The organism is Chitinivorax sp. B (genome assembly GCF_005503445.1).
In the GTDB taxonomy this organism is placed as follows: Bacteria; Pseudomonadota; Gammaproteobacteria; order Burkholderiales; family SCOH01; genus Chitinivorax.
The window spans coordinates 1-57,671 of record NZ_SCOH01000009.1; the positions used below are offsets into that span (position 1 = coordinate 1).

45 protein-coding genes and 1 riboswitch (1 of these 46 running past the window's edge) are annotated in these 57,671 nt (G+C 52.7%); of the genes, 18 read left to right on the forward strand and 27 right to left on the reverse strand.

Going from position 1 to position 57,671, the window contains the following annotated elements:
* The coding region (gene pbpC / locus FFS57_RS07465) for a penicillin-binding protein 1C (RefSeq protein ID WP_249383933.1) at positions 1–2,016 on the reverse strand (2,016 nt) is incomplete at its 3' end.
* Between the two features lie 212 nt (positions 2,017–2,228).
* A complete protein-coding gene (locus FFS57_RS07470; RefSeq protein ID WP_137937154.1) occupies positions 2,229–8,141 on the reverse strand; it encodes an MG2 domain-containing protein in 5,913 nt (1,970 codons plus the stop codon).
* Positions 8,142–8,855: 714 nt separating this feature from the next.
* Here FFS57_RS07470 and FFS57_RS07475 point away from each other — a divergent pair.
* A complete protein-coding gene (locus FFS57_RS07475) occupies positions 8,856–9,557 on the forward strand; it encodes an aspartate/glutamate racemase family protein (protein WP_137937155.1) in 702 nt (233 codons plus the stop codon).
* A gap of 147 nt (positions 9,558–9,704) precedes the next feature.
* On the opposite strand, the gene FFS57_RS07480 is transcribed toward FFS57_RS07475, so the two are convergent.
* The 3 genes from FFS57_RS07480 to FFS57_RS07490 all read right to left on the reverse strand — a co-directional run bounded on the left by FFS57_RS07480 (position 9,705) and on the right by FFS57_RS07490 (position 12,897).
* Positions 9,705–10,901, reverse strand: coding sequence for an amino acid aminotransferase (locus FFS57_RS07480; RefSeq protein WP_137937156.1), 1,197 nt, complete (start codon positions 10,899–10,901; stop codon positions 9,705–9,707).
* 166 nt (positions 10,902–11,067) lie between these two features.
* Positions 11,068–11,193 carry a LuxR C-terminal-related transcriptional regulator gene (locus FFS57_RS26250; protein ID WP_502705904.1) on the reverse strand — a complete coding sequence of 42 codons (126 nt, stop codon included), beginning with the start codon at positions 11,191–11,193 and terminating at the stop codon, positions 11,068–11,070.
* A 27-nt stretch (positions 11,194–11,220) separates the two neighbouring features.
* Positions 11,221–12,897 (reverse strand): GMC family oxidoreductase, encoded by a 1,677-nt coding sequence (locus FFS57_RS07490; protein ID WP_137937158.1) that lies wholly within the window; start codon positions 12,895–12,897, stop codon positions 11,221–11,223.
* A 214-nt stretch (positions 12,898–13,111) separates the two neighbouring features.
* Here FFS57_RS07490 and FFS57_RS07495 point away from each other — a divergent pair, with 214 nt between their 5' ends.
* Genes FFS57_RS07495 through FFS57_RS07505 form a run of 3 tightly spaced genes read left to right on the forward strand, consistent with a single transcriptional unit; the run spans position 13,112 to position 15,050 of the window.
* On the forward strand, positions 13,112–13,477 hold the full coding sequence (locus tag FFS57_RS07495; RefSeq protein ID WP_137937159.1) for a response regulator: 366 nt from the start codon (positions 13,112–13,114) through the stop codon (positions 13,475–13,477).
* Between the two features lie 14 nt (positions 13,478–13,491).
* On the forward strand, positions 13,492–14,112 hold the full coding sequence (locus FFS57_RS07500; RefSeq protein ID WP_137937160.1) for a chemotaxis protein CheC: 621 nt from the start codon (positions 13,492–13,494) through the stop codon (positions 14,110–14,112).
* Positions 14,112–15,050: a GGDEF domain-containing protein gene (locus FFS57_RS07505; protein WP_137937161.1), complete on the forward strand. Its 939-nt coding sequence runs from the start codon at positions 14,112–14,114 to the stop codon at positions 15,048–15,050. Before FFS57_RS07500 ends, FFS57_RS07505 begins: the two co-directional genes overlap by 1 nt.
* A gap of 107 nt (positions 15,051–15,157) precedes the next feature.
* On the opposite strand, the gene ubiT is transcribed toward FFS57_RS07505, so the two are convergent.
* Genes ubiT through ubiU form a run of 3 tightly spaced genes read right to left on the reverse strand, consistent with a single transcriptional unit; the run spans position 15,158 to position 17,513 of the window.
* Entirely contained in the window at positions 15,158–15,592 is a 435-nt protein-coding gene (gene ubiT, locus FFS57_RS07510) for a ubiquinone anaerobic biosynthesis accessory factor UbiT (protein WP_137937162.1), read from the reverse strand.
* A 9-nt stretch (positions 15,593–15,601) separates the two neighbouring features.
* Positions 15,602–16,498, reverse strand: coding sequence for a U32 family peptidase (locus FFS57_RS07515; RefSeq protein ID WP_349306719.1), 897 nt, complete (start codon positions 16,496–16,498; stop codon positions 15,602–15,604).
* Between the two features lie 4 nt (positions 16,499–16,502).
* Positions 16,503–17,513: a ubiquinone anaerobic biosynthesis protein UbiU gene (gene ubiU / locus FFS57_RS07520; protein WP_137937163.1), complete on the reverse strand. Its 1,011-nt coding sequence runs from the start codon at positions 17,511–17,513 to the stop codon at positions 16,503–16,505.
* Positions 17,514–17,643: 130 nt separating this feature from the next.
* On the opposite strand from ubiU, the gene FFS57_RS07525 reads away from it, so the two are divergent.
* On the forward strand, positions 17,644–18,843 hold the full coding sequence (locus tag FFS57_RS07525) for an NnrS family protein (RefSeq protein WP_137937164.1): 1,200 nt from the start codon (positions 17,644–17,646) through the stop codon (positions 18,841–18,843).
* A gap of 50 nt (positions 18,844–18,893) precedes the next feature.
* On the opposite strand, the gene FFS57_RS07530 is transcribed toward FFS57_RS07525, so the two are convergent.
* The 12 genes from FFS57_RS07530 to FFS57_RS07585 all read right to left on the reverse strand — a co-directional run bounded on the left by FFS57_RS07530 (position 18,894) and on the right by FFS57_RS07585 (position 37,569).
* A complete protein-coding gene (locus FFS57_RS07530) occupies positions 18,894–19,526 on the reverse strand; it encodes a PEP-CTERM sorting domain-containing protein (RefSeq protein ID WP_137937165.1) in 633 nt (210 codons plus the stop codon).
* 329 nt (positions 19,527–19,855) lie between these two features.
* Positions 19,856–21,727, reverse strand: a complete 1,872-nt coding sequence (locus tag FFS57_RS07535; RefSeq protein ID WP_137937166.1) for a S9 family peptidase — start codon at positions 21,725–21,727, stop codon at positions 19,856–19,858.
* Between the two features lie 169 nt (positions 21,728–21,896).
* Complete coding sequence (locus FFS57_RS07540) at positions 21,897–23,579, reverse strand: ABC transporter ATP-binding protein (protein WP_137937167.1); 1,683 nt, start codon at positions 23,577–23,579, stop codon at positions 21,897–21,899.
* A gap of 19 nt (positions 23,580–23,598) precedes the next feature.
* Positions 23,599–24,621, reverse strand: a complete 1,023-nt coding sequence (locus tag FFS57_RS07545) for an ABC transporter permease (protein ID WP_249383934.1) — start codon at positions 24,619–24,621, stop codon at positions 23,599–23,601.
* A 105-nt stretch (positions 24,622–24,726) separates the two neighbouring features.
* Positions 24,727–25,665 carry an ABC transporter permease gene (locus tag FFS57_RS07550; protein WP_137937169.1) on the reverse strand — a complete coding sequence of 313 codons (939 nt, stop codon included), beginning with the start codon at positions 25,663–25,665 and terminating at the stop codon, positions 24,727–24,729.
* 5 nt (positions 25,666–25,670) lie between these two features.
* A complete protein-coding gene (locus FFS57_RS07555; protein ID WP_137937170.1) occupies positions 25,671–27,683 on the reverse strand; it encodes a M3 family metallopeptidase in 2,013 nt (670 codons plus the stop codon).
* Between the two features lie 11 nt (positions 27,684–27,694).
* On the reverse strand, positions 27,695–29,566 hold the full coding sequence (locus tag FFS57_RS07560) for an ABC transporter substrate-binding protein (RefSeq protein ID WP_171013718.1): 1,872 nt from the start codon (positions 29,564–29,566) through the stop codon (positions 27,695–27,697).
* Between the two features lie 244 nt (positions 29,567–29,810).
* Positions 29,811–30,575, reverse strand: coding sequence for a TonB family protein (locus tag FFS57_RS07565; protein WP_137937172.1), 765 nt, complete (start codon positions 30,573–30,575; stop codon positions 29,811–29,813).
* Positions 30,575–30,994, reverse strand: coding sequence for an ExbD/TolR family protein (locus tag FFS57_RS07570; RefSeq protein WP_137937173.1), 420 nt, complete (start codon positions 30,992–30,994; stop codon positions 30,575–30,577). Before FFS57_RS07570 ends, FFS57_RS07565 begins: the two co-directional genes overlap by 1 nt.
* Before the next feature lie 2 nt (positions 30,995–30,996).
* Entirely contained in the window at positions 30,997–31,695 is a 699-nt protein-coding gene (locus FFS57_RS07575; RefSeq protein WP_137937174.1) for a MotA/TolQ/ExbB proton channel family protein, read from the reverse strand.
* Positions 31,696–31,801: 106 nt separating this feature from the next.
* The gene (locus FFS57_RS07580) at positions 31,802–34,483 is read right to left on the reverse strand and encodes a TonB-dependent receptor domain-containing protein (RefSeq protein WP_171013720.1); all 2,682 of its coding nucleotides are present in this window, start codon (positions 34,481–34,483) and stop codon (positions 31,802–31,804) included.
* A 569-nt stretch (positions 34,484–35,052) separates the two neighbouring features.
* A complete protein-coding gene (locus FFS57_RS07585; RefSeq protein WP_137937176.1) occupies positions 35,053–37,569 on the reverse strand; it encodes a TonB-dependent receptor plug domain-containing protein in 2,517 nt (838 codons plus the stop codon).
* A gap of 513 nt (positions 37,570–38,082) precedes the next feature.
* Here FFS57_RS07585 and FFS57_RS07590 point away from each other — a divergent pair.
* The 4 genes from FFS57_RS07590 (at position 38,083) to FFS57_RS07600 (ending at position 40,256) form a co-directional block, all read left to right on the forward strand.
* Positions 38,083–38,946: an SDR family NAD(P)-dependent oxidoreductase gene (locus FFS57_RS07590; RefSeq protein WP_137937177.1), complete on the forward strand. Its 864-nt coding sequence runs from the start codon at positions 38,083–38,085 to the stop codon at positions 38,944–38,946.
* Positions 38,947–39,012: 66 nt separating this feature from the next.
* Positions 39,013–39,207, forward strand: coding sequence for a DUF3460 family protein (locus FFS57_RS07595; RefSeq protein ID WP_137937178.1), 195 nt, complete (start codon positions 39,013–39,015; stop codon positions 39,205–39,207).
* Positions 39,208–39,240: 33 nt separating this feature from the next.
* Entirely contained in the window at positions 39,241–39,414 is a 174-nt protein-coding gene (locus FFS57_RS25155; RefSeq protein WP_171013722.1) for a hypothetical protein, read from the forward strand.
* 95 nt (positions 39,415–39,509) lie between these two features.
* The gene (locus FFS57_RS07600; RefSeq protein ID WP_171013723.1) at positions 39,510–40,256 is read left to right on the forward strand and encodes a metallophosphoesterase family protein; all 747 of its coding nucleotides are present in this window, start codon (positions 39,510–39,512) and stop codon (positions 40,254–40,256) included.
* Positions 40,257–40,261: 5 nt separating this feature from the next.
* Here FFS57_RS07600 and FFS57_RS07605 read toward each other — a convergent pair whose 3' ends face one another.
* Positions 40,262–41,191 carry a LysR family transcriptional regulator gene (locus tag FFS57_RS07605; RefSeq protein WP_137937179.1) on the reverse strand — a complete coding sequence of 310 codons (930 nt, stop codon included), beginning with the start codon at positions 41,189–41,191 and terminating at the stop codon, positions 40,262–40,264.
* 94 nt (positions 41,192–41,285) lie between these two features.
* Between FFS57_RS07605 and metE the strand changes: the two genes are divergently transcribed.
* Positions 41,286–43,619 (forward strand): 5-methyltetrahydropteroyltriglutamate--homocysteine S-methyltransferase, encoded by a 2,334-nt coding sequence (gene metE, locus FFS57_RS07610; RefSeq protein WP_137937267.1) that lies wholly within the window; start codon positions 41,286–41,288, stop codon positions 43,617–43,619.
* Positions 43,620–43,729: 110 nt separating this feature from the next.
* On the opposite strand, the gene FFS57_RS07615 is transcribed toward metE, so the two are convergent.
* Both FFS57_RS07615 and FFS57_RS07620 read right to left on the reverse strand, forming a co-directional pair.
* Positions 43,730–44,203: a copper chaperone PCu(A)C gene (locus tag FFS57_RS07615; RefSeq protein WP_137937180.1), complete on the reverse strand. Its 474-nt coding sequence runs from the start codon at positions 44,201–44,203 to the stop codon at positions 43,730–43,732.
* Positions 44,204–44,400: 197 nt separating this feature from the next.
* Positions 44,401–44,793, reverse strand: a complete 393-nt coding sequence (locus FFS57_RS07620; RefSeq protein ID WP_349306720.1) for a DUF2946 family protein — start codon at positions 44,791–44,793, stop codon at positions 44,401–44,403.
* A gap of 160 nt (positions 44,794–44,953) precedes the next feature.
* Between FFS57_RS07620 and kynA the strand changes: the two genes are divergently transcribed.
* The 5 genes from kynA (at position 44,954) to FFS57_RS07650 (ending at position 49,021) form a co-directional block, all read left to right on the forward strand.
* The gene (gene kynA, locus FFS57_RS07625) at positions 44,954–45,796 is read left to right on the forward strand and encodes a tryptophan 2,3-dioxygenase (protein WP_137937182.1); all 843 of its coding nucleotides are present in this window, start codon (positions 44,954–44,956) and stop codon (positions 45,794–45,796) included.
* Positions 45,793–47,004 carry an aminotransferase class V-fold PLP-dependent enzyme gene (locus FFS57_RS07630; protein ID WP_137937183.1) on the forward strand — a complete coding sequence of 404 codons (1,212 nt, stop codon included), beginning with the start codon at positions 45,793–45,795 and terminating at the stop codon, positions 47,002–47,004. Before kynA ends, FFS57_RS07630 begins: the two co-directional genes overlap by 4 nt.
* Before the next feature lie 61 nt (positions 47,005–47,065).
* Positions 47,066–47,335 carry a hypothetical protein gene (locus FFS57_RS07635; RefSeq protein WP_137937184.1) on the forward strand — a complete coding sequence of 90 codons (270 nt, stop codon included), beginning with the start codon at positions 47,066–47,068 and terminating at the stop codon, positions 47,333–47,335.
* Between the two features lie 138 nt (positions 47,336–47,473).
* Positions 47,474–47,902 (forward strand): hypothetical protein, encoded by a 429-nt coding sequence (locus FFS57_RS07640; protein WP_171013725.1) that lies wholly within the window; start codon positions 47,474–47,476, stop codon positions 47,900–47,902.
* A 468-nt stretch (positions 47,903–48,370) separates the two neighbouring features.
* Positions 48,371–49,021, forward strand: coding sequence for a CAP domain-containing protein (locus FFS57_RS07650; protein WP_137937187.1), 651 nt, complete (start codon positions 48,371–48,373; stop codon positions 49,019–49,021).
* An 85-nt stretch (positions 49,022–49,106) separates the two neighbouring features.
* On the opposite strand, the gene FFS57_RS07655 is transcribed toward FFS57_RS07650, so the two are convergent.
* Positions 49,107–49,529 carry a DUF1178 family protein gene (locus FFS57_RS07655; protein ID WP_249383935.1) on the reverse strand — a complete coding sequence of 141 codons (423 nt, stop codon included), beginning with the start codon at positions 49,527–49,529 and terminating at the stop codon, positions 49,107–49,109.
* Positions 49,530–49,825: 296 nt separating this feature from the next.
* Between FFS57_RS07655 and FFS57_RS07660 the strand changes: the two genes are divergently transcribed.
* The gene (locus tag FFS57_RS07660; RefSeq protein WP_137937188.1) at positions 49,826–52,069 is read left to right on the forward strand and encodes an arginine/lysine/ornithine decarboxylase; all 2,244 of its coding nucleotides are present in this window, start codon (positions 49,826–49,828) and stop codon (positions 52,067–52,069) included.
* Between the two features lie 65 nt (positions 52,070–52,134).
* Here FFS57_RS07660 and FFS57_RS07665 read toward each other — a convergent pair whose 3' ends face one another.
* Positions 52,135–53,112, reverse strand: a complete 978-nt coding sequence (locus tag FFS57_RS07665) for a tRNA dihydrouridine synthase (protein ID WP_137937189.1) — start codon at positions 53,110–53,112, stop codon at positions 52,135–52,137.
* A gap of 179 nt (positions 53,113–53,291) precedes the next feature.
* Here FFS57_RS07665 and FFS57_RS07670 point away from each other — a divergent pair, with 179 nt between their 5' ends.
* The gene (locus FFS57_RS07670) at positions 53,292–54,071 is read left to right on the forward strand and encodes a DUF2189 domain-containing protein (RefSeq protein WP_137937190.1); all 780 of its coding nucleotides are present in this window, start codon (positions 53,292–53,294) and stop codon (positions 54,069–54,071) included.
* A gap of 47 nt (positions 54,072–54,118) precedes the next feature.
* On the opposite strand, the gene FFS57_RS07675 is transcribed toward FFS57_RS07670, so the two are convergent.
* Together FFS57_RS07675 and FFS57_RS07680 are read right to left on the reverse strand one after the other, a co-directional pair.
* Positions 54,119–56,356 (reverse strand): AsmA family protein, encoded by a 2,238-nt coding sequence (locus tag FFS57_RS07675; protein ID WP_137937191.1) that lies wholly within the window; start codon positions 56,354–56,356, stop codon positions 54,119–54,121.
* Positions 56,357–56,503: 147 nt separating this feature from the next.
* The gene (locus FFS57_RS07680) at positions 56,504–57,043 is read right to left on the reverse strand and encodes a GlcG/HbpS family heme-binding protein (protein WP_171013727.1); all 540 of its coding nucleotides are present in this window, start codon (positions 57,041–57,043) and stop codon (positions 56,504–56,506) included.
* A 263-nt stretch (positions 57,044–57,306) separates the two neighbouring features.
* Positions 57,307–57,376, forward strand: a riboswitch (S-adenosyl-L-homocysteine riboswitch).
* Between the two features lie 70 nt (positions 57,377–57,446).
* On the opposite strand from FFS57_RS07680, the gene ahcY reads away from it, so the two are divergent.
* On the forward strand, positions 57,447–57,671 hold the beginning of the coding sequence (ahcY, locus tag FFS57_RS07685) for an adenosylhomocysteinase (protein WP_137937193.1). It continues 1,185 nt past the right edge of the window; the window shows 225 of its 1,410 coding nt (coding positions 1–225); it begins with the start codon at positions 57,447–57,449; its stop codon lies off the right edge, out of view.

Here is a 57,671-nt window from a genome sequence, read left to right on the forward strand (position 1 = left end):
GGGTGGAATGCGGCGGGGGATGCCGGCTTCGCGGAAGAGCTTGAGCATGTCGGATGACCAGAATTCAAACACTTCTACCCGCGTAGTGCCAGCTTCGAAAGGTGGGCAGGCTGGGCGGCCGCTACGGACGTCAATGGTGACAGGGCGGTGCAGATTGCTGACCCGAATGGGCGATTTGCCCGGGATGAACCATGTGGAGGTGGTATTGGGGCACCATGCGTTGGGTAGATCGCCACTGGCGGCACAGACGGTGACCCGCTTGATGCCGGCAGGGACAGGCCACCCGTTGAATGGTGATTGTTGTTCGGCCAGGTTCAACGCATCGGCAATGCGGAAGAACAAGGGGGCAGCCAAGTCGATACCGACAAAAGCTGGGTTGCCCTCGCCATTGAAGTTACCCAGCCACACTGCCAATACATAGGGGCCGGCGACACCAACAGTCCAGGCATCACGAAAGCCCCAGGAGGTGCCGGTTTTCCATGCCACCGGCCAATGCATGCGGGTATCGAGCACGGCGCCATCTGGGCGCGGGTTGGCGCTGAGCATATCCAGTGTCAAATAGGCTGCCTCGGGTGATAGTAGTTTCGGGCCTGGATTATTTGTCATGTTGTCGAGATAGCGTAACGGCTTGAGCTCCCCCCGGTTGGCCAGCATGGTATACAGGCCGCCCAGCTCCTCCATCGTGATCTCGCCGCCCCCCAATACCAACGCCAAGCCGTAATGCTGCTCACTCTTCAATTGGGTGATGCCGGCGCTGCGCAAAAAATCGTACAGACTTGGGCGTTTCAGCTGTGAGGCGACCCATACGGCTGGGATATTGCGGCTGCGGATCAAGGCATCACGCGCGCTGATCGGCCCCATGAAACGGCCATCAAAATTCTCGGGCGAGAACGGCCCGAAGGCGCTGGGTGTATCGCGCAGCATGGTCATGGGGTGCAGCACGCCTTGATCCAGCCCCATCCCAAAAATGAAGGGCTTCAATGCCGAACCGGGCGAACGCTTGGCCTGGGTACCGTTCACCTGCCCATCGATCGCCCGGTTGAAATAGTCTGCCGAGCCCACCATTGCTCGCACTCCTTGATCACGGGTGTCGATCAACAAGGCAGCCGCGTTATGTACACCCTGCGCCGCCTTTTGCTGCAGAAAACTGGCTATTTGTCGTTCAAGCAGTCGTTGCAGTTTGCTATCCAGTGTTGTGTGGACGGGGCCGGTCATCCGTTGCCGATCCGTAAGCAAGGTATCGACAAAATGAGGAGCACGAAATGGCAGGCTTTCCAGTGGTCGCAATGGCAACGGTTGCCGTGCCAGTCGGCGTTCTGCTTCGCTCAGTGGCCACGCTTCAGGCCAGCGGGCCAGCACGCGCAGTCGGGCTTTTTGCAGACGCGGTGGGCCCAGCATGCGGTCGGCACGCAGATTGGGATGTTGCGGTATTACCGCCAAGGTAATGGATTCGGGCAGGCTGAGTTTCTCTGGCGTTTTACCGAAGTAGGTCAGGCTTGCCGCCCCCACCCCTTGCAGGTTACGACCATAGGGCACCAGGTTCAGATAGGCTTCCAGGATGTCGTGCTTGCTGTAACGAGCCTCCAGCCACAATGCATAGGCGACCTGTTTCAGCTTACCCGTTGGGCTGCGGGTGTTGAGCTGATAGACCATACGCGCCAGCTGCATGGTCAAGGTCGACCCGCCTTGGCGGTTGTCGTGCGCATAGGTGCGAAACGCACCACGCAGGATAGCAACAGGATTGATGCCTGGATGCCAATTGAACCAGCGGTCCTCCTGCACCTTGACCGCTTCAATCATACGCGGCGAGATGTGTTCGAGCGGTGTCCATAGCCGGTACTGTTGATCACTGGCCAATGTCAGCCGTAGCAATTCGCCATCGCGCGACCAGATTGCCGTTGATTCGGGCGCAAAATGGCGCAAGGGGTCGTGCGGCCAAAGGCGAAGGACAGCCAGCACAACCAGCAAGGGGGCCATGCGACGCAGCAGAAGGCGCAATGTGGAACGAGTCAGCAAGATTTGATGGCTGCCAGAAACAGCATGATTCGAGTCATACGTAAAAACAATATGGGCTGGGGTGAAAAACAGATCGCCCAGTTTGCAACAGCATTTGCAGGCCAGGCCAGCAAGCCAAAATCTGGTTACATACCGTGCAATCAGATTTTGGCCTACGCTACCAGGATCACGTGATATTGAGGCGTGTCAGGCTGGCGCCCAACCCGTCGCGATCATGGTTTGATGATCTCCAGCTTACCCACCGTACCTCTTGCCACCACAGACCGGTCATACATGCCTTCTGCAAATGGTGCCGGGGTTTTGAACACGCCGGCATTGGTTGCCCGCACTTTGTAGACGAAGGTGCCCACATCCTTACCAGCCTGACCATACAGCACCAGTCGGTCATCACGCAGATCGGCAAAATCCGGCACCCAATTGGATTTGTCCGGCACGCCAATTGGTAGCGTGGGTGCCGTCTGTTCACTGGCATTTTCCTGCGCATCTGGCTCGACTGGCTTGCGCAGTTCGATCACCGGTTCAACCCCGCCGGGCAGCAAATCCACCACCGCCACTTGCGAGATCTGATCACGCTTGGTGGCACGCAAACTGAGCTTGACCAGGAACTCGTCACCCACTTTCACTTTGCTGATGGCTTTACCGGTCAAGTCTGTGTATTCACGCGCAATTTCAATGCCCTCACGCAGTTCCGTCGCCACTTTGCGATCAAAGCCCGATTCGTTGACGGCAAAGTAAGCCGGCAGGTTGCCTTCCCGGCCGAACTTGACGCTGGCGGCAGCCATTGAAATCGCGGCTTTCGGCAAACTACCCGTCGGCAGGGTCAGCATTTTTTCGCTACCATCCCGCCCGATCTCAGCCATCGACAATTTGACGCCTTGCGATTGGGCCAAGGCAGCATAAGCATCCAGCCCTAACATCAGATAGGCGGACGACAGCGAGTTGAAGTGATTGCTGCTCATGGCTTTACCCATGTTGTCGAGCACTGTCGTCGGGATCTTGATCGCACGTTCAGGGAAGTGGCGCGACATCAGATACAGTAACTGTGCGTCATGTACCAAGCTGTCGTAATACACCCAATAACCACTGTCCTTGCGTTTATCCGACCACGGTACGGCTTTCAGCGACTTGTCGGCCAGCTTGTCCTGCTTCAACAATTGATAGGTCGCCGCCACATAAGCCGCCGTCAGATCCTGTGTCCATTGTGGCGCAAATCGCGCATCCAGCTCCTGCTGCAAACCTGACAGCATGCCGCTGGTAACCACACCCTGCCGGGTCAGCAGGTAGATGGCATAGGCACGCAAGCGGGCGCTACCCAGGTCTTCACCGCCACTGTTGACCAGGTTCTGCAACCAGTCATTGGCGGACTCCAGCATACCTGCTGGCAATGTCGTACCACGTTCTTTGGCTTCGATCAGGAAGTGAACTGCATAAGCAGAGGCAAACGGTTCGACCTGTACTGACGACGACCATAGACCGAATGCACCTTGATCGTTCTGGCGGCTGCCTAGTACCCGTAATGCGGACTTGATACTGTCCTTGCCTGCAATCTTGCCTAGCTCGGGGCGACCTGCAAATACCAGGGCTGGCATCGCTTTGCTCACCAATTGCTCGGTGCAGGAATAAGGATAGCTATCTAGGTACGCCACCAAGCCCTGTGACCAGGCTAGCGGCAGAACCGACACCGTTGCATCCACCTTGCGATATTCCGGATACAGCTCGCGGGTCAGGGTTTGTGTGGCATTGCTACCATTGAATCGACCAAACGCCAATTGGGTGCGGAACGGTACAGCTGGCCGCACGCTGACACTTTCCGTCATTTTGGCGGACTTGTCGCCCAAGGTAGCAACAAACTGCAAATTACCTGCCCCCAAGGCCTCTGTCGCGCGCAGCTTGAATTCAGCCACGCCTTCTTTCTGATAGGCGGCCTGCACCTGTTTTCTACCTTCACCCACTACTGCCAACTCCTTACCACCACTCAAGACCACAGTGATCGGGCCGGTACCACCACGCGTGTTGTTGAATACACCAACGCTGACAGTGAATTCATCCCCCGGCGCCACCATCGCAGGTACATTCGGTGTCAGGATCAAATCACCCCGGACATCGGTTGCCCCTTCATAGACCCCAATCGTTTGCGGTGTCACTGCCACCGCCATGACCCGCAGCTTACCGTTGAAGTAGTCAGGCACACGCCAAGTCAACTCAGTGCCTTGCGGGCCAACATCGACAATGCCAGACCAATATGCCACTGGGGCTTTGCGTTTGCGATTGAACGGGTTCAAGTGCTTCGAGAAGGCACCGTCCGCGTCACCGCCAGGCGCAGCGGCCTGCATCAGGCGCTGGAACTCCGGCAGAATCAGGTCGAGGATCTGGGCAGTATTCACCTCCAACGCCCGTTTCTGGAAGAAGAAACCCAGCGGATTCGGTGTCTTGTAACGCGCAACCTGCAAAATGCCCTCATCCACCGCAAACACCACCACTCGCGACGCCTGACCCGATTTCACCTTCATCTTCAGGTTCTGTCCTGGTTTGACCACCGGTGGTGTCTCAACCCGTACCGCTTCAGTACGGTTCTTCAGGCTCACGGCAAATGGCGTCACACCATACGACAGTGGGCTCATGAAGATTTCTTCGCTGCCCGGGTCACGCACAAACTGCACGTTGATATAACCATTACCTTCGAAATCTTTTGGCAATACGATCTGCTGCACCGAGCTGGTCGTAGTGGTCTTGAACCAGACATGGTGATAGACCTTGTCGCGCTCGATGGTGATCAAACCTGAGCCGACATAGGGCGCACGGATGCTGACATCGATGGTTTCACCCGGTTCGAAATCCGTTTTGTTCAGTTTCAACTGCAACTCGGCATTACGGTCAAGCGACCTGCTGACATTGGCCTCACCTACCACGCTGTATTCCACGCGGTTGAGCACTTCACCCTCTTGATTGCGCAGCACCAGCATGTAATCGCCGGGCTCCGCAGTGGGCAACGCAAATTCAGTCCCGCCGGCAGCCACCTGCGCCGGCTTGGTTTCGCGGACGATATCCTTGCGGCGCGACACATATTTGTAGGTACCGCTGTCCTGCTTGGTCAGCACCGATACAAACTTCCGCTGCACCCATTCCAGTTTCAGCTCCGTCGCGGCAATGGACTGCAACTTGCGATCCACAGCCAGCCAGCGGCTGCTGCGAGCAGCACCGCGGTTGATATAGCCTAGGTCACCATCCGTCTTCACCCCCATCAGATAGGGCGCGCTGGACACCAATACCGAAGTCTGCGATGCAACGTTACGGCCACCTTCTGCTTCAAACACCTTGGCCAGGAAGTTCAGACGATACGTGGCAGCGCCAAAGCGTTGCAGGTCGAGCGGCAATGTCGCCTCACCCTGATCGTCGGTGGTGGTGGCCGGGAGCTTGTCCTGCACGCCTTCCGACAACAGACTGGTGTCGTAGAACGCATAATCGCGATATTTGGCAAAGGCCGGCAATACCGGGCTCAGGCCGATTTCGCCTTCGACACGACGGCCGGCTGCCGGTGCGCCGAACAGGTGCATGGCTTTGATTTGCGCCTTCACATCTGCCGGAGCCAGCCAGCCATCCACAGGTCCATCAGCCAATTTGGCGGTGACTTTCATCCGATCCGGCTCAAAGTCACGTACCTTGACGGTTACGTTGCCGATCTGTACATCCCTTGCACCGTTTTTCACCAAATACAGGCCCACGGTGTATTCACCGGTAGGGGAGGTTTCGGTGGTCGACCAGGAGAAGCTGTCAAAACCACCTTGCGACAACTTGATCGATTCACGGAATACGGTCGCGCCACGTGGGTCAGTCACCTCCGCCTGCAGCGGTACACCCTCCAGCCCACTACGCCAGTCTGCAGTACGGACGATGGTGCCGATATTCACTTGCTCGCCTGGCCGGTAAATGCCACGATCCGAGAACAGGTAAGCCGACAGCTGATCTGCCGTGCTGGCATTGGACACACCACCCACGTCAAAGCGCGACAGATTCAACATGCGATCGCTGCGACCGATCGGCAGGAAGGACATATCGCCCTCTTTCTGCACCACATACATCGTCGGTATTTTCTCGCGCAGCAATTTGCTGGTATTGGGCAGGCGAGCGTGCCCGCTGGCATCGGTGGTTTGCGTTTCCACCGGTTGGCCATTGCGTCCCATCACATCCACCCGGGCACCCGCCACCGGCAGACCAGTCTGGATCGACTGCACAAATACATCCTGGCTGCCAGCCACGGCCCGTTTCACAATCACGCCCAGATCAGTCAACAGGATCAACCGGGCATCGCTGGCTTCACCGCTCTCGCCTTCGTCAGTCGACTCTCCCTCACCTTCCATGCCTTCGCCACTTTCGTCCGTGGCCTCCTGTGGCTCGCTGGTCGGTTGTTGGGCTTTACCCGTTCCGTTGAGTTTGATCAGGAACAAGCCACGCTTACCCCCCTGCTTGTCCGTCAGGTAGGGGGTGAGGTCAATACTGTCATAGACTGGCTTGCCGGGGTCGCGTGCATCCAGGTCGCGATCCTCCACATAACGATCCACCAATCGGTCCATCTCGTAATCCGCAAGATTGGGATGCGTGAACATGTTGCCACCCTGCTGCTGTACCAAATGGTGCAGTTGGTTGGGCAACAAGCGGCCGATTTCGATATTGACCTTATCCAGCCCCCGCGCCATAAAGCCAACCTTCTTCTCGCCCGTCAGCGACAGCAATGAGCCCTGGCCCAGTACTTTCAAGGCTTGTGGATAGGGTTGTACCTCCACCACAAAACCTTGCGTCTTGCCGGATTGATAACCACCAAATGCCTGCACCCCTTCGTTGACCTGCAAGTAGAGGAATCGACCAACGGGTGCCTTGAACTTATAGCTGTGCAGCGAATTGTTTTCTTCCTCGCCCGGCACCTGCGTGATCGACAATGCACTGGCCTTGGACAACACCTGCTTACCCACCTCGCCAGCATCACCCCAGTGATACGGCGTCTTGTCGTCACGCTCTTCGGCCTTTTGGTCTGGATGGTGCTTGGGCAGCAACCAGGCCCGCACATTGCCATTCAGCGCCTTGTCTGCCACAGGCATACTACTTTCGAACAGCAGCACCTGTTCGGGCTCGAACCGTTCGTTATCCACCAGCGTCATCGAAGCATTGTCAAACCGCAAGCTGTAGCGGCCCGGAATGGTGATGGCCGTGCTGATCTCATTTTCCGTCTCGTTTCCGCCACGGGCTGACACAATGCCCTTGCCCAACGTCAAGGTCATTTTGGTGTCGTCACGCGGGATAGCCAACGAGGCGGAGTGAATGTAGGCATTCAACCTGGGTTTGTCGTAGGTAATGGTGTAACGGGTCGAATCCCCACTCAGGCCAAGGAAAGTCGCGCCCATCGCCAGATCAAGCTTGACCCGCTTTTCAAAGTTGGCGGTATCGACCGGGTGGCTGAACTGCACCGTCGCCACCAGTTTTTTCTGGCCAGCATCAACCGGGTCTTGATAGAAATCCGCGCTGGCAATCGTCACTTCAAACGGTGCGGTATCGAATTCAAATGAATACTCTTCCAACTTGGTCTGCGGAGAGAAGAAGCCTTTCTTGTCGAACTTGACCTTGAACTTGGCACCGACCGGCCAATCGGCAGTCGGCTGGAAAGTCAGCCGCTTGTCACCGTCCCAGGTCCAATTGCCCGCCAGCTCCGGGCTCAGACTGATGCCAGTCTTGATCGGTTTGCCCACCTCCTTGATCGGTGCGACCGACTCGGAAAACTCGATCACCAACGGCTTCACCACCCACTTGTTGTCTTCCAGCGCGGTCAACGGTGGCGCCTTGACTTCGTAGCTGGTCATCTGCGGCTTGGGCAAGTGCCCATACCACCATACCCCATACCCCCCGCAGCCCAGCACAGCCAGTAGCAGCAGACCATAGAGCCCGCCCTTTTTGGGATTCGCTCGTACCCAGCCCCACAACCGCGAGCATCCTGCCCCCAGCGACAGCAACCAACCTGGCGCCTGCCAGTGCACGTCGCCAACGACCAGTTTCAGCAACCAACCGAGCACAACGAAAATCAACGAAATGAAAGACCACAGGAGTAAGAACGGCGTCAGCAATGGGCGCAATGACATGGGCGGTTAGCCTGAAATGAGGGTAAAAGGAATAATGATCGAATTATAAGCACGTTGACGTTGAGCTTGCGACCAGATGGCAACCGAATTCCAACCGGGTAGCCTGGCACAGCGTGCGCATCTTGCGCAACCTGCAGGCCTTGCAAGCAGAAACACGTCATACGCGCAAACGACACCAATCAATACTGATCGATAGCATGCACTTCGTATATGTGCAGCATGTGAAGTCATTGTGAAGTCGTATGAAGTCTTTCGGCTAACTCGCAGTCCGCGGAAAGCTGTTTTTTGAACGGAATGCCAACGGGCCGTTGATTTAGAGCCGCTAACAAAACCCAGCGAAGTGGTTCTGGTTAGGCGTGCAAACAAAGACAGTACGAGCGTACGACGAGTTTGCACAACATCACCAGAAGGGTTTTGTTAGCGGCTCTTAACGGACCAAGGGTAATTGATGGAATAGGCTGCTCACCTTTGCGCTGCCACCGTTTGCAAGCACAACGGTAGCCAATCGCAATGGCCGCGTTCGGTGCAGCCCACAATACAAACTGGATTTCAACGAAAATTTAGCGTCACAACCGTGATCGGGACAATTCGCACTGTCAATGGCGTTGAAAAAATTGGTATCCGGCACCAGCTGCCATAGAGACCAGCTTGGGCCACGATATTGGCCCAAGCCGATGCACCCAGCTCCAATTCACTTTTGAGGCCATACAACCCATGACACAACATATCGGCATCGTCGCTTGCTCTGCAGAAGGCGCAGCCCTGTGCTACCGAACCATTTGCGCTGAAGCAGCTCCGTTACTGGGGGCACACGCACATCCCGAAATTTCCTTACATTCACTGTCGTTGGCAGACTATGTCGATTGTCTTGACCGTGGCGATCTTCAAGGTGTGGCTGGACTCATGCTGCGCTCCGCCCAAGCGCTGGCACGCGCCGGTGCTGATTTTCTGATCTGCCCCGACAACACCATCCATCAGGCCATGTCCTGGGTGTTGCCTCACTCACCGCTCCCCTGGCTGCACATCGCTGAAGTCGTTGTCGCCGAGGCCACCCGCAGGGGATTTGGCAAACTCGGCCTGACGGGAACACGCTGGCTGGTCGAAAGCGATGTCTACCCAGATAAACTTGCCCAGCACGGCATCGATTGGCTTCGCCCTACCAAAAACGAACGCGAACAAATCAGCCACATCATCATGTCGGAACTGGTAAACGGCCAGTTCAACATGCAAAGTACCGCCTATTTTCAACAAGTCATTGCCCAAATGAAGGCACAAGGCTGTGATGCGGTGATTCTGGGCTGTACTGAAATCCCGTTGATCATCAACGATGAGAACTCATCCTTGCCGACGCTGGACTCCACCCGCTTGCTTGCCCGGGCAGCATTGCAACGGGCGTTGACGACACATCCTCGGTAAGGCCGCCATTTAACACAGATCCCGGAATTCAATGACAGCAATGGAAAACGCCGGCTGTACAAATGGGCAGCCCCTCGTCTCATCCGTTCATTCAAAAAACAAAGCCGGACTCTGTCCGGCTTTGTTTTTGCCATCAGTCAGCAATGATCAATCCGACAGCACATCCGCCATGGCCTGTGCCACGTAATCAACGTTATCTGTATTCAGACCAGCCACACACATGCGGCCAGAACGAACCAGGTACACCGCATACTGCTCACGCAGTCGGTCGACTTGTTCTGGGCTTAAACCAGTGTAACTGAACATGCCGCGCTGATTGAGAAAGTAACTGAAATCGCGACCGGGCAGCTTGGCACTCAATACATCGTACAGCTTCTGACGCATGGCCTTGATACGCACACGCATTGCTTCCACTTCCCCTTCCCACTCGCTGCGCAAGGCCGGCTCCAGCATTACCGCAGCAGTGATCTGGCCGCCATGTGTTGGTGGGCTGGAATAGTTGCGGCGCACAGTGAACTTGAGCTGCCCCAGCACACGGTCTGCTTCTTCTGCATTCGGGCAGACCACAGACAAACCACCGCAGCGCTCACCATAGAACGACAGATTCTTGGAAAACGAATTGCTGACCAGAAAGCTCACCCCCGCATCAGTCATGGCACGGATAGCAAAACCGTCTTCTTCCAGTCCGTCGCCAAATCCTTGATAGGCAATATCCATGAATGGAATCAGCTGACGCTCGACCACCAGCTTGATCACTTGCACCCACTGTTCACGATTCAGGTCAACGCCGGTTGGGTTGTGGCAGCAAGGGTGAAGCAACACGATGGTCTTGGCAGGCAACTTGGCCAGTGTGGCCAACATGTCATCAAAACGCACCCCACCGGTCGCGGCATCATAGTAGGGGTAGTCGAACACCTTGAACCCGGCGCCTTCAAACATGGAGCGATGGTTGTCCCACGTCGGATCACTGACCCAGACATCACTTTCAGGGAAGTAACGTTTCAGGAAATCCGCGCCGATCTTCAATGCACCCGAACCGCCAATGGTTTGGATGGTAGCAATACGCTTGCTGGTCACCGCCTCATGGTTTGCGCCAAATACCAGCTTCTGTACCGCCTCGCGATAATTGGCGGCACCTTCCATCGGCTGATAAGGTCGTGGCCCGGGCTGCGTGGCGCGGGCAACTTCGGCCTTGCGAACCGAGCCCAACAATGGGATACGGCCCTGCTCATCGTAATATAGGCCAATACCAAGGTTCACTTTCGGTTGGCGGGTGTCTTTGTTGTAGGTTTCAACCAAAGTCAGAATCGGGTCGCCGGGGTAGGCGTTAACGTGCTCGAACATGAGAGGTGCATTCCTGTTGGCAGTTGGGGATAGAATCGGCCGGTGTGGTCGGTTCCCGTTGATTTTGAGCAAGATACTATACGCGAAAGCATTTGTATGTGCCCGGCTTTGCTATCCATTGCCCAGCAAACCCAATCGCCGGGCGTTGAATACCGCCTCAATGCGCTTACGGCGCCGATAGCTTATCCAGCATGCAACGGATATGCCATTTGACGGTATGAACCGATAGGTGGATATGGCCTGCTATCTGCTCGTTGCCCATACTTTTGGCCAATAGCACCAGAATGGCCAGTTCGCGATTAGTCCGGTTGCTGGTGCCTTAACTGACAACGGTTGCCATTTCGCCTGATTGAGGTGATGGTGTCGATACGGGCAAGGTCAACGATGCAATCAGGGAGGATTCCCGTCGTGCGGCCTTGATCAGGTCAGCCGCTTTCTCCGCGATCATGATCGTCGGTGCATTGGTGTTTCCACCGATCAGCAATGGCATGATCGAAGCATCCACCACCCGTAATCGCTCGACCCGATGCACTCGTAGTTCATGGTCTACAACGGCCATCGGGTCATGGCCCATTTTACAAGTCCCCACCGGGTGGTAGATGGTTTCCGCCTTGTTGCAGATAAACTGTGCCAGATCCGCATCGGTGACCACATCCGGTCCAGGTACCAGTTCCAGCCCTCGTACGCGGTCAAAAGCCGGTGATGCCAGAATCTTGCGAGCCAGTTTCACACCACGCAACATGTGTCCCATGTCATCTGGATGAGATAGATAATTGGCGCGAATAGCTGGCGCAGCCATCGGGTCGAGGCTGGCCAAGCGGATCTCTCCACGGCTTTTCGGTCGCAGATTGCATACATGCAATGAATATCCCTCACCACACAAGAAAGCCAGATCCCGTGCGTGATTGCGCAATTTCCCCGGGGTAAAGTGAAACTGTACGTCCGGTGCCAATTCATCATCCGCTGTACGGGCAAAGCCACACCCTTCAGCGCCATTGGTAGTACACATGCCATCATGTCGCACCAGATAGCGGAACAAGTTCCATGGGCCCGCCAGGGTATTGCGCCAAGTGATGCCATAACTGCCCGACACTGTGGATTGGTGAGTAATGATGACATCCAGATGGTCCTGCAGATTGCGCCCAACGCCCGGCACTGCCGTCAACACCGGCACACCCGCCTGCCGTAGCCATTCTGGGTCGCCGATACCCGATAACATCAGCAACTGCGGACTTTGCACAGTACCCGCTGACAACAGCACTTCGAGCCGGGCAGTCACTTGCTCGACCTTGCCATGCCGACGATATTCCACCCCCACGGCGCGGCCATCCTGCAATAGGATACGAGCGGCATGGGCATGGGTAATCACTGTTAGATTGGGGCGTTGACTGGCTGGTACCAGATATGCCTGCGCAGCACTGCAACGGCGGCCAGCCCGCTGCGTGACCTGAAACAGGCCGACCCCATCCTGATCTGCCCCGTTGAAATCCGGGTTGTACGGCAGGCCAGCCTGAATCCCGGCTTGCAAATACAGTTGCGACAGTTCGCACGGCGTGCGCAAGTTGGATACTTGCAGAGGTCCGCCTACGCCATGGTAAGCGCATTCCCCATTTTGATTGTTTTCTGCTTTGCGAAAGTAAGGCAACACGTCATCGAATGACCAGCCAGCATTCCCCAATTCGGCCCAGCGATCGTAATCGGATGCATGTCCGCGGATGTAGCACATTGCATTCGACGAGCTGCTGCCACCCAGCATGCGCCCACGCGGCCAAAACAAGCGACGATCGCACAGCGAGGGCTCGGGTGCCGTTTGAAAATTCCAGTTCAATACCTTGGATCGCATCAACCACAGGATGCCCAGTGGCATATGGATCAGCGGATGGTTATCCGGTGGACCAGCCTCCAGCAGGCAGACCCGAATGTCGGCGTCTTCACTTAACCGATTGGCCAGCACACAACCTGCCGAGCCAGCACCGATGATCACGTAATCGAACATGGCGATTCACTCCGTTTATGTTTTACTGTCTGGCAATTTGATTGTTACGGAAGACTGAGCGAGTCGAAACTAGCCGAAAAGATGGTTTGATTTACGACTGCACAATCCTTGCGCAGCGCAACATCCTGCCAAGCGTCTATCTGGAACTGGCAGATGAGGGGCTGCTGGCATACACTGAAACCACGCCCAATCCATCTCAATAGAGTCTACAACAATGATCCCCAACGTGTTGGTGTGTGATGATTCTGCCATGGCACGCAAAATGTTGATCAAAGCCTTGCCAGATGGCTGGGCGGACAATGTCAGCCAAGCCAGCAATGGCCTGGAGGCTGTATCGCGCTGCCGTGAACAACAACCTGATGTAGTGTTCCTGGATTTGACTATGCCCGAATTCGATGGCTTTCAAGTGTTGGAAACCTTGCAACATGAAGGTATCACCCCAGCGGTATTCGTTGTTTCTGCGGATATCCAGCCATTGGCCCAGGAGCGGGTCATGTCGCTGGGTGCACGTGCATTTGTCCGTAAACCCGTCAAGCCGGAGGAACTGCAATCTGCCTTGCGTGAGCAAGGATTGCTTTAACTGGGGTACTCAGCATGGCCAATCCCACATTGCTCAGTCCGGATCAGACGGATGCCTTGCAGGAAGTGACCAACATCGCCATGGGTCAGGCAGGCACATCATTGGCGGCCATTCTGGATTGTTTCGTCAAGTTGTCGGTGCCACGTATTCGCGTACTGGATGCCGCCTCCCTGTCACGCGCCATTACCGAACTGATTGGTACTGGTCGTGAAATCACCGCCACCCGGCAATCCTTTCAGGGGTCGATGCGCGGTGAAGCGTTGGTCATCTATGATCAATCCGGTTGCGCCGAATTGGCCGCTGAGTTGATGGGATTTGAAGAAGAACTGACCGCTCAGGGAGAGATAGAAGTACTGCTGGAAGTCAGCAATGTACTGATTGGCGCATGTTTAGGTTCCATTGCCGATTTGCTGAGTGCCCAGCAAAGCTACTCTCCTCCCACGATCCTGGCCGCTCGCACTCCAGTCGATATGTTGTTTGCCAATGTGGATATGACGTGGCAACACGCATTACTGGTCGAGGTAAATTTCTCGCTGGAACTGAAGCAATTCGCCTGCCACTTGGCCTTCCTGATGCCAGAAACCACGATCGAGTCGATGCGTAACGCCATTGACAAATTCATGGAAAGTTTCTGATGCCGGATCGATTGTTGGCGTTGAATCCACCGATTGTCGAACACATCGAAGTGGGCATTTTTGTCGTCAACAAGCAGTTTGAAGTGCAATTGTGGAACCAGTTCATGGTCAGCCATAGCGGTCATGCCGCAAACGACGTGCTGTCGCGCAACCTGTTTGACCTGTTCCCTGAATTGCCACGCAAATGGCTGGAAAAGAAACTCAACAGTATCTTTCTGTTGAAGAACTTTTCGTTTGTGTCATGGGAACAACGCCCCTACCTGTTTCGCTTTCCACACAATCGCCCAGTTACTGGTGGTGTCGATTTCATGCAGCAGAGCTGCACCTTCATGCCGTTGCGCAATGAACAAGGCCAAGTCGATAACATCTGCGCCCTGCTATATGACATGACTGATGTCGCCATCTACCAACGTCAGTTGCAAAGTGCTATGTGTCAGCTAGAAGAAACCAATAACCGTGACAGCCTGACAGGGGTATTCAACCGCCGCTACACGCTGCAACGCTTGCTGAGTGAGGCTGACCGTGCACGGCGCTACCGCACACCGTTGTCGTTATTGATGTTTGATCTGGATCGCTTCAAACAGATCAACGACACGTTGGGCCATTTAGCTGGCGACGAAGTACTTCGGATGTGCGGTCGACATATCTCAGCCCTGTTGCGGGAATCCGATGTGTTCGGTCGGTATGGCGGTGAAGAATTCATCATCGTGCTACCACAAACGGATCTTGATGGTGTCAGCCTGTTGGGTGAGCGACTACGGCGCGAGATCGAACAATTGCCCATTGTGATCGAGTCACAAGCAATCCATATTACCGCCAGTTTTGGTGGGGCCTGCTGGCAAGATGCCATGTATGAGATCGAAGACCTGATTCAGGTTGCCGACTTGGCCCTGTATCAATCAAAACACGCTGGGCGTAATTGCGTTACGGTGGCATAAAAAAAGCCGCCCAACCAGGCGGCGAAAGTGCGGCTCGGCTATTCCACGACAACCGGGCTGGTGGAAACACGGATCTGCGGGGCCAGACAACCACGTCACCAGACAGCCTACCGCCTCAACACATTCTTTAACAGTTGCCCGATACTAGGCAGCTCCAACGCATCCAGCAGATTTTTCATGGTCAGCCCCAGTTCCGTATCACCTTCAATCACCAATCTGCGGTGAAAAAACAGGGTATCCGGATCTTCTTCACGACGAATCAGGCAAAGGTAATCCGCCAGTGCAGCAGAAAAGCGAACGTCTGGCACAAACCGCCCCATGACAGGCTTGAATCGGCCATCTTCAAATTGACAGGGCACAGTAATGCCCAGATCACGAATCTCAATGGCAAAACGTCGTCCCTCCAGACATTGCAGATCAGGCAGTGCCTGTGCACGCTCTGCCAAATTCAGTATGACGCTGCACGCTACACCATGGGGCCATTGCGGCAAGTTGCGCATTAGCTTGGCCAAGGACGCCGGAAAATGTGTCGCAAATTCCATATTCAATCCTCACTTCGTCAATTGCGATGACCCATCACCCTGCACCATGCCGGCAAGCCCATGCCAATACCCATCACAGGGGCCGATCGGCATACTGGCATGGCATGCTGGCGCTTTACCTTGACGGACCAGATCAAACGATTTCATGACGGCGACCATGTCATGAGCTTGTGGCGAAATCCGCACAATATCGACCCCTGCTGCATTTAAAGCAGGTAAAGTGTCCAGCAGATTGTAAGTCAACGCTGACTGCGTCTGGATACCATTCAGGGTTAAAAAAGGCTGCCCCTCTCGGGTCCGCAAGGTGATGCCATCTGCGTCATCAAGACAACGAAACTGGCAATCGTCCTTCTTCAAATTATGATGACGTGCCGTAAAGCAGCGAGCCGAGTAGGCAAGGGGCAACCGACCATATGCGAACAACTCGGTTTCCACCGGCAACTGCCGGGAAGCGAGCATGGCAGTCAGTGATGTACCGGCCGTTTCCACTGGCGGTATCCAACGGCAGGCCCCCGCTCCGATGAAAAATGCCAGCGTCTCGGCGTTGTAGATATTCAAATGTGTTCCGGCGACGAACGGTTGCCTGGCTTCATGCAACAACCGGATCGCCCCCAAATCGTTGGCTTCCACCAGAAACTCTTTGTTGCCGACAATACGCCGCATCACTTTCAAGTCGGCTTCCGACTCAAGCAATACCTGGGTCGACAACACCACCTGCTTGCCTGCACTGGTCAGATCCCGTGCCAGCGATAGCCAATCATCAGGGCGTAACAGATGGCGACGGGAACATACCACTTCACCCAAATAAATGATATCAACCGCGGTTTCGGCCATCTCGGCATAAAACTGCAGCAATTGGTTTTTCGACCAGTAGTAAAAAACCGGCCCCAGCGAAAGCTTCATCATATGTTTATTTCCATGGTCGGGAATACGCCCCCAATGTGGCCTGCTGACCTTCCGCCACCTTGTTCAATGCGGCAGCCCAACTTGGCTTCACGGAATATCGGCCGGCATCATCCGCACACGCATCCAGTGCTGCTCGTAGGATCTGAGTCACTTGCCCAACATAGGCCGGGCTACGTTGACGCCCTTCGACCTTGATCGCCGCTACACCGATTCGTAGCAAATCCGGCAATACCGACAGTACATTCAGGCTGGTTGGCTCTTCCAACGCATAGTAGATTTCGTCATGCACGTCGAAACGACCTTTACATAGTGTAGGGTAGCCAGCATTTTCACCGTCGGCATACTGATCGATCAGCATGCCGTTGAGCCGCGATTGCATACCTTTTGGCGTCTGGTTCCATCGCACCGCTTTTGCTGGTGAACACACTCCATGAGTATTGGGCGATTCACCCGTTACATAGGATGACAACAGACAACGACCTTCCACCATCACGCACAGGCTGCCAAAACCAAATACTTCGATTTCAACTGGCGTGTGACGAATCACCTGCTCCACTTGCAACAACGTCAACACCCGTGGCAATACCGCCCGTACCACCCCGAAACGTTCGTGACAGTAATTGATGGCTTCATAATTAGTCGCAGAACCCTGTACGGAAAGATGCAATCGCAAGTGCGGGTGGGTCTGGGCGGCATAGGCCAGCAAACCCATATCAGCGAGAATCACTGCATCCACACCGAACTCGGCCGCCTGATCTACCGCATGTCGCCAGCGCTCACTCTGCCCTGCCTGGGCATAGGTATTGATGGCCAGCAATACTTTGCGCCGATGCTGGTGTGCGTAACGTATTCCTTCGCGCAAGCTAGTCGTATCGAAATTCAGCCCAGAAAAATTACGGGCATTGGTTTCATCCTTCAAACCGCAATAGACACAGTCCGCCCCACGATCCACCGCCATTTTCAGTGCTGGCAGGCTACCAGCAGGGCAGACCAGTTCAGGCAAAGTCACTGACATGTTTGACACCATTCATCACAAAACTGCCGCAGCGTACCAGCCAGCGCTTCGATCGCACTTGACGAAGGTCAAGTGGCACACTCGTAACCACTGATACCATTTACCCGAGTAAATTAATCAGGTAAAAACCATGGCAGCCGCCCCTTATCGCTGGCAGCACTTTTTTGCTGCCCCGCATCGTGTAATGTTCTACGCTGGCGCGAGCCAAGCCGTGCTGGTGATGCTGTTTTGGGCCTATGATCTGGCTGCCCGTTTTGGCGGCTGGTTGCCTTATATCGATTGGACGCTGCCTGGACGGCAGATTCACGCATTCTTGATGCTGTTTGGTGTCTTCCCGTTTTTCTTTCTAGGCTTTCTTTTGACAGCAGGGCCACGCTGGCTGGGGGTTGCCGGGCCACAGCGACAGATCTATCTACCGGTGTTCGCGATCTGCAGCGGTGGGTTGATCATGTTTTACGTTGGATTAATCAGCCATCGCGAGCTTGCCCAGCTTGGTATGTTGGTCTGGATGACTGGTTTTGCCTGGGCAAGCGGTTGGTTTCTGCAAGCGATCCGCAGGTCTCCACAGCGCGATACCTGGCACGCCCGAATCATCGTAACAGCCTTACTGATCGGCATGATTGCCTGCCTGATGATGGTATTGGGTGATAGCTATCTGGCTATTCGCATCGCACTGTGGGGATTTCTGATACCGGTTTACCTGACCGTTTCCCATCGGATGATTCCGTTTTTTACCGGCAATGCCGTTCCACTTGTCACGCCATGGCGCCCCTACTGGCTGTTGATCGTGTTACTGACCGGAAGCATATTGCATGGTCTATTCGAAGGATTGCAGTTACAGTCAGTTTCGTGGTTGATTGATCTACCACTCGCCATCCTTGCCCTATATACCAGCTGGCGTTGGGGGTTTCGTCGTGCTCAGGCAGTCTGGATTCTAGCCATGCTGCATTGGGGTTTTCTGTGGTTTGGGCTGGGCATGCTGGCTTATGCCTGCTCCAGCATACTGAGCCTGGCAGGGTTTGCAGGCCTGGGTTTGCTACCCCTGCATATTGTCAGCATCGGCTTTCTGGGGGCATTGTTGATCGCCATGGCGACCCGTGTCACCTTGGGCCATTCCGGTCGGCCATTGACGGCAGATCGCACCACTTGGCTGGTGTTCTGGTTGTTCCAGGGTACGGTACTGACCCGAGCTATAACAGAATTGCTCCCGTGGTCACCCGCCATTGGCTATCTTCTGTCTGCAAGTCTATGGCTGGGATGCTTCATATGGTGGCATCGGCGCTATGCGCAGTACTTTTTACAGCCACGAGCCGATGGCAATGCTGGGTAAACAAAATAAAACAGGGCGTAAAACGCCCTGTTTTATCCGGTTCAACTAGATCAGCTTCTAGCGCGAATCAAGCCCAACGCGGTCAACCCCAACCCCAGGATTGCCAGCGTACCAGGCAATGGGGTTGTACCACCAGGCTCTGGTGCTGTCGTCAAGAACATGACGTTATCCAATAGTGCGCCAATATTGTCACCGCCATCATTCTGGAAAAAAAGCTGACCAGTAAAGTTTGTCGTTGGCACGAACGAAAGCTCATAAGTGCTCCAATCGGCATTCCATGCCAGATCTGATACCACACGCGTGTAACTGGGCAAACCACCCTGCAAAATACCGAATGTCACGGTATCGTTGCCGCCATTGCTGCGTTGGCTGCCGCCAATATCCCCAAACAATGAATAGGTATAGCCTGCCTGGAACGTGTAGGACTTTCTGGAGGTCATGCGTCCGGCTTGACCAGTCGTCCCATCAAGATCAACACACCCACCTGCGGAACCGTATGCGCAAGTCAATGAGTCATTGAAATAATAATCCGTTGAACCGTTGGAAACGGTCCAGTTTGTATAACCATCGAAGTTGAGTATTGTCTGGGTTGAATCCACATCAAATCCATCCTGCAACAACAAACCGGCATTGGATGCAGACGACAACGCCATACCCACGATCAGCAAAATTTTGCGCAACATTGTGTTTAGCTCATTTCATTTGAAAGTCAACTGGACGTAGTTTCAAGCAAAAAATATACCAAAAAATCAATCTAGCTGATAATAAATAACTAATTCAAATATTAATATTATAGCAACAATTAAATGTAAAAAATCCCGACAACCTCAAAGTAATAGCTGGCCCATGCAAGGCCCAGCCTTGCATGCAACCTGTTCGAATAAGACAAGAAAAAAGCGGCATGTCAGGCCTTTCAACCCAGCACACCGCCAGTTATATGCCATTCAGTTAACCTACCCGATTTAACATGTATTTATTGGAAATAGGGTGGCTAATCTGAATATCGCATAACTCAATTCAGATATTTAGAGAAGAATTTCTCCATCTCTCCATATGCCTCAAAACGGTTCTCTTCATTTGCAAAGCCGTGTCCCTCATTGTCTTTGACCAAGTACTGCACATCAACGCCACGCTTTTTCAGTGCATCGACCACTTGATCGGATTCTGCGATATTGACGCGTGGATCTTTCGCCCCTTGCAACACCATCAATGGCGTCTTGATCTTGTCGGCATGGTAGACCGGGGAACGTTTTTCCAACAGCTCCTTATCTTTCTCCGGATGGCCGACCATGTCATACATCTGCTCAAGGAAAGGCTTCCAATAAGGCGGAATGGTCTTGAGGAAGGTAAACAGATTTGAAACACCAACATAATCCACGGCGCAGGCATACAGATCCGGCGTGAATGCAACACCAGCCAGCGTGGCATAGCCACCATAGCTACCGCCATAAATGCAGATCTTCTTTGGATCAGCAATCCCTTGTTGTACCAACCAGTTGACACCATCAGTGATGTCATCCTGCATGGTGCCGCCCCACTGCTTGAAACTGGATTGCCAGAACTGTTTGCCATAGCCGGTTGAACCACGGAAGTTCATTTGCAACACGGCATAGCCGCGATTGGCCATCCACTGCACTTCGGGATTGAAACGCCATTCGTCACGATGCCAAGGTCCGCCATGCGGATTGACGATCACAGGTAGGTTGCGCGGTTCCTTATCCAATGGCAATGTCAGGTAACCATGAATCACCAACCCATCACGCGATGTGTACTGAATTGGCTTCATCGGCGCCATCTTGTCCTCATCCAGCCAAGGTGTGACATCGCCCAGCTTGGTCAAGGTGTCGGTTTTTGCCTCGTACAGGTAGCGTGAACCACGTGTCCGGTCATTGTAAGTCGCTACCACAAACGTATCTTCGTTTTTGTTGGTAGCCGTAATAGTGATTTCATAACCTGGCAGTTTGGTTTGCAACCGCTTGTAAAGATTTTCGGCTTCAGCATCCAGAAAGGCACGCTGACCTTTCCAGTCGGTATATTCCACGGTGGTCAGTTTCTTGCGCTTGCGAGAATAATTCAACGCACTTACATCAACATCCGCACGTTTGTAAATTACTTGTTTTTCCTTACCGCTGGCGGGGTCGAATACCACAACTTCTACTTTGTCCCTCCCCAGATTCGAAGCAGCATAGAGGTATTTGTTGTCGAAAGTGAAGAAGTACGGCTGTAACGTTTCTTTATAACTAGTGGTCAGGACCGTCTTGAATGCGGATTTCTCGTCCTTACGGTACAGTAGGCTGGCGTTCACCCCATCTGAGCTGGTAGCCACCCGAATGCGCCCATTGTGATCGGTCACCCATCCAGTGATCTTGCCTGGATTTTCTGCCACCAGCGTCAACTTGCCGGTTTGAATATTCAACCGATAGGCATCAAAAATCTCGGGATTGCGCTTATTCAAGCCGATGATGACATCGGTTGGATGATCCACCAGATCATCAATCAATTCGACCCGTACCTTGTCAAATGGGGTCAGATCACGCGTGGCCTTACCTTCCTTGTCCACTGCGAACAGGTGAAAGTTTTCATCGCCGCCATTGTCTTTCAGGAACAATAGATAATCATTGCCCTTCCAGAAATACTGACGAATATCACGGTCCTCAACCGAGGTGATCCGCTTGGCATTACCGCCCCGCGCTTGCACATGAATGTTCATGCGACGTTCAAATGGCTGGGTGAAGGACACCATCTTGCCATCCGGTGAAATCTGAAAATTGGTCTGTTGCGGATTTTTGAAAAATTCGCGAACTGGAATCTGCTCGACAGCATAACTTGGTGCTGCACCCAGCAGGCTCAGGATCAACAATGTGGCTTGCGTTGCTTTGTTCATCTTATTCCTCTCTCAAGTGGCAGCTTGTCATGACATTTAGCTATCTTTCATCGAAAGCTATCTTTCACGAACAGCTACCTTTTATAACAAGATACATCCGCAAAATAACGCGCACCGTGTAAGTGCGCGCCAAATGAGTTTATCCAAATCAATAGACAGCAGCAACCGGCTAATCACGCCCTGGTATAGCTGACAGCAGTTTCTTGGTGTATGCATGCTGTGGGTCATGATAGATGGCATCGGAATTGCCGTACTCCACCATTTCGCCCTGATTCATTACCAGTACTTCGTCGGAGATATATTTCACCACCGACAAATCATGCGAGATGAAGATATAACTCATGCCATACTCGTCTTGCAGCTCTTGCAACAGGTTCAATACCTGGGCTTGTACCGATACGTCCAGTGCTGATACCGACTCATCGCAGACAATGATTTCCGGCCGCATGGTCAGGCAACGAGCAATACCAATACGTTGCCGCTGGCCACCGGAGAATTCGTGCGGATATTTGCCAAAGGCACGCTCATCCAGACCAACCCGCTTGAGCAAGCCAAGAGCAGTCGCGCGACGTTCATCATCGTTGCTGCCAATGCCGTGAATCTGCATGGGTTCAGTCAAAATCTGCCCAACAGTGAAACGCGGATTCAACGATGCATAAGGGTTCTGGAAAATGATCTGCAGCTTTTTCTTGTAAGGCTGAAAATCCTTATCCGACAAGCCCAGCAAATCTTTACCGCCATACAGCACTTGGCCACCTTGAGCAGAATGCAAGCGCAGAACCGCTTTGCCCATGGTGGTCTTGCCAGATCCGGACTCTCCCACAACACCCAGCGTCTTACCCTTACGCAGCTTGAACGATACCCCCTTCACTGCCGGGATTTCATGCTTACCAAACAAGCCACGCTTTTGGGTATATACCTTCTGCAGATTGCGGACTTCCAGCACGATCGGGTCACTGTCTTGTACACCACGGCTACGTTCTTCCTGTGGCAGCTCTTTTTCACGCCCCTGCAGAAAGTCATCCACCACCGGCAGCCTGACCGGGCGGCGATCCAATGATGGCCGGCATGCCAATAGCGCACGGGTATAGGTATCCTTGGGTTCGGCAAAAATCTGCCTGGCTTCGCCCGACTCCTTGATCAAACCGTGATGCATCACCACGACATGATCCGCAATTTCCTTCACCAGGCCCAAATCATGGGTAATGAACAGAATCGACATGCCATGCCGTTCACGCAATTTCATCAACAGCTCGACAATCTGCTTCTGAATGGTCACATCCAATGCTGTTGTCGGTTCATCTGCAATCAGTAGCTTAGGCTCGCAGGCAATGGCCATCGCAATCATCACCCGCTGTTGCTGGCCACCGGACATTTCATGCGGATAGCTGTTGACGCGCTGCTCCGGCTCGGGAATACCGACCTCGCGCAATAGCTCGACAGCACGTGCCAGTGCCTGATTTTTACTAATGTTCTTATGCAGGCGCAGCACTTCGGCAATCTGGCTACCGACGGTGTAGACCGGATTCAACGAGCTCATTGGTTCCTGGAAGATCATCGACATCTGACTGCCACAACGGTCACGACGTTGCTGTCGACTTTCCCCCAACAGATTCTTACCCTCAAAAATCAGCCGGCTTTCGGGTGCAATCAGCGTGTTGTCATGGGGTAGCAAATCCATCACTGCCATGGCTGACACTGACTTACCAGAGCCTGATTCGCCCACCAATGCGACGACGCTGTTTTTCGGGACACTAAAACTGATGCCTTTCAGGGCGGTGAAAATCTGCCCCTGACCCAGCTTGAACTCCACCTTGAGGTCACGTACCTCAAGCAATGTTTCGTTGGACATGGTTGTTTCCTTCAGGGGCTTATTTACGACGCGCTTTCGGATCAAGCGCATCACGCAACAGATCGGTGAACAGGCCAAATGTCACCACAAACAATGACATCACACCTGCAGCGGCGGCCAACTGCCACCATTTGCCCAAGACCAGTTCAGCACGAACCTCACTGATCATCACCCCCCAGGAAACCGAACTGCTTGGCACACCAAAACCTAGGAACGACAACACCACTTCCGACTTGATGAAATCCACCACCAGCTGCGATAGCTGTACCAGCATCAGATGGCTGACGTTCGGCAGAATATGAATGAACATACGACGCGAGTTAGATGCACCGATCGCATTGGCCGCTTGAACATACTCACGGCCTCGTTGCTTCACATATTCGGAACGAATCAATCGATAGGTTCCGGTCCAGCCGGTTATGGCCAGTATAAAAACCACGGTCGAAATACCTGGCGTACGGACAATCGACGCAATCGCCATCACCAGCAGAATGTAAGGCATCGCTGTAAATACGCTGTAGACCCATTCCAGTGCCGCATCGATAATACCGCCGAAATAGCCCCCCAGCGCACCGAGCACAGTACCAATCAATACCGCGAACACTGCAGCCATCACCCCAACGGTGATTGACACTTGTGAAGCTTTGATCACCTTGTCGACGATATCCCGCCCTTGCTTGTCAGCCCCCATCGGACGCGACCAGTCAAGGGGGGTTTCATCCTGATGATACTGTTTTTCCAGTTCGTCGAATTTGGCATAGTTTGGCGCCAGCGGATCAACAGCACGAGAGGCTTCATCAACCTCGATCTTGGCATAGGTCAGGCGACTGGCTTCACCTTGTGGATTAGGTGCGTCTTTCATGAAGTTGGGATTGGCATAAGACACCGCCACCTGCTCATCCCAATTCTTGGCGACAAGCCCGGCCCACCCAGCCAGCGTCATTGACAAAAATACCAACAACACCAAAACGCATCCTCTGGCAAGCCAACCTGAGAACAAGCGACGCATGGCTTGCGCCCAGAATCCCTGACTTTTGGACATGTTCAAGTCCCTGCTCGAATTCGTCATGTTAGGAACGAACCTTGTGGTGATGCTCGATCGCAGAGCACGCATCCAGAATTCCTGACTTTTGGACATGTTCTGCTCCTACTTGAGTTCAACACGCGGATCAAGCACTTTATAAAGCACATCCACAATGAGGTTGGCAAACATGGTGACAAACGCCACCATGATGGTGATGGCCTTGATGACCGGGAAGTCACTCTTTTCCACTGCGACAATCACTTCGCGGCCAATGCCGGGAATCGAAAAAATCTGTTCAATGATGAACGATCCAACCACCAACCCAGGTAGTGACAGCGCCATATTGGTCACAATCGGAATGGATGCATTTCGCAGCACATGTACGAACATGATGCGATTGTCGCTCACACCTTTGGCGCGCGCAGTACGTACATAATCCTGATTGATCTCCTCCACCACAAATGAGCGATACAACCGCAAACTGGGGGTAATGGCTACAAACAGAATCAACAAGATCGGCAGCCATGCATAAGTCGACAGATTGGTGGCCAAATCATCACCCCACCCCTGCACTGGCGCCCACCCTAGCACCGAACCAAATACCCACTGCCCAACTACCGCATAAAGCAACAAGCTGATCGACATGGATGCCGTACAAATGGCCATAACAACACGGTCAGTCAGCGTGCCGCGCACATAGGCAACACCCAGTGCCAATACAACAGCAATGGCCGCTTCCAGCACCCACACTGGTAGCATGATGGTCAGCGTAACGGGCAGTCGTGCTGCCAGCAGTTGACTCACCTGTTCGTTGGTGGTCCAGCTTCGACCAAAATCGAATGTCACCACCTGTTTGAAAAATACCCACAGCTGGACAAACCACGGTTCATCCAGCCCCAGCTCCTTCCGGATGGCAGCGATTCGTTCGGGATTGGGCATCTTCCCGGCCAGAATCTGAGCCGGGTCACCCGCGAAAAAATTGAACAGCAAGAACAGCATCAAAATGACCCCGAGAATGGTCGGGATCATTTGCAGGATGCGTCGTACAAAGTACGCGAACATGTCGATTACCCCTTGTTGCCGGCTTTGGCACTTGCTTGTGCTGTACCACGCTGGCCGGTGATTTCGCGGAAGAAGGCATTCGGGCTGGTCTTGCGGCCCAAGAATTGTTCAACCAGCTTCATCGGGGGAATTTGCCCGCCGTTTTCAAGAATGATAGAACGGTAACGCGCACCGGTTTTGGTATCCATCACGTTGTCGGCATAGCCGGAGAGCATGTCCAACGCCAAAACTTCGGACCACATGTAACCATAGTAGCCAGCTTGATAACCGCCAACCACGTGGCCGAAAGCAGCCGGTGCCATAGTGCCATCCACATGGCCCAGCGGGGTCTGACGCTCACCCTCCACCCACAATTGCATCGGGTCACCGGGGTTGGCTGTGTGCAACGCCATGTCCCACGCGGCATAGAACCGTTGGCGAGCATATTTGACGCCCTGGCCAAAGGTACGAGCGGCATTCATCTTGGCAATCAATGTCTGATCAATCGGCTTGCAAGTTGGGCAGACTTCATTGAACAGTTTGTGGGCTTCCGGACGACGGGCCCATTCTTCATACATCTGGGAGGGTGCTTCGACAAAGTCGCGTTTGACCGATGTGCCGGCATGCATGGCGTAACGCGCCTTAGAGAGGACGCCGTGCATGACATGGCCGAATTCGTGGAACAACGTTTCCAGTTCGTCCTGATCAAAGCCATTACGGTTAAAGTTGGTCACCAGCACCGATACAGGGGTTCGCTTGGCGACGGTGCTGACGCCAAAGGTCGGGAATGCGGCTGCGTGCTTGTACTTGCCGTCACGCGGGAACAGATCCAGATAGAAGCTGGACAGGTATTGTTTGCTCTTAATGTCAAACACGTCATAAGCGCGAACATCCGGGTGCCAGACCTGTTGTTGCTTGTTGGGACGAAATTCCACGCCATACAGCGTACTGGTGACTTTCATCGTCCAGTCGAGGGTTGGCTCGGTCGGGAACTGTGCGCGAACCTCCTGCTGATCCAGGCTGAAACGTGCTTTCTTCAACCGGGTCTCGTAGAAAAGCACGTCCCAGCGGTTCATTTTGGCATTCGGGTCGCCAGTAAATTTGGCCTTTTCCGCAGCCAACGCCGCCACTTCACTTTTTTCCAGCGCTTCCACCCGCGCTTTCACGTCATCCAAGAAACGATTCACCGCAGCCGCGTTGCCCGCCATTTTGCGTTTGAGCGACCAATCGGCGTAATTGTCGTATCCAAACAGGCCCGCCAGCTCTTTACGCAGTGCAATCACTTCCTTCAGCATCGCCAGATTGGCCTCGCCACCACGCTGATTGAAGGCCTCATACATGCGACGGCGAGATTGCTCGTTCTCGCCATAGCTCATGATTGCATCATATTCGGGGTAGTCCAGACCAAACAGGAACCGCCCTTCTGTATCTTTGGCACGTCCTTCCAGCGACTCCTTGGGAACGCCGGCAAGTTCGGCATCAGTGAATGCTAGTTTGGTCTTGTTATCCCGCACGTTTCGCTGAAAATCTTGCGCCAATTTGTCCATCTGGTTGTTGATGGCAGCAACACGTTCCCGTTTTTCTTTAGTCAGGCTGACCCCACGTGCTTCAAATTCGTCCAACATATCTTGACGAGCCAATTTATCGATCGGATCAGCTACTTTCAGCACCTTGATCCGTTCATACAAGGCCGTGCTTTGCATCATTTCGTTCAGGTAGCCGGATATCTTCAGATCGCAGGCTTCCGCTTCCTTGCGGACAGCCTCGTCAGGGCTGGTTTCAGCCAACAGGCCAATCGGGCCGCCAGTATTCTGCAATACGATGTCGACCTGATTTGCAACGAGTAGCGTATTTGCCTTGCTTACCTTGGCAATTGGCAAGGATTCGATTTTTCCAACCAGAGATTTGGTCTCTGCCAGTGCTTTATCGCACAACTTTCCGATTTCGTCCGCCTTTGGCTGTGGAATCGCGCCAGGTAAACCTGCATTGGCGCTGCCCAAAGCAAACAAAGTGGCTAATGCAATCGCAGTCTTTTTCATGTCCTCAATCCTTATTGCTGTTTCTTATACGCCTCGCGCTTGGCGGGGTCGATGTCGTAATACATGAATTTCACGTGATCCACCGGGTGCGTCAGAAAGCCAGTCGCCCAGCTATGTTCCATGTGCGTACGAACACGGTGAACATTGAAATTCCAAGGCGCGTAGGCGGACACAAGTCTAACCATGCGCATCACTTTTTCCTGACGCTCGGGCGAATCTGGCATCTGACTGATTTCACGGTACAAGTCGTCGTATTCTTTCAGCTTGAAGCAGGCGTCGTTACCCTCCCGGCAATTAGGACCGTAGAGCAATTGCAGAAAGTTTTCGACATCCGGGAAATCGGCGCCCCAGGCCGCGCCAGTCAGCTGATACTTGCCATTCTGCTTACGTTGAATTTGATCGGGAAAGGATGTTTTCTCGGTACGCAAGCGTATCTTGATTGCCTTGAACGCCTGTTCCATCAGCTCTTCAAGGTCACGTTTGCCTCCCGCCGTGGTGCCCAGATAAGTGATTTCAAGCGGTTTGCCATCTGGCCGCTCACGATACCCATCGCCATCGACATCTTTGTACCCATAGGTGTCCAAAATGGCATTGGCGCGGGCCGGGTTATAAGCATGAAGTGGGTTCCTGAAATTGGGGTCGTAACCAACAATACCCGGCCCCCACGGGCCACTTGCTTCCATAGCCTGCCCGGACCGAGCCACCATTGCTTCTTTTAGCGTGTTGTAGGTCATGGCAAACGCACGGCGCAATGCGACTTTATCTGGCGTGTAACCCCCAACAACCTCATCTTCCATATTGAACATGTTGTAGGTCAGCTCGGGTTCCAGTACACGGAATGCCTTGATGCCCCTTTTGAGATATTGAGGCTTCAGCTTTCCACCCGGTGCGGATTGCAATGCATATTCAGGACCAACACGGTAGTGAATGTCAGTATCCCCTCTTAGAAACCCTAACCATTGGGCCTGTCCATTCTCCATCACACGTAAGTCAATTCGACCGATCTGCGGCAGTTTCCTGCCCCGCAATTCAGCCATTACCGTTTGATCGACACCCGTTGCATCTACCGGTGGCTCGTAAACCATGCCACGATAGTTAGGGTTGGCGACCAAAACCGTGCGGTGTCCACGTTCCCATTTCTCCAATTGATAAGGGCCGGTGCCAACTGGATGTGCACCGATATCCACTTTTCCATACTTGTCGACCACCTCCTGGGCCAAAGCCGCAGTTGTCGTCATGGCAAGAATGTAGTTGAGGTTGTAATCAGGTTTGATCAGCTTGATTTGCAGCGTATAACGATCCAGCGTCTTCAACCCTTCAACAGGCGTGGACGGGTCAAACCGGCCAGACTTCTTGGATGCTGCCAGCTTTTCATCCAACCCAACAATCTTGCCACGCAACAGCCAGGCATTGGGGCGCTTGGTAGTTGGATCTGTCAAGCGCTGCAAGCTATACAGATAATCCTGTGCGGTCAGCTCACGCTTCTTACCGCCAAAGGCCGGATCATCTGCAAAGTAGATGCCTTTCCTGATGCGGATGGTATATGTCTTTCCGCCATCCGTTACAACAGGCATAGCCTCCGCCGTTTGGGGAACAACACGCGCCGGACGCGACAGATAGTCAAATGTCAGCATCGGTTCCATCATCTGAGCGATGATGATATTGGAGTATTGATCTGAATATTCGGCTGGATCAAATCCGGTTTCAGGTACTTCCAGGCCGAAATAGAGGGTTTTATTCATATCGGCAGACACTGCAGTATTGCAGGTTGCCACGCTTAGAGCAGCTACGGTAAACGAGTTGAACAGCGCACGAGAAAAACGCTGCCAAGTTGTCCGATTGCCACTCCCATGGATTCGTGCGGAACGTGTGGAAGTGTTCATGGCCAAAATGTAGGTTACAGGCAATGAAAAAGGCGGTGGAACCACCGCCCATAGGTGGTGTAGCCAGCTTAAACCGTTGGGCACACCCTTTTTTGGAATTGCCGATCTGGCCGGTAATGAAACGTTCACCGACAACTTGGCAAATTGCCAACTCATCGGCAACCAGCCAGTTGACAGATCGGAAAAGCCAATCGGTCAAACTGGCAGGTATCACCAGACCATAATATTCAGCAACTCTGCCTAGTTAATTGACATCGACGATTTCTTCTTCTTCACCACTTAAAGTGAAGTTCACTTCGTAGACACCAGTATGCTTCTGACCGTCTGCATGGAATTTCCATTGAGCAAGCTTACGCTTCACTTCGTTGGCCAGTACAGAACCGCCAGGGGGCGATTTCTTGATTTCTACTTCAGTGACGTCGCCGTTTTCGTCAATGTGAGCCCAGGCAACCACCAAACCTTGGACATCGTTTTCACGTGCCTTACGTGGGTAATCAATCCCCACTTTCGATTTGGGTGCCAGACCCTTTACCGGCCCCGTATTGACAGGGGTAGGCTTCGCATCAGGCGTCGGGTTACCCACTGCCGGCTTGGATTCGCCCACTGCTGTTGGAACACTCATACCACCAGGGGCAGCGGCGGCATTTTCAACAGGCTTGGGTGCTTCCATCGGAATAGGCGCTTGCTCAGGCTGTGATTGTGGCTTGGGGGCCTCCTGAACCTTTTCGAGAATCTTTTCGACCTCTTTAGGCTTTTCCTCAACGATCTTCTCTGGCTCAGGCGGTGGCGGCGGCTCTTCCTCCACCACATCGACCACTTCCATGATCTGCTCTTTTTCAGCAATATGCTTGCCGGTAGGAGGGAACATGAACACCGCAGAGATGAACGCAATTTCAATCACGGCAGCAATCGCTACGGCTTTGCCAAAGGTCATGCCTTTACCGCTTGAAATATCAGGATCGGCCCAAAGAGGCATGCCAGGTTTTCCCGCAACAGTCATGGCGGTCATCAGGCTCCTCCTGCTTCCTTCTTGGTCGCGATACCGACTGCGGTGATGCCAGCGGCCCGTACATCATCCATCACCGACATCAAAGTCTGCAGAGAAGTCGTCTTGTCTCCCGCAATAATCACTTCCACTTTAGGGGCAGAAGCTTTTTTCTGTTTCAACAATGCGGTGAGCGATTCATGTGTGTGAGCCTGATTGTCCACAAGAATGGAACCATCCTCCTTCACACCGACTGCCACTTTGACCGGCGGCTGCATGGTGGTTGCCGTCTTGGACGAAGGCAACTGAAGTGTAATGCCCGCGCCTTCCATCATCTTCAAGGTTACCACCATGAAGAAGATGAGCAGGAACATCATGATATCGATCAGCGGGATCACTTCGATCCGCGCCTCCTTATGCTCCAGGTAACGTCCCGCACGCATGATCAGGCACCTTGTGCTGCAACGTTAGTACCGCTGGCAACATTCGATGCAGCCGCTTTTTTACCTTGCAGAACCGCGTGATCGACACCACCGCCGTGCAAACGGTTGATCAACATGGTCTTGACCAGTTCAAGCTGGTTAACGGTCAAGCGGATGCGTTTATTGAAGTAGTTGAGGAAGCCGACTGCAAAGATCGCGATCAGCAGACCGCCTGCAGTAGCAATCAGGGCGTGGCCAATACCACCCGTGATAGCGTTCGGGTTCGATACACCATGGTTACCGATCGCACCAAACGCTTGAATCATACCAATTACCGTACCAAACAAACCCAGCAACGGCCCGAGGGTCACGCCAGTGTCCAATACCCACAAATTCTTATCAAGTTTCGGCAATTCCCACAGCAACGCTTCTTCGATATGGCGTTCCATGTCTTCTGCACTTTCGCCACGGGAAGCAACAGCAGCCTTTACTACATTGGCTTGCGGGGAACCTTCATAGTGCTTTGCAACCTGCTGCAGTTGCTCAACACTTTGATACTTCACCAACAGGATGTCATGCTCAATTGCATCACCAATCTTGACGACTTTGGCGATATACCACCAACGTTCAATAATTACAGCCAAACTGATCAACAGTACCAATGCCAGAACCGGCACCAGACCACCAGAAAGTACACTTACCTCGATAATGAAATCCAGCATGTTATCTACTCCTAAGTTTATGGGTTGCTGCAAAAACTGCTGCCACCCGCTGGTGGGTGGCGAGCATGAATTTTTAGAATTTTAGAGTATCACAAACCCTCATGCATTAGAACTTATATGATGCCGAACCATAAAAAGTTCTACCTAACGGATCGGTATATCGATTGTCAAATCCCAACTGATGACCGCCCTGCGTCTTAATGGTAAACGGGGGGCGAGCATTGGACAGATTCTTTATACCAAGTGTCAACTCCAGCGACTTGATACCGGTATATCTGGTTTGCCAATCATAAGTACGATAACCACTGACATAGCGGGTCAACTTGTAAGTCTGCCCGGTTGCCAAATTATCAACGTCCTGTGGCTGATCCCAATACCCTGATTTGTAATTAATTGTCAGCGTATTGGCAAATTTACCAACATCCCAAGTATTAATCAATTTGCCTGAGAAATTGAAAGTGACCGCCGAATCGTTATACCGACCAAGGTTGGTGAAAAATCCATCTCCAGGCGTGCGTTCATACCTATTCTTGAGCATGTAGGTGGCAATCAGCTGACTACCAAAACGACCAATCCCCGTATTGAATGAGACTTTTGAGTCAAAATCGACACCACGTATCTTTTTATCACCTAAGTTATTGTTTTTTAGTAGTATTGCTAGATTTGTCGCTTTTGACAATGGATCAGTATATAGGACATACAGGTCACGATACTTATCCCCATTCCCCATTACAACATCTTCTTGAATTTGCCCAATTGTATCTTTTAATCTGACATTCCAAACATCCAAACCCAGAGAAACGTTTGAATTAGGTTCGAAGCGGAAGCCAATTGTCCATTGCTGTGTTTTCTCTGGCTTGAGGTCCGGATTACCAGCAACATAGACATTATATTGCGACCCAGGCGGTTGACAGTATTGCGCCAAAGGATCAGATGCAGTGAATGGGCAATTATATGTTCCACCAGTCACCCCAAATAGTTGCCTTACGTCCAACATTTGTGCAACCGATGGCGCCTTGAAACCACTTCCGACTGATCCACGGAAAAGGAGACTATTGACAGGTTGAAACCGAGCCGACACTTTGTAGTTTGTCGAGCCACCGATTTTCTGATATCGGTCATGCCTTACTGACCCCGTCAACTCCAAATTTTTGATCACTGGTGCCGCAATTTCCGCAAATGTTCCCCAGGCGTTTCGGTTTTTATCCCAACCAAGATCCTGAGAATCATCACCAGCAATACCATTTGTTACTCCTTGCGCCAGTTCACTAGGAGTATATTTTGTACCCTCACGCCACGCATTCACCCCAACACCAAGTTGAACAGGGCCACCTCGGGCCTCCACTATCTCTCTTGACCCATGTAGATCAAAGAAAGTCAAGGAGCTTTCCCTTTCCTTGAATACACCTTTGGATAGCGAATTTGCAATTGCCGCAGCGCCTGTAGGAGTCTGACTACCCGGCTCTACAAAAGGGTTGATGGCACCAGCGCTTAATGCTGCATCCAGTTCATTCCGTTTTAACCAACCGGAAAGATGGGTTTGAGTCCATTCATTGGTTGAATGCGTAAGAGAAGAAGTATAGTCCCAACCGACAATGGTACCTCTTAGCCCTAAATTCAGATGTTTAGCGATGTTCTCATCTTCAGTGGTTCGATGTCCGGCATCTGAAGCACGCCACCGAGCACTGACATCGCCCGTTGCGCCCAGTGATTGCGCAACACCATAAAATGGCGATGTAGTAGGAACAGGAATGTCAACTGGAGCAGGGGCAATTCGAGAGGTAATGACATATTTTGAATACATCGCATCAGCGAACAATGTATGTTTGTCACCCAATGCCTTGGTTAACGTGACCAGAAAATTGTCACGCTTTGCTTCTGGGAAAATTTCAATCGTACTGGTGTAGTCGAAGTAGCAGGCTGTACCCACCTGCTGATGAGCTGAAGGACATGTCCCGTTTGCAGCCAGATAAGGATTTTGAAGTACTCCATTGATCAAAACGTTAGCTGGAACACTACGTGTTGAGCCATTGAAAAACTCGTGAGGTTGACCTTCATGGTCAAACTTCAGGATACCGGTCTTAGCATAATCCCGATCGGTCGCTTTCAGTTGCCTTGTCTGGTCATGGCTAAATGCTGCCATGATATTGAAGCCCTGCGTTTCAAGGTCACCAAACCCCTTGGTCACGGAAAAACGTGTTTCACCACCGCCATCTCCTGATGGACGGGCAGCTGAAATGGAAATATCTCCCGATGTCTGATTGTTTCGTAATATGAAATTGATCACACCAGCCACGGCATCTGAGCCATAAAGCGCAGATGCACCATCTGTCAGCACCTCGACACGCTCAACGGCCGCCAGTGGGATTGTGTTCAAATCAATACCGGCCAATGCACCGGTCATTTCCTGGCCTGCGAACGTTGCGACACGCCGGCCATTCAACAATACCAATGTGCGGGTCTCACCAACATTATGAATTGAAGCGCCTGCAAAGCCGTTGCCACCGCCACCGGCCGACTCCGAAACCGCGGTAAATCCTTGAATAGCTGGTAACTTTTGAATGAGCTCAGTGACAGAGGTCGCCCCTGTCTTCTCAATCTCACTTCGCTTCATCACCTGAACAGGTATTGCCCCCTCTTTAGCAATACGCTTGATGCTAGATCCCGTAACTTCGATTCTCTCTGCTTTTTTTGGTGTTTCTGCTTCTTCAGCGAATACAACGGGGCTGACTATCCCCCCTACATATCCAATCGCTGCTATCGCACACGCCAAGCGCTTCTTCTTCATATCAAGCCGTCCCCTCTCTTTTGAGATCATTTTTGTAGTGATACTACGTACGGGTTTTCCTGTACGTCGCGCGTAAGGTAACAAAAAAAATGCATGCTGAAAAACGTAACTTATGTTGCATTGCACACAAAAATGCATGCAAATTTACTTAAGCAACACACATGCCAAGAGAGGAACAACCAAACATTATTTAATTCGAATTTAGAGAAAAATACAGAAAATCATTTTCTATCATTAACTTAAACAAGTACCAATTAACGGAGTCACCTTATGTCCGAACGCACCAAAATAATGCACAAATGTCATATCGCGAGTACCGACGGCCTTCATGGCATTTTTATAAGCAATTCCTATCAAAATTAGGCATAAAATTGCTTTCTTACGAGTTTTTCCGTGCTGCAATATCAGCATATTCTCCATATGACCGATCCGTTGCTGACCAAACATCGATCGAATTCAGCAGGGAGCAAATTAGAGCGGTGGCTGAGATACGCAAAAAAGCAGGTGGCATAACATGCCACCTGCTCCAACTTTACAGCCGGTAAAACGGCGCCAACATTCAGATCCAGTTATTTGAACTTGTAATTCACAGCACCATAGAAGAAACGACCTCTTGACGAGTACAATTCAGCAAAACCCATTTGGGTGTTTGCATTGCTGCTTGCGTTTGTGATAGAGAATGGCGGCATTCTGTCCGCAATATTCTTCACGCCCAAGTCGAGTTTCAGCCCTTTGATCCCTGTATAACTACCAACCAAGTCGATTTCAGTATGGCTTGCAATCTGACGGGTAGTTGGGCTTATGCCATTCGCAACAGTCGGTAGCTTACTTGTATCGTTTAACCCGCTAACGGTACGGAACGCCGTCGTAACCGACCAAGTACTGGCGTCAAATCCGACGGTAAAGGTATTTCTCCAGCGTGCGGTAGGTGTTGTGCCATATACACCTGTTAAGTACTCAAAATCACCATTGCCTCGACGTTGCTTGATATAGCGGTAATAGGTGACGGCATCTCTAAAGGAAACGGTACCCAAGGCCGTTTTGAACCGCAGCGACAAGTCAGCATCCAGTCCACGGCTCTCCATTTGCCCGATGTTCCGCAATGGTGTAAATACAACCGGCCGTCCCGTTTGTGCATCCGTGCCAATTTGCCCTTCAAGCATTGCTTCGGTCTCAGATGGCGAAGTGATGGCATCACGTTGCTGAATTGCCCACCAATCCACAGACCCGGAGAACGGCCCCGCATCCAACACCACACCAATATTGAAGGTCTTACCCTTCTCTGGTTTCAGATTCGGGTTTGCGCCACCAACATTGAACCCTTGGACTTCGCAAGTAGCTGGTAAACCCAGTGCTCCACATTGCTCAGGACCATAGAAATCCGTAGCACCTTGCTCAGGGGCACCATATAGCTGCTTCAAACCAGGCATCTTGAAACTGGATGTGTAAGAAGAGCGGAACAATAGATCCTTGGTAGGACGGATACTGACAGCCACTTTAGGTGATGTTTTGGAGGCTGTCGGATAATGGTCGTAGCGCAAGGCGGTCTGCAATTCAACCATTTTGCTGATAGGCAATGCCAATTCACCAAACACGGCATAGGCTGAACGTTTCGCATCAGCAGACGCCTGTTGAATACCCCCCAGTACACTACCACTGGTTGTTAATTCATCTGGCCGATCGCTCAGCTTTTCAGTCCAACGGGAGACCCCTGCTGCATAACCAAGTGCTCCACCTGGCAACTGAAATGCCTCCCCAGAGAACTTCGCATCCAGCGTTGTCAAATCAAATGTACCTTCTCGTCTCGGCGAAACTTTGAGGCTCTCAACGAGTGCAGGGTCATTGGTTTGTGATGTACCATCGATTCTCCCTGCCGCTGTTTCAGCTTTGAAACGCTTGCGATCAAGATAATTGCTATCCTGGTTTACAACCTTGTTCCGCCCTTTTGACGCAGAGACTGACCAGTCAATGCTACCTACAGCACCATCCAGCCCCAACACAAATTGCGAAGTTGTACTCTTTCGATCGCTGATGCGTGGCCCTCCTTGCAAGAAACGACCAGCATAAAGGGTACCATCCGGTAGAACAAACGTATCAGGCGCAGGGTGTGCCTCAAAGTGATCCTTATTTTGAGCCAAGACGATTTGCGCGCTACCTTTGATTGCCTCGGTAATCTTTAATGACCCAATGGACATAAAGGAGGTACGATCCGCACCGTTATATGCTGTCAGCAATTCAGCATTGAAGTCATACTTACATGCATCATTGTACATTTCCGGAGGGCATGGTTTGATGGTTTCCCCCGTTGGCTGAAAATCAGGACCCAGTTTATTGCCATAAGGAGAAGAGACACTTCTGCGGTCCGGTCCACCAAAACGGCGGAAATCTACCGATTTTGAAATTTCACGATCTTTCCGCAGAATCGGATCACGCTTAAACACATCCAATGCGGCAAATACATTGAAACGCTGTTCGTCAAAATCACCAAAACCGCCTGAAATTGTTGCACCCTTTTCGGTGCCATCGTGACGGCTTGATGTGCCAAAGCGAACACCAACATCCCCACCTTGATAGTTCTTTTTCGTGATGAAGTTCACGACGCCCGCTACCGCATCCGCACCATAGATGGCAGAACCGCCATCTTTGAGGATTTCTACACGTTCAATTGCAGATACCGGGATCATATTGATGTCAACCGCATCCCCAGCACCAGAACTATCCGCAATAGCACTTCTAGGCAATCGCTTGCCATTCAACAGTACCAGCACTTGATTCTCAGACATACCGCGCATACGGACACTTGCTTTACCTGAACCAGCTGGACTATTACTTGCCAATTCACCTTGATCAAAAATATCAATGGTCGACAACGACTTCAGCAATTCGTTGACCGTGGTAGCCCCTGTCTTTTCGATCTGTTTCTTGGTCACAGTTTCGACTGGTGCAGGCCCTTCCTTTGAAACCCGCTTGATACTTGACCCAGTCACTTCAATGCGTTCGGTTTTCTTTGGCTGCTCATCAGCAGCCCATACAGAAGTTGCAAGTCCAATACTCGCTACCGCATACGCTAGGCGTGTCATTTTCATGCTAGCTGTCTCCCTCTCACAAACTCATTAATTCGCGATTTTCTTAGAAGTCGGCCTTAGCCGACCCGGCATACGTTAGCAAGAAACAACTGAAGAACGCGAGTCTCCTGATAAGTCAATTGAGGGATGCAGCGACTTGCTCATGTCAAGTTCGATATTTGCTTACTGCCCAACAACCACTGGATTTCCCTTAGAAAACCGACAAAAAGCGAGTCCAATCACATTTAATTTCATTAGCTTATAAAATATTAACATTTAATAATAAACTAATTATCAAAATACGAAATAATGCAGTATTGAGATTTTTCATTACTGAAAATGTTCAAAAATTAAGCTGAATCTATATAAAAAAACAGTAAAAAATGTTGCACTTATACAACATTCCCAACATTTTATATAATCAGCGGGCTTAAAAACGGTGTTTTCCATGCTGAAACGATAACCATTCGCCTATCGCGCAGCCATGCCTGATTGAGATAAAGTCACAGATCCACATTCAGTGTTCACGCAGCCATGACTTCTTCTCCCCGATCCATCTTGATCACCGGCTGTTCTTCCGGCATTGGCCTTGCCACGGCCAAAGGACTGCATGCACGAGGGTGGCGAGTGTTTGCCACCGTTCGCCAACCAGATCAGGTCGCCATGCTTGAGCAGGCTGGATTGATTCCAATGTTGTTGGATCTTGTCGATTCCGAAAACATTAAAAAGGTATGTGGTCAGGTATTGGACATGACTGATGGCAAGCTGGATGCACTATTCAACAATGCTGGATTTGGTCAACCCGGTGCGGTTGAAGATCTACCCCGGATGGCCATCCGCGAACAGTTTGAAGTCAATCTGTTTGGACCGTTGGAACTGACCAATCACCTATTACCCATCATGCGTCAACAAGGACACGGGCGTATTGTTTGGAATAGCTCGGTGCTTGGTTTTGCGGCCATGCCCTATCGCGGTGCATACAATGCCAGCAAATTTGCCATGGAAGGCTTGGTGGATACGCTCAGACTGGAACTGACCGGTAGCAACATTCACGTATCATTGATTGAGCCCGGTCCCATTCTGAGTAGATTTCGTGACAACGCCTTCCAGGCCTTTCAACGAAATATTCAGCGTGACACCAGCTTTCATCGAATGGTTTATGACGAAATGGAGGCGAGATTGAAGAAGACAGGAGCAACTTCAGGTTTTACTTTACCTGCAGAAGCCATTCTGTCACCGCTTTTGCATGCACTGGAAAGTAAGCCCCCCAAGGCACGCTACCGGGTGACCACACCCACCAAGCTGTTTGCAATAGCCAGACGCCTGCTACCTACACGATGGCTGGATGCCCTATTGTTAAGGGCATCAGGTGGTGAGAAACCACCGACATGTCGATGAATGCAGCTAGGGCCTAGGTGCGGTATAATTCAAAGATCTGCATTCATCACCTCGCAAGGTAACGTCATGGCAATTGATCGCGAGTATGTTTCCGAATTTACTCAATTCATGAGGGGCTATCTGGAGCAAAATCCGGAAGTCAAAAAGTCGCAACTGGAAAACCGCGCCACGTGGTGGGATCGGGAGCTGGACCGCGAACTGTATCGTCGTTTCGACGAATCCCGCGTCAAACAAAAACCTTATGTCTATCAACCGGATTGATCAGCTATCGGGTTGATTGTATAGGGGACTAAGATGAACGGCGCACAATGCGCCGTTTTCTTTAAACAACACCATCGCCAAAGCGTGCCGACCAAATCCAGCAAAGTGCTTGAAACCAAGCGTACCCTGCAAGTAGTACAGAAACATGGCAAAGTGGTGTGGCACAATACAGTATCAGGATTCCGATTCATTGATCCGGCCAAGTGAAGTTTTAACGTAAAAGAATACAAGGCCTTGTTTTAAAATAAGACAGATTAAGACAAAGTCAGGCCAGTTCAATAGTTGTGATGAAGGAAGCCATCATGCGCTTTGCTGTTTTGTCCGATATTCATGGCAACCTGCCCGCCCTGACTGCTGTCCTGGCTGACGTGAAACGGCGCGGCATCACGCAATGGATCAACCTGGGCGATATCCTGTCTGGCCCCTTATGGCCGCGCGAAACGGCAGAATTATTGATGACGTTGGCTGTCGTCACCATTCGTGGTAACCATGAACGCCAGTTACTGGCTTGTGCTGCCCAACCGGGCAATCCGTCAGATCAATATGCCTTCGAGTCCCTGGATACACGCCACCTGACTTGGCTGCGCAACCTGCCCGCCACGTGCTGGCTGGCGCCCGATGTATATTTATGCCACGGGCAGCCAACGGATGACCTCAACTATTTGCTGGAAGATGTTGAGCATGGCATGACCGTCGTACCGCCCAATGAAACACTGATGGAACGAATCAGTGGTGTGAAAGCCAGCCTGGTTTTGTGTGGCCACTCCCATCTGCCGCGCATCGTGCAATTGACCAACGACATGCTGCTCGTCAATCCCGGCAGTGTAGGGCTACAAGCTTATGATGACGATGCCATCGCCCCACACCTGGTGCAAAACCACAGCCCACATGCTCGCTATGCCATTTGCGAACGGCAGGATGAACACTGGCTGATCAGCCAATGCGCCATACCTTACGACTGGGACGCTGCAGCACGTCAGGCAGAACATAATGGCCGACCCGACTGGGCGTACTCATTACGAACCGGGCGGGCGACCTTTCCATCCTGATCAACTCACGACAGCGGTTCAATTCCTGGCAGGGTCTGAAAACACACGGCCTGCATTGTGGCCAGAAAGTCAGCCAGATAGGCACGATTGGTATCCTGGCTGCGAATCACGCCGTACAAACACCCCCATAAACCATGATCGGAAATCGGCCGCGCCGCGATATACCCCCGTTCCACATAGCCTTGCACTGCCCATGCGGGTAATGCAGCCATACCACGCCGGCTGGCCACCAGTTGCAGAATGGCAACCGTCAGCTCACTGGTACGGCGCTTGGGCGTAATGCCAGCAGGTTTCAGTATCTGCCGGATCACATCCAGCATGTCGTCCGGCACAGGGTAAGTGATCAGAGTTTCATCGGCAAAATCCTGTGGCTGCAACACTGGCTGCGCTGCCAATAGATGGTCATTGGCCACCAGCCCGACAATCTCATACTTGAATAACGGGTGATACTGCACCGACTGTTCACTGTCATCCCGGTCGGATACTACAGCCAGATCTGCCCGGTCTTCCAGCAACAGCCCGACCGGGTCGGCATGAAAGCCCGACACAATGTCCAGCTCCACTTCCGGCCAGGCGGCACGGAATCGGTCCATCGCAGGCATCAGCCAGTCAAAACAGGTGTGGCATTCCACCGCAATTCGCAACTGCCCCGCCTGCCCTTCCAACAATCGGGCCAGATCACGATCCGCGGCCGCCACCATCGGCAACACCAATGTGGCCAACTGTAATAAACGCTCACCTGCAAGCGTCAATTTCAATGGCTGGGTCTTTCTGTCAAAAAGCTCCAGGTTGTAATGGGATTCCAGCGCTTTGATCTGGTGCGACACCGCCGATTGTGTCAAATGCAGCCGCGCCCCCGCCCGCGATACCGAGCCCGTTTCGGCAATGGCTTGAAAGGTACGCAGATGGCGGATTTCGATGATGGATTGAGTCATGAATGAATTCGATGCAAATCATAAAAATAATGAGATTGAATCATATCCACTCCACCATCATCATGCAAACCACTCATACAAAAAGGGGCACATGATGACAATGATTCATACGCTGGGTTTCCCGCGCATTGGCGCACAACGTGAACTGAAACATGCCGTCGAAACCTATTGGCGCGGCGAAAGCAGCACCGATTCACTTCAGCAAACCGCCATCACGCTTCGCAACCAACATTGGCAATGGCAACGTGAAGCTGGGCTGGACTATGTCACCGTAGGTGATTTCGCCTTTTACGACCAAGTGCTCAACCACATCGCGTTGTTTGGCTGCGCACCCAAGCGCTTCGGCTTTGGCTCGACTGTTAACTTGGACCAGTACTTCCAGCTTGCGCGGGGCAATACCGACCAGTTCGCGCTGGAAATGACCAAATGGTTCGATACCAACTATCACTATCTGGTACCGGAGTTCCACGCCAACACTACTTTCGAATTGGATGCCAGTTGGCTACTGGATGAATTGACACAAGCACAATCCGGTGGCCATCGCGCCAAGCCCGTGCTGATCGGCCCATTGACCTTTCTGTGGCTGGGCAAAGCCAAAGGTCATGGTGATCACGCCAATCACCAGCACGCCGACTGCTGCGACCATGTGCTGCAGGCAGATGCCTTCGACAAATTACAGCTGCTGGATCGCTTGTTGCCCGCCTACGTCAATCTACTGGAAACGCTGGCCGCACAAGGCGTCGACTTAGTGCAAATTGACGAACCAGCGCTGGTGCTGGACCTGCCGCCAGCATGGCTAGATGCCTATGATGCCGTCTACAACACCTTGGCTGCCGTGGGCCCGAAGCTGTTACTCAGTACCTATTTCGGTTCGGTCGCCAACCATGCCGATCGTCTGCGTCGGTTGCCCGTAGCCGGCCTGCATCTGGATCTGGTCCGCGCGCCAACACAACTTGCTGCATTTACCGAGAGCTGGCCGGTCGACAAGATTCTGTCCATTGGTGTCATTGACGGTCGTAACATCTGGCGTACCGATCTGGATCGCTGCCTGGAAATCTTGGCACCGTTACGTCGCCAACTGGGTGACAGGCTATGGCTGGCCCCCAGCTGCTCCCTACTACATGTGCCGGTAGACTTGGCACAGGAAGCCAAACTGGACACGGAGCTAAAGAGCTGGTTGGCCTTTGCCAAGCAGAAACTGAATGAGCTGTCCGTGTTGAAACGCGCACTCGACCTGGGCCGCACCGCAGTACATCAAGAGCTGCAAGCCAGCCGCGCAGCACTGGATGCCCGTGACACCAGCCCGCGCATTCATAACCCAGCAGTGGCCGCCCGCATGGAAGCCATCACTAGCCATGATGACCGCCGCCAATCCACTTACGAGGCACGCCACCCACTACAACGTGATCGCCTGAAACTACCCTTGCTGCCGACGACGACCATTGGCTCGTTCCCGCAGACTGACGGTATCCGTCGCGCCCGCGCAGCTTTCAAGCGGGGAGATTTGAACGACACAGCCTACCATGACGCCATGCAGGCAGAAATCCGCCATGCAGTAGCACGCCAGGAAGCCCTCGGATTGGATGTATTGGTACATGGCGAAGCAGAGCGCAATGACATGGTCGAATACTTCGGCGAACAACTGGCCGGCTTTGCCTTTACCCAACTGGGCTGGGTGCAAAGCTATGGTAGTCGTTGCGTGAAGCCGCCGATCATCTTTGGCGACGTATCACGCCCGCAGCCCATGACTGTGGAATGGACACGTTACGCACAAAGTCTGACCACTCGACCGATGAAAGGCATGTTGACCGGCCCGGTCACCATTCTGCAGTGGTCTTTTGTGCGCGACGATCAGCCACGCAGCCAAACTGCCACCCAGATCGCGTTGGCAATCCGCGATGAGGTAGTGGACCTGGAAACCGCAGGGATCGCTGTCATCCAGATTGATGAACCCGCATTCCGAGAGGGGTTGCCACTGAAACGTACGGACTGGCCGGCTTACCTGGATTGGGCAGCTCGAGCGTTCCGCCTGTCTGCCAGTGGTGTACGCGATAACACGCAGATCCACACGCATATGTGCTATTCGGAATTCAACGACATACTGCCGGCCATTGCCGCACTGGATGCCGACGTGATCACCATTGAGACCTCACGCTCAGACATGGAACTGTTGGATGGCTTTGGCGAATTTGCCTATCCGAACGAAATTGGACCTGGCGTATATGACATCCACTCGCCACGCATTCCCAAGGTCGAAGAAATGACCCGCCTGCTGCGCAAGGCCGCAGCTGTCATCCCGGCTGAAAGGCTGTGGGTGAACCCGGATTGCGGTTTAAAAACCCGTGGCTGGCCAGAGGTGGAGGCAGCCCTGAGCAATATGGTATCGGCAACCACCATGTTGCGCGAAGAGCTATCTGTAACCGCTTGAGCCGGGTCATCACACTGACCCTCTGTTAGCAAATTAGATCAGGGCAGCCATCAGGCTGCCCTTTTCACTTCAGGACAGATAGCACACAGTCAGATAACAATCTGAGCCACTCAGTGACCTTTGTGCAAGGTGTCCGGGTCAACGTCGATCGGCTCAACCTTCACTTCCACCCTCACCTCGCCCGCCTGTTTGAAACGTAAAGTCAGCGGCAATTTCTCACCCTGTACCAGTGGCTTCTTCAAACCCATCAACATGATGTGATAGCTATGGGGCTTCAGCAGTGCTTGCCCGCCGGCCGGCACATCCACTTGCGATACCTGCCGCATGCGCATCACGCCATTGTCGTTGACATGATTGTGGATCTCTACCTTGTCAGCCAAGTCCGGATTGCTGGCAGACAACAAGGCATCTGCGGCTTTGCTGGGATTCGTGATCTTCAGGTAGATGGCGCCAGTCTGTGTACCCGGTACGGAAGCACGTGCCCATGGGTGATCGATGTCCAGGCCGCCATGTTTGAATTCATGGGCCAATACGACATTGGTCAATAACATGGCAGACAACGGGATCAGAAAACGTGCTTTCATCAGACAAACCCTTTCATGAGGTCGACCCGATATGCTGGCACTGAGCCATCATATCGAGGATGTTCAATTCGAACCGCCAACAGTGCCCGTCATTACCGACGACAATGACCCATCGTGCTGATGAGCGCCGCTGGCATGTAAACACGGCATATCGGCTGCGGGCCGATCGCCAACACAACACCAATTACGATGAAAAGTCAGGCAAATGAAACAGGTGGGGCGCGCCCAGGCGGTGGTGCAGCAGGGTCATTGTGAACACGGCGAACCGCGCCGTTGTTGCCAGGTACCCATTGCAGGGTGATGCCACGGTCGACACTGTCCAGCCACGTGTCAGGCTCAGGCAAGGTCAGATGGTGCTCAAGATGCTGACACAGCGGGCAACTCTGATTGATCGCCTTGGCTGGTTCAGCAGGCTTGCCGCCTGGCGCGTTCGCCAGCAAGGACGCGATCTCTGGCGTGATCTTGCCGCAGAAGGCATAGCCACCGCCTTCGCCCATTGGCATCGTGCCGTGCAGAAACGGCATCAAAACATGCAGCAGGACCGCACATAAGGCAAGCCAGCGACTCAAGTTTCGACGAACAAGATGCATAGGGCCGGGGAGTGTAAAAAGGTGGCGATGATTTCAACGGCCGATTATATGCAGCCCGCGCCGCGCCTACAATCGATCAGTGAAATCCCGATACATCGCAGCTTGCCTGAAAAGCTGCACAAGCCGACAATCACCTCATTCCACCTAAGGATGTAACTACATGAACAAACGAGAACTCGAAGACGGCATTGTGACCGATCTTTCCAACCGGATGAGTTACGGCGGCTATTTGTGCCTGGATGACCTGTTAGCCTACCAAAAGCCACTGTCGAACCCACCTCACCATGATGAAATGCTGTTCATCATCCAGCACCAGACGTCGGAACTGTGGATGAAACTGATGTTGCATGAGCTGCGAGCGGCATTGCAATTCGTTCAACAAGACACGCTCGGCCCGTGTTTCAAGAGCTTGGCACGGGTTAAACAGATTCAGCGCATCCTGTTCGAACAGTGGGCCGTGCTGGAAACCCTCACCCCATCGGAGTACATGGAGTTCCGCGATGTACTGGGTAATTCATCAGGTTTCCAGTCCCATCAATATCGATCCATAGAGTTTTTACTGGGCAACAAGAACGAGCGAATGCTGGAAGTGTTCCGTCACGAGCCGGACAAATATGAATCGCTGAAGGCCATTTTGCATGCACCTAGCCTATATGACGAGTTCCTGCGCCATCTACAGCGTCAGGGCTTACCTGTGCCAACCACCTGTATCGAACGCGACTGGTCACAACCTTATGAACGCAATCCAGCGCTGATCCCGGTGTTCAAAACCATCTATGACAACCCGCGTGAACATTGGGAAGCCTACGAGATGGCGGAAAAACTGGTCGATGTGGAAGAGTATTTCCATCTGTGGCGATTCCGCCATATGAAGACGGTTGAACGTGTCATCGGCTTCAAGATGGGTACCGGTGGCTCCAGCGGTGTCAGTTTCCTGAAGCGCGCATTGGAGCTGACCTTCTTTCCGGAACTACTGGATGTCCGTACGGAGCTGGGCAAATGATTGCGGATTACCTGACCCACGCCATCAATGCCATGGGGGATGGCCCCTTGACCGAAGCGTCAATCCATCAACACCTTGCGCCACTGTTCTCGCAAGTGCTGTCGCGTGATGAGATCTATCTGGCCAACCACTCTTTGGGGCGCCCGCTTGATCAAACCATGCACGACGTGGCGGAAGCCATCAGCCTGTGGCAGCATCGGCTGGATAGCGCCTGGGAACCCTGGCTGGATGAACAAACAGCGTTTCGTCAACGTGTTGCCATGCTGATCGGGGCCCCCCGTCCCGATTGCATCGTGCCCAAAACCAGTGCTGGCCAGGGCTTGCGGGCGGTATTGAACAGCCTGAGTGGCTCAGTCAAAGTGGTCAGCACACGAGGCGAATTCGACTCCATCGATTTTATCCTCAAGCAATACCGCGAACAGGGGCATATCCGCCTGAACATGGTTGAGCCAGATCAGGATGGCTTGTTTCAAGCTGACGACATCAAAGCTGAAATTGATACCGACACCAAGTTGGTAGTCATTTCGCAGGTCATGTTCATGACGGGGCAAGTCATATCCGAGCTGACATCCATCATTAACCATGCTCATGCCAATGGGGCGCAGGTACTGATCGATGCCTACCATGCAGTCGGCGTCATTCCGGTAGACGTCACCGAGCTGGATTGTGACTATCTGATTGGTGGCAGTTACAAGTACTTGCGCGGCGGGCCCGGTGCCTGTTGGCTGTATCTTGCACCCAAGGTGCTGGCACAGCACAGCACCACGCTGGATACAGGCTGGTTTGCCAAACATCAACCATTTTCCTACGCTCGCCCGGATACACCAGCATTTGGTCCTGGTGGCGATAGTTGGCTGGAGTCCACTCCACCTGTGCTGACCTGGTATCAGAGCCGGGCTGGTCAGCAACTGGCGTTGGGCATTGGCGTGGATCGCCTGCGTACCTACTCTTTACAACAACAGCGCGAGCTGAAAGCAAGGCTTCGGATCCTGGGTGTGTATTGCGAGGGTGGCGATGAAAACCATGGGGCTTACTTGACCATTCGTCACCCGCAGGCTATTGATTTGTCATTGAAGTTAATGAAAAAAGGCATCAACACTGATGCCAGGCTGGACCGCCTTCGGCTATGTCCTGATCTGCTCAATACCAGTGAGGAACTCAGCCGGGCCAGTGACATCATTGCAACGGTTTTGAAAGAAGGGACTTGATAATTGGCGAGGTGATCACATATGAAGAGATGTCATCCCTTTATTTGTATTCAAACTCGCCATGAAAACGCCGCTGCGCTCCGATATTCTGGTCAACCTCAACCGGGCCGACCTGATTCAGTTCAACGATGAACTGGTGCGGCCTGATTACATCCTGGTTCCGGACGAAGACTGCCGGCGCGATGATATCGTGATGGAATGTACGGTCAACGGTCAGTCAGTCGACTTCACCGTGGAAGATTTCGTCAATGCAGAAAGCCTGGACGATGGTGGCTATCTGGTCAAACATCGTGGTGTAGTCAGGTTTCTACAGGTCGCATCCATCCATTAAAGCAATTACCAAGCTGTTCAGTTGCGTCAGGCCAAATACCGGACCAACAAGGATACCGTTCCCGTCTATACTAAGCAGGTGGCCGATCGACACCCGGTCGGCATCATTTGGACGATTGATATTCCTCGAATGGCTCACATGAAGCATGCCCGTATAGTTTTGTCACTGCTTCTGCTTGGTTCGATCTTGGCAGGTTGCAAGCAACAATCCGGTTCGTATCAAATCGACAACAATAGTTCGTTTACCTTGTTGCGGGTGAAAAAATACATCTGGAGTAAGGACTGGGAGCGGTGGTTGCTGGTTTCGCGAATGCCGGATTGCCAACGCAAGTACCCACTGCTGGACGAATCGGAATTCGAGGAAATCAAGCTCTATCAGGTGGATGAAGGGCTATATGAAGTGAAGGACGGCTCTGTTGCTTACTTAGCGGATCTGAACAATTGCGCAATGGCCGAGCAACCTAAGCGTACCAAGCCAACAGGTACCTTGATCGGTACGTTCAGCGATCCGAAAAAAGATCGTATTCCATTTGTCGCCAAGCCTGCTAAAGGCACACCTGCTGAATAGTCAGTCGCCTCTGGCTGTGACATCCCAATAAACCAGTCACCATTACCTACACGACAGGCAAGGGCGGCAGACCATGACCGGCACGCGCTCGATTACATGCTTCCGCATATTGGCCAATCTCAGCCAATGGCGCAAATTCATGACAAGGCGAAGGCCGTTCAAGATAGATACCACATGATACGGACTGGCCAATCACCCCAATCCGTGCAATGCAGCGAGGCCGAACATAATCGGTCCCTCTCAGACGGGCCGTCGAACCGATTTCAGGTACCGCAAGCCTGTCAGGTACGCAGCCACCTTCACTTTCCAGCTCCGAAACATGAAAACTGACACGGAATGCGGCACAACATACGCCACACGACAAACAGACTGACACATTGCCCTCCAACAGGCATGACAAAGTCATTGCAGAAAATCAGTATTCCCTAATATCATAACCTATTCATATCAGTTCAATAGGTTCTACCCATGACACAACATCTCGTCCGCACAGCTGTGATGATCGCCTCCCTATTTGCCTTGACGGCCTGCGGCGGCGGTGGGGGTGGGGATGACAGCGCACCAGCAACAGGCACGACTTCACCAACAACACCAGGAACCACCACACCGACCACGCCTAGTGGTAATACAGTGCCCGACGGTGCACTCCCCTCGGCAGTCTCTACCATGTTGTTGAATAGTCACAATGCGGTGCGTGATGCGGAAAAAGCCAATCTGCCAAAACTTGCCTGGTCCGAACCGCTGGCTCAATTTGCGCAAACCTGGGCCAACAATCTGAAAGCCAGCAATTCATGTGCCATGCGCCATCGTGATGGTAAGGAACGCTATCTGAACAACGAGCTTACTGGTGAAAACCTCTACTGGAGCTGGAGCAGTGTGCCTTATCAGGATTACATGACCAAACCTGAAAATGTCGTGAAATCCTGGGCAAGCGAGAAACCCGACTATAGCTTTGCAGCCAAAAGCTGCGCCAACGGAAAGGCTTGTGGCCATTACACGCAAATTGTCTGGAAAACCACCACCCAGGTCGGTTGTGGCCGGGCACAATGTGGATCACAGGAAGTCTGGGTCTGCAATTACCTACCGGCTGGTAACATCGGCGGTCAGAACCCATATTGATATGGTCAAGTATCCCATCTGATCTGGCGGGATCGACAACAAGCGGGCGACAGATCAACTTTCGCCCGTTTTACATTTCTGGCAATCAGTGAAGATTGTCATCAGATACATCGGGAATCGGCAAAAACTCGATTCCCTCATCAACCAATGACTTAGCCTCATCTAACGTGGCAGAGCCACGAATCACACGTATCGGGGCATCACCATAGTGAATCTTACGGGCTTCATCGGGAAAGCGGTTTCCTACATTTTCGCTATTCGCCAATACTTGTTCCCTGACCAATTGCAACAGCGCTCTGACATCGATGGCGGCGGACGACTGGGACGATTCCTGTTGGCTGGAAACATTGACAAATGCCGCTGAGGGTACTTTTCTGACATGGCGGGAATTACACATTGGACATTCGACCAAGCCGCGTACCAACTGGTCATCAAAGTCACCACTTGAGGCAAACCATCCCTCGAATTGATGACCCTCATCGCAACTGATCTCGTAAACCACCATCATTTTGCCTGCTGAACATATCGGGTTGGGAACGGGATAAATCTTATCCGAATACAAGCAAATAAGGAAACCAGCGCTGGCCCGACATGACAAACGGCATGTGTCACCATCCGGCGACAGAAATCTCTAGAAAAATTACAATAAATCCATTAATAATCATTAAGATAGACAAACACAAAACATTTTTACTGACAGCTGCCAATCTATGCGACAATCCGCGCCTTTCCAACAGGCCAAAGAGCCTTTTCAGCCCGCCTTTCGCGTCGGCTGAACCGGACTCGCAGAACGAGGTAAGTCCAATGAAATTCCGTTTCCCGATCGTCATCATTGACGAAGATTTTCGCTCCGAAAACACCAGTGGTCTGGGCATTCGCGCCCTTGCTGCTGCCATTGAACACGAAGGCATGGAAGTGCTCGGTGTGACCAGCTACGGCGATTTGTCGAGTTTTGCACAGCAGCAGAGCCGCGCGTCCGGGTTCATACTGTCGATTGACGATGAGGAATTTCAGTCGGAAGAAGCTGCAGAAGCCGCTGTTCAACAGCTGCGGTCCTTTGTTGAGGAAATCCGCTGGCGCAATCCGGACATCCCATTGTTCATTTATGGCGAAACCCGTACCAGCCGCCATATCCCGAATGACATTCTCAAAGAGCTGCACGGCTTCATTCACATGTTCGAGGATACGCCGGAATTCGTCGCGCGATACATCATTCGTGAAGCCAAGACTTACCTTGATTCATTGGCCCCGCCATTCTTCCGAGCCTTGTTGAACTATGCGCAGGATGGTTCGTATTCATGGCATTGCCCTGGCCATTCAGGTGGCGTTGCCTTTTTGAAGAGCCCAGTTGGTCAGATGTTCCACCAGTTCTTCGGTGAGAACATGTTGCGTAGCGATGTCTGCAATGCAGTGGAAGAGCTGGGCCAACTGCTGGATCACACCGGCCCCGTTGCCGCATCCGAACGCAATGCCGCTCGCATCTTCAATTCGGATCACTGCTTCTTTGTGACCAACGGTACATCGACGTCCAACAAGATGGTTTGGCATGCCACCGTGGCCCCCGGTGACATTGTGGTGGTTGACCGCAATTGCCACAAGTCGATTCTGCACTCCATTATCATGTGTGGTGCGATTCCAGTATTCCTGATGCCAACACGTAATCACTACGGCATCATCGGCCCGATTCCGAAAGAGGAATTCGAGCCAGAGAACATCCGCAAAAAGATTGAGGCCAATCCGTTCGCCAAGGATGTGAAAACCAAGCCACGCATTCTGACCATCACCCAAAGTACTTACGATGGTGTGTTGTACAACGTGGAAATGATTAAGGAAACATTGGGTGACACCATCGATACCCTGCACTTCGATGAAGCTTGGTTACCACATGCCACGTTCCATGACTTCTACAAGAACATGCATGCGATTGGCCGTGACCGCCCACGCCCGAAAGATCCACTGGTGTTCTCGACCCAGTCAACCCATAAAATGCTGGCGGGCTTAAGTCAGGCTTCGCAAATCTTGGTACAGGAATCGCAGACCCGTACGCTGGACCGCTATCGTTTCAACGAAGCGTACCTGATGCACACGTCAACCAGCCCGCAATACGCGATTATCGCCTCATGCGATATCGCCGCCGCCATGATGGAGCCTCCGGGCGGTACCGCGTTGGTCGAAGAATCAATTTTCGAATCGCTCGACTTCCGCCGTGCCATGCGCAAGGTTGACGAAGAGTATGGTGACAGCTGGTGGTTCAAGGTTTGGGGGCCAGACGAGCTGGCCGCTGAGGGCATGGGCGAGCGTGATGACTGGCTGCTCAAGGCCAACGAGCGTTGGCACGGTTTCGGCAATCTGGCCGAAGGCTTCAACCTGCTTGACCCGATCAAGGCCACCATCATCACCCCTGGGCTGGATGTAGATGGTGACTTCGACGACTCTGGCATCCCGGCCGCCATTGTGACCAAGTACTTGGCCGAGCATGGGGTGATCGTCGAGAAAACCGGCCTGTACTCATTCTTCATCATGTTTACCATCGGCATCACCAAAGGCCGTTGGAATACGCTGGTCACCGCCTTGCAGCAATTCAAGGATGATTACGACAAGAACCAGCCGTTGTGGCGTGTGCTGCCGGAATTTGTTGCAGCCCATCCTCGCTATGAGCGAATTGGCCTGCGTGATCTTTGTCAGCAGATTCATGATGTATACAAAACACATGACATTGCACGCCTGACCACAGAGATGTATACGTCCAGTATGGTACCGGCGATGAAGCCCACCGATGCCTACGCCAAGATGGCACACCGTGAGATTGAGCGCGTACCGCTGGATGATCTGGAAGGCCGGATCACCGCCATCTTGCTGACGCCTTACCCACCGGGGATTCCACTGTTGATCCCAGGTGAGCGTTTCAACAAGACCATCGTGCAATACCTGAAGTTTGCACGCGAGTTCAATGAACGCTTCCCGGGGCTCAAGACTGACATCCATGGTCTGGTTGAGGAAGAGGTGAATGGTCAGGTCGAGTACTTTGTCGATTGTGTGGCATCGTAACTCGACGTTTGATGACCCGCCAACACGCAACAGGGGGCTACACGCCCCCTTTTGTCATTTCAACTTCATGCGAGTACAGGCTCTCGCTGCAAGTCTGCCAGCAATGCCGAAATGTCCGGTACACCATGTAACTGCCGAATCATGCCAAACACGTCGTCAGCTTCTGGATAGCTCCGACGCAACATGCTCAACCATTGCTTGAGCCTGCCCGGAGCATGCTTACTGTCCGCCTTGACCTCAATCTTGTTGGCCACCTTGTCAAAAAAGTTGGCCAGCACGGGTAACATATCCGACCATTGCATGGCTACGACAGGTTGGCCAGCCAATGCCTGCTTGACTTGCCGAGCAAGATCCGGCCTGGAAACCAACCCACGTCCCAACATGATGTCGTCGCATTCGCTTTCACGACGACATTGCAGGTAGTCTTCGACCGTCCAGATTTCGCCATTGGCAATCACCGGGCACGTAACGGCCTCTTTGATCCGGGCGATCCAATGCCAATGGGCGGGCGGCTTATAGCCTTCCACCTTGGTACGGGCATGTACAACGAGCTCGGCGGCACCACCATCGGCCAGTGCCTGGGCACATGTCAATGCCAGCGACTTGTCTTCATAACCAAGTCGCATCTTGGCTGTCACGGGGATGGCTGCAGGGACTGCTTGCCGAACTGCGTGCACAATGGCATTCAGCAGCGCCGGTTCTGTCAGCAATGCGGCACCGCCACGATGGCGATTGACGCACTTGGCCGGACAACCAAAATTCAGGTCGATGACAGGTGCACCCAATTCCGCAGCTCGGGCGGCATTCTCAGCCAAACAGCCGGGATCGGAGCCCAGTAGTTGCAATCGCACAGGGATACCAGCTGACGTGCGGGCTTCAGTCATCAACTCCGGCGCCAATCGATAATAGACTTTGGGTGGCAGCAAGCTGTCGGTGATACGGATAAACTCAGTCACGCACCAGTCCACCCCACCAACTTGCGTCAACACGTCCCGCATCACGTCGTCGACCAGCCCTTCCATGGGCGCCAATACAATTCTCACCCTGCACATCCCGCAAAAAAACCGCGCATTATACGCCCCCGGCAATTCGCCGCACAATTCTTTGTAATCAAAAGGGTTTTAGTGAACACATCGCAACCAAACCAAGAAAAAGCAGCCTAAACTGATACTCATGTGGTGCTGTGTCATCTCGATCAATCACTCCACAAGGAGAATGCACTGTGGCAACCCATCATCTACCTGGTCTTGATGAGCACTTCTCTCTTCCAGAGGTTCAGCACGTGTCAGCTGGCCGACCATTGAATTGGTTGAAACAAGGTTGGCAGGATCTACTCGCCCACCCTGGCCCCAGCTTGGTATATGGCTTGTTGGTTGCGGCACTGGGCTGGTTGATCGTGACATTGGCGGCACCCCGACCTTATTTGGTGACTGCGGCTATCTCGGGTTTTTTGCTATTGGCACCAATTGTCGCAACCGGTATCTATGAGCTGACAAGACAACGAGCCAATGGCCGGACACCGACCTTCATCGATTCCTTGATTGGTCTTCGTCGCAATGCAGGTTCAGTCGCACAACTTGGCGTGGTATTGGCATTGGTCGCCCTGGCTTGGGAACGTCTTTCCGCCATCTTGCTGGCCCTGTTCTATGGTGGCGAAATGAGCACAGTGGATGGCTTTATCAGGCAGGTATTGCTATCAGGAGATTACCTGGGTGTGGTCATTGCCTGGGTTGGTGGCGGAGCCTTGCTGGCGGTACTGGTATTTTCGCTGACCGTTGTTGGTATGCCAATGTTGATTGATCGCAACACCGATGTGATCACGGCAATGATGACCAGCCTGCGTACCGTGGCTGACAACCTGCCGGCCATGCTGATCTGGGCAGGATTGATTGTGGTGCTGACCCTGATTGGCTTTGCTACGTTGATGCTGGGCTTGATCGTCATTCTGCCATGGCTTGGGCATGCGACCTGGTGCGCCTATAAAGAGCTGATCAGCGATTAATCAACACCATTCCACGAAGGGGCCGGCCAAATCCGGCCCTGATTTTGTTACTTTTTGAACAGCTTCTGCAATTGATCGGTCAAAGCATCTCCTGCCTTCTTCTGAATATCTTGCTTGTGCTTGTCAAGCTGTTCGTTCAGCTTGGCCTTAGCGGTATCCTGCAGTAGATCGCGATAATCCAGTGCATAAGTGGGTGCCAGCAATGAACCCTTTACACGCACTGGGACAGTGACCCCCTTGAGCTGATCCAGATCACGACCTTCCTGCCCCTTGCTGGTACCGACAATACTGGCCTTCAGCAGGTAATCGAGTGTTTTTTCCGGCAAATTGATATCACCAGCCCCCGCCAGACGCAGCAACGGGGATTTGGCTGACAGATCTTCGTTGTGTGCGATGCCATTACGAATGGCAAATGACGCCGCCAGCTCTGCAAAATCCGTCTTCTCTGTCGCACTGGCTGGCTTGACCTGCTCACCAGACATTTGCGACATGGTCGCTTTGGCTTGACGCAGTGTGGCACCGATATTGATACCTTTGATCGAGCCATCCCGCATTTGTGCTGCGAAATTACCGTTCAAATTGCGAGTCAGCTGATCTACGTTGCCACCTTGAGTCGTCAGATTGGCCTGCAGATTACCATGACCTTCCAATCTGTCATTTTTTGCAAGGGTTGCCACCATCTTGCCAATGTCGACATTGGATGCTTTGGGATTCAACACAAAACGTGGGGCGGCAGTCGTTGTTGCCGATGCCGAGCCGGCCAGATTGCCACCGAACAGGTTGAGGCTGAATGGTGCCAGTTGCACTTGACCATTGCCAGCTTTCAATTCAACGTTGACATCATTCATTTTGATGTCGCCATACTGCAGCGAGCCAATCTTGGCTTTGCCTTGTGCATTCAGGGTTTTCAGGCCAGATAAATCGATATTGCCTGCCGCGGCCGTCTTTCCAGCAGGGGCAGGTGCCTTTTCTGAGGCAGATGCCGCTGCCAGATAACGATTGACGTTCAGCTGATCAATGGCCAAGTCAAAGCGATAAAACGGTTTCGCCAGATTGTCGATCGCTGCATCCAGATTGATTCGGGATTCATCAAGCACACCGGCCAATTTCATGTTGGCCTGTTTGGGGGATGCCAGTGCATGACCGGCCAGATTGAACGCCACTTTACCACCCTTGGCTTGAGCAACGGCCGCATCACCTTGCAACTTGAGTTGAGGTAAATTCAGTTGCAATGTAGTCAAGGCCAGCGACAAGGGGCTTTGCATCGTCACGTTGACATGCTGAGCCCCCTGCTTGAATTCAACATTGGCGGCAAATTGCTTAGCCTGCACTTGATTATCTGCGCCACTCAAGCCATCGATACGCAGCTTGGCATCGACATCACGACTCCCTTTCACGGTCACATTCAGCTCTATCGCATCGCCCGTCACCTTGGAAGTGGTCAGATTCAGCTTGGGTGCTTCCAGCTTGGCATTGAGCGTGTCTTGTTGCAGTTTGCCATCCAAAGTCAACTCCAGGTCATCCACCTGATAACTATTGGCCTTCTGGTCAATGGTCACATCGCCACTGATGGCCAGCACCATGGCTTTCAAGGTGTCCATCTCACCTTTGGTACCAAACTTGATACCTTTGAAACTATACTGCCCTTGTTCGGCATCCAGACTGGCATCCCCCTGTAATGTCACCACCAGATTGACCGCCGGCGCTGAATTCACAAAGGTCGTTTCCAGGTCGATATCGTTGACCGCCTTGGGGCTGACCGCCCCCGTCTTCACGTTGAGTGTCCGCAATTCGGTTTTGCGTTTTTGCTGCTGATCATCGAAAACCAGCCCAGAATCACTGAGTTTGATATGGTCGATCTCCAGTTCCAGCGGGCTACTTTTCTCGTCCTTCTTCATCAAGTCAGCAATGTTCAAGGTGCCGTCGGGTTTGCGAATCAAATTGGCATGCAAGCCACCGGCTTCAATTTCGTCGATCACGTAGCGTTTTGACAACAACGGCCAAAGCTGCAGTGAAACCCGTGCTGAATCCAGCCTCAGAAATTCCTTGTCACTTTGATGCTCCGAAAGGCTGAGCTTGCCGATACGAGCACCAATCGACGGGAATAAACTGAGTGTAATGTCACCGTCAATCCGCAAAGTACGCTGCTTCTCTGTTTTGACCAGCTCAATGATCTGGGGTTTAAGCGTATTCGGGTCGAATGTCAGTGCCACTACTGTGACTACACCGACCAATACCGCAGCCACACCGCCGACCCCATAAAGCACATAACGAAGAGAACGCATTGCAATTCACCTGGATGGAAAACAAAACGGGTGGAAACCCACCCGCTGCTTTTTAGCACAGCCAGCCTGAATCGTGGCTGTCTTATTTATAGTGCAAACCTCACCAACACTGGGACATCTACATGTGATACCCCGCCAGGAACACCATTATCCTCGATAGAACAATCGCATACCAACCAGCCAATCCCCCCAGCCGGAGGTCACCGTGATACCGCGAGTGCCGTTCATCCCTCGTCCGAACGCCAAACGGCGCTCCAAAAACCGGCTTGCACCAAGCTGGGCACAGTGCTCGTCCTGTTTGATGGACGATGCGCCACCCACGCCTATTGCCCCGATCACAGCCTTGTCCACACGCAGCAATACCCCACCATCGACACGCTCTGCATAGTTCGACAGTGCGAATTTGCTGGTCCGCAAGGCCCGTTGCTGACTGGTTGCCAGCGAATCCAGCGAGGCTGATTCACCCCGTTGCAGAACATGTAGACGTCCATGATGGTCCACCACCGTGGCAGACACTGGCAGGCCCTTGGCCTGACAGGCATCAATGGCAGCCAACGCAGCTTCACTGGCCAAGGCTGGGGTCAATTTGTCGGGTATCACCTCTGCGGCGTGAACGCCCGCTACCCATAACCACCCGGTTACACCATACATGGCCAGGAGTGTAGGAGCAAAACGGTAAGACTTCATGGTATTTCCTTTATCACGGGTATTCCGGACATGCTTCCGCGAAGGACAAAATTGGCGGGACGCAAAATCGATCCAACTCGTGTTACATGTATTTGGCATTGCCCTGTGGACAGCCCGCCAGGTAATTGGTTTCCGCACAGGTTCTGCAAATTTTCAGTACTGGCTGATTATTTGGCCGATTGATATACATCCTGATCCAGTTTCAAAGCAGACCCAACTGTTTTTGTCGGCGTATTTTGCGCTGTCTGCGCTATAATCCAGCCCATCCCGAGGAGCGCTGCGAGGTACACATGAACCCCAGGCTCGGTACCGAATCAACTGCGCTCACCTGAATAACCCGTGCCGGACACGGGATGCTTGGGTGAGCTTGCATCCCACCGGCCACACGTCAAGGAATTGAAATATGAACGCTGTGGTTGACAAGAATTTCACCGATTTCAAAGTAGCCGACATGTCGCTGGCCGACTGGGGCCGCAAGGAAATCCGCATTGCTGAAACCGAGATGCCCGGCCTGATGGCCCTGCGCACCGAATACGGCCGCGAACAGCCACTGCGTGGCGCACGCATTGCTGGCTCCCTGCACATGACCATCCAGACAGCAGTCCTGATCGAAACGTTGAAAGCATTG

Bases quoted from the DNA above. Each gene is read 5' to 3' on its own strand.
- FFS57_RS07570 (WP_137937173.1), bottom strand. From the start codon at position 30,994: ATGCGTGCGGGACGTTACCTGGAGCATAAGGAGGCGCGGATCGAAGTG.
- FFS57_RS07600 (WP_171013723.1), top strand. From the start codon at position 39,510: ATGCGCTTTGCTGTTTTGTCCGATATTCATGGCAACCTGCCCGCCCTG.
- ubiU (WP_137937163.1), bottom strand. From the start codon at position 17,513: ATGTCAGTGACTTTGCCTGAACTGGTCTGCCCTGCTGGTAGCCTGCCA.
- FFS57_RS07545 (WP_249383934.1), bottom strand. From the start codon at position 24,621: ATGTCCAAAAGTCAGGGATTCTGGGCGCAAGCCATGCGTCGCTTGTTC.
- FFS57_RS07595 (WP_137937178.1), top strand. From the start codon at position 39,013: ATGGCAATTGATCGCGAGTATGTTTCCGAATTTACTCAATTCATGAGG.
- FFS57_RS07480 (WP_137937156.1), bottom strand. From the start codon at position 10,901: ATGTTCGAGCACGTTAACGCCTACCCCGGCGACCCGATTCTGACTTTG.
- FFS57_RS07655 (WP_249383935.1), bottom strand. From the start codon at position 49,529: ATGATGGTGGTTTACGAGATCAGTTGCGATGAGGGTCATCAATTCGAG.
- FFS57_RS07590 (WP_137937177.1), top strand. From the start codon at position 38,083: ATGACTTCTTCTCCCCGATCCATCTTGATCACCGGCTGTTCTTCCGGC.
- FFS57_RS07640 (WP_171013725.1), top strand. From the start codon at position 47,474: ATGAAGCATGCCCGTATAGTTTTGTCACTGCTTCTGCTTGGTTCGATC.
- FFS57_RS07635 (WP_137937184.1), top strand. From the start codon at position 47,066: ATGAAAACGCCGCTGCGCTCCGATATTCTGGTCAACCTCAACCGGGCC.
- FFS57_RS07660 (WP_137937188.1), top strand. From the start codon at position 49,826: ATGAAATTCCGTTTCCCGATCGTCATCATTGACGAAGATTTTCGCTCC.
- ubiT (WP_137937162.1), bottom strand. From the start codon at position 15,592: ATGGAATTTGCGACACATTTTCCGGCGTCCTTGGCCAAGCTAATGCGC.
- metE (WP_137937267.1), top strand. From the start codon at position 41,286: ATGACAATGATTCATACGCTGGGTTTCCCGCGCATTGGCGCACAACGT.
- FFS57_RS07505 (WP_137937161.1), top strand. From the start codon at position 14,112: ATGCCGGATCGATTGTTGGCGTTGAATCCACCGATTGTCGAACACATC.
- FFS57_RS25155 (WP_171013722.1), top strand. From the start codon at position 39,241: ATGAACGGCGCACAATGCGCCGTTTTCTTTAAACAACACCATCGCCAA.
- FFS57_RS07495 (WP_137937159.1), top strand. From the start codon at position 13,112: ATGATCCCCAACGTGTTGGTGTGTGATGATTCTGCCATGGCACGCAAA.
- FFS57_RS07550 (WP_137937169.1), bottom strand. From the start codon at position 25,665: ATGTTCGCGTACTTTGTACGACGCATCCTGCAAATGATCCCGACCATT.
- FFS57_RS07675 (WP_137937191.1), bottom strand. From the start codon at position 56,356: ATGCGTTCTCTTCGTTATGTGCTTTATGGGGTCGGCGGTGTGGCTGCG.
- FFS57_RS07500 (WP_137937160.1), top strand. From the start codon at position 13,492: ATGGCCAATCCCACATTGCTCAGTCCGGATCAGACGGATGCCTTGCAG.
- FFS57_RS07620 (WP_349306720.1), bottom strand. From the start codon at position 44,793: ATGCATCTTGTTCGTCGAAACTTGAGTCGCTGGCTTGCCTTATGTGCG.
- FFS57_RS07650 (WP_137937187.1), top strand. From the start codon at position 48,371: ATGACACAACATCTCGTCCGCACAGCTGTGATGATCGCCTCCCTATTT.
- FFS57_RS07565 (WP_137937172.1), bottom strand. From the start codon at position 30,575: ATGACCGCCATGACTGTTGCGGGAAAACCTGGCATGCCTCTTTGGGCC.
- FFS57_RS07470 (WP_137937154.1), bottom strand. From the start codon at position 8,141: ATGTCATTGCGCCCATTGCTGACGCCGTTCTTACTCCTGTGGTCTTTC.
- FFS57_RS07585 (WP_137937176.1), bottom strand. From the start codon at position 37,569: ATGAAAATGACACGCCTAGCGTATGCGGTAGCGAGTATTGGACTTGCA.
- FFS57_RS07515 (WP_349306719.1), bottom strand. From the start codon at position 16,498: ATGATGAAGCTTTCGCTGGGGCCGGTTTTTTACTACTGGTCGAAAAAC.
- FFS57_RS07540 (WP_137937167.1), bottom strand. From the start codon at position 23,579: ATGTCCAACGAAACATTGCTTGAGGTACGTGACCTCAAGGTGGAGTTC.
- FFS57_RS07575 (WP_137937174.1), bottom strand. From the start codon at position 31,695: ATGCTGGATTTCATTATCGAGGTAAGTGTACTTTCTGGTGGTCTGGTG.
- FFS57_RS07535 (WP_137937166.1), bottom strand. From the start codon at position 21,727: ATGAACAAAGCAACGCAAGCCACATTGTTGATCCTGAGCCTGCTGGGT.
- FFS57_RS07605 (WP_137937179.1), bottom strand. From the start codon at position 41,191: ATGACTCAATCCATCATCGAAATCCGCCATCTGCGTACCTTTCAAGCC.
- FFS57_RS07555 (WP_137937170.1), bottom strand. From the start codon at position 27,683: ATGAAAAAGACTGCGATTGCATTAGCCACTTTGTTTGCTTTGGGCAGC.
- FFS57_RS07630 (WP_137937183.1), top strand. From the start codon at position 45,793: ATGATTGCGGATTACCTGACCCACGCCATCAATGCCATGGGGGATGGC.
- FFS57_RS07530 (WP_137937165.1), bottom strand. From the start codon at position 19,526: ATGTTGCGCAAAATTTTGCTGATCGTGGGTATGGCGTTGTCGTCTGCA.
- FFS57_RS07490 (WP_137937158.1), bottom strand. From the start codon at position 12,897: ATGTTCGATTACGTGATCATCGGTGCTGGCTCGGCAGGTTGTGTGCTG.
- kynA (WP_137937182.1), top strand. From the start codon at position 44,954: ATGAACAAACGAGAACTCGAAGACGGCATTGTGACCGATCTTTCCAAC.
- FFS57_RS07580 (WP_171013720.1), bottom strand. From the start codon at position 34,483: ATGAAGAAGAAGCGCTTGGCGTGTGCGATAGCAGCGATTGGATATGTA.
- FFS57_RS07680 (WP_171013727.1), bottom strand. From the start codon at position 57,043: ATGAAGTCTTACCGTTTTGCTCCTACACTCCTGGCCATGTATGGTGTA.
- FFS57_RS07525 (WP_137937164.1), top strand. From the start codon at position 17,644: ATGGCAGCCGCCCCTTATCGCTGGCAGCACTTTTTTGCTGCCCCGCAT.
- FFS57_RS07475 (WP_137937155.1), top strand. From the start codon at position 8,856: ATGACACAACATATCGGCATCGTCGCTTGCTCTGCAGAAGGCGCAGCC.
- FFS57_RS07560 (WP_171013718.1), bottom strand. From the start codon at position 29,566: ATGAACACTTCCACACGTTCCGCACGAATCCATGGGAGTGGCAATCGG.
- FFS57_RS07615 (WP_137937180.1), bottom strand. From the start codon at position 44,203: ATGAAAGCACGTTTTCTGATCCCGTTGTCTGCCATGTTATTGACCAAT.